This is a genomic window from Nocardioides segetis, from assembly GCF_051390595.1.
In the GTDB taxonomy this organism is placed as follows: Bacteria; Actinomycetota; Actinomycetes; order Propionibacteriales; family Nocardioidaceae; genus Nocardioides.
The window spans coordinates 285029-341165 of sequence record NZ_JBNINR010000003.1 but is presented as its reverse complement, the minus strand read 5'-3'; the positions used below and the strand labels follow the sequence as shown (position 1 = coordinate 341165).

54 protein-coding genes and 1 pseudogene (2 of these 55 cut by a window edge) are annotated in these 56137 nt (G+C 73.1%); 38 read left to right on the top strand and 17 right to left on the bottom strand.

Annotated elements, in window-relative coordinates; genetic code table 11:
- A pseudogene (locus ACPZVR_RS07875) lies at window positions 1-83 on the top strand (response regulator) (its annotated part extends 562 nt beyond the left edge of the window); the annotation flags it as partial.
- 58 nt (window positions 84-141) lie between these two features.
- Here the strand turns inward: ACPZVR_RS07875 and ACPZVR_RS07870 are convergent.
- A complete protein-coding gene (locus ACPZVR_RS07870; protein ID WP_436699022.1) occupies window positions 142-1683 on the bottom strand; it encodes a hypothetical protein in 1542 nt (513 codons plus the stop codon).
- A gap of 247 nt (window positions 1684-1930) precedes the next feature.
- Between ACPZVR_RS07870 and ACPZVR_RS07865 the strand changes: the two genes are divergently transcribed.
- Window positions 1931-4498 carry an ATP-dependent Clp protease ATP-binding subunit gene (locus ACPZVR_RS07865; protein ID WP_436699021.1) on the top strand — a complete coding sequence of 856 codons (2568 nt, stop codon included), beginning with the start codon at window positions 1931-1933 and terminating at the stop codon, window positions 4496-4498.
- A gap of 67 nt (window positions 4499-4565) precedes the next feature.
- On the opposite strand, the gene ACPZVR_RS07860 is transcribed toward ACPZVR_RS07865, so the two are convergent.
- Window positions 4566-5438, bottom strand: coding sequence for an HhH-GPD family protein (locus tag ACPZVR_RS07860; RefSeq protein WP_436699020.1), 873 nt, complete (start codon window positions 5436-5438; stop codon window positions 4566-4568).
- A gap of 93 nt (window positions 5439-5531) precedes the next feature.
- Between ACPZVR_RS07860 and ACPZVR_RS07855 the strand changes: the two genes are divergently transcribed.
- Entirely contained in the window at window positions 5532-6380 is an 849-nt protein-coding gene (locus tag ACPZVR_RS07855; RefSeq protein WP_436699019.1) for a hypothetical protein, read from the top strand.
- 314 nt (window positions 6381-6694) lie between these two features.
- On the opposite strand, the gene disA is transcribed toward ACPZVR_RS07855, so the two are convergent.
- Together disA and radA are read right to left on the bottom strand one after the other, a co-directional pair.
- On the bottom strand, window positions 6695-7768 hold the full coding sequence (gene disA / locus ACPZVR_RS07850; RefSeq protein ID WP_436699018.1) for a DNA integrity scanning diadenylate cyclase DisA: 1074 nt from the start codon (window positions 7766-7768) through the stop codon (window positions 6695-6697).
- 110 nt (window positions 7769-7878) lie between these two features.
- Window positions 7879-9309 carry a DNA repair protein RadA gene (gene radA, locus ACPZVR_RS07845; protein ID WP_436699017.1) on the bottom strand — a complete coding sequence of 477 codons (1431 nt, stop codon included), beginning with the start codon at window positions 9307-9309 and terminating at the stop codon, window positions 7879-7881.
- An 80-nt stretch (window positions 9310-9389) separates the two neighbouring features.
- Between radA and ACPZVR_RS07840 the strand changes: the two genes are divergently transcribed.
- Complete coding sequence (locus tag ACPZVR_RS07840; protein WP_436699016.1) at window positions 9390-10424, top strand: LacI family DNA-binding transcriptional regulator; 1035 nt, start codon at window positions 9390-9392, stop codon at window positions 10422-10424.
- Window positions 10425-10583: 159 nt separating this feature from the next.
- Here ACPZVR_RS07840 and ACPZVR_RS07835 read toward each other — a convergent pair whose 3' ends face one another.
- The 3 genes from ACPZVR_RS07835 to ACPZVR_RS07825 all read right to left on the bottom strand — a co-directional run bounded on the left by ACPZVR_RS07835 (window position 10584) and on the right by ACPZVR_RS07825 (window position 13012).
- Window positions 10584-11285: a class I SAM-dependent methyltransferase gene (locus ACPZVR_RS07835; RefSeq protein ID WP_436699015.1), complete on the bottom strand. Its 702-nt coding sequence runs from the start codon at window positions 11283-11285 to the stop codon at window positions 10584-10586.
- Window positions 11286-11293: 8 nt separating this feature from the next.
- Window positions 11294-11932 (bottom strand): VOC family protein, encoded by a 639-nt coding sequence (locus ACPZVR_RS07830; protein WP_436699014.1) that lies wholly within the window; start codon window positions 11930-11932, stop codon window positions 11294-11296.
- A 318-nt stretch (window positions 11933-12250) separates the two neighbouring features.
- Entirely contained in the window at window positions 12251-13012 is a 762-nt protein-coding gene (locus ACPZVR_RS07825) for a DUF3109 family protein (protein ID WP_436699013.1), read from the bottom strand.
- 59 nt (window positions 13013-13071) lie between these two features.
- On the opposite strand from ACPZVR_RS07825, the gene ACPZVR_RS07820 reads away from it, so the two are divergent.
- The 6 genes from ACPZVR_RS07820 (at window position 13072) to proC (ending at window position 17923) form a co-directional block, all read left to right on the top strand.
- Entirely contained in the window at window positions 13072-14010 is a 939-nt protein-coding gene (locus ACPZVR_RS07820; protein ID WP_436699012.1) for a Ppx/GppA family phosphatase, read from the top strand.
- Window positions 14007-14840, top strand: coding sequence for a sugar phosphate isomerase/epimerase family protein (locus tag ACPZVR_RS07815; protein ID WP_436699011.1), 834 nt, complete (start codon window positions 14007-14009; stop codon window positions 14838-14840). Before ACPZVR_RS07820 ends, ACPZVR_RS07815 begins: the two co-directional genes overlap by 4 nt.
- Entirely contained in the window at window positions 14837-15424 is a 588-nt protein-coding gene (locus ACPZVR_RS07810; RefSeq protein ID WP_436699010.1) for a TetR/AcrR family transcriptional regulator, read from the top strand. Before ACPZVR_RS07815 ends, ACPZVR_RS07810 begins: the two co-directional genes overlap by 4 nt.
- Before the next feature lie 149 nt (window positions 15425-15573).
- Window positions 15574-16290 carry an ABC transporter ATP-binding protein gene (locus ACPZVR_RS07805; protein WP_436699009.1) on the top strand — a complete coding sequence of 239 codons (717 nt, stop codon included), beginning with the start codon at window positions 15574-15576 and terminating at the stop codon, window positions 16288-16290.
- Window positions 16291-16298: 8 nt separating this feature from the next.
- Window positions 16299-17021 (top strand): ABC transporter permease, encoded by a 723-nt coding sequence (locus ACPZVR_RS07800; RefSeq protein WP_436699008.1) that lies wholly within the window; start codon window positions 16299-16301, stop codon window positions 17019-17021.
- Between the two features lie 83 nt (window positions 17022-17104).
- The gene (gene proC / locus ACPZVR_RS07795; protein WP_436699007.1) at window positions 17105-17923 is read left to right on the top strand and encodes a pyrroline-5-carboxylate reductase; all 819 of its coding nucleotides are present in this window, start codon (window positions 17105-17107) and stop codon (window positions 17921-17923) included.
- Between the two features lie 20 nt (window positions 17924-17943).
- On the opposite strand, the gene ACPZVR_RS07790 is transcribed toward proC, so the two are convergent.
- The 4 genes from ACPZVR_RS07790 to ACPZVR_RS07775 form a co-directional block, all read right to left on the bottom strand.
- The gene (locus ACPZVR_RS07790; protein ID WP_436699006.1) at window positions 17944-18645 is read right to left on the bottom strand and encodes an HAD family hydrolase; all 702 of its coding nucleotides are present in this window, start codon (window positions 18643-18645) and stop codon (window positions 17944-17946) included.
- Window positions 18646-18732: 87 nt separating this feature from the next.
- Window positions 18733-19341, bottom strand: a complete 609-nt coding sequence (locus ACPZVR_RS07785; protein WP_436699005.1) for a TetR/AcrR family transcriptional regulator — start codon at window positions 19339-19341, stop codon at window positions 18733-18735.
- Complete coding sequence (locus ACPZVR_RS07780) at window positions 19338-19790, bottom strand: hypothetical protein (RefSeq protein WP_436699004.1); 453 nt, start codon at window positions 19788-19790, stop codon at window positions 19338-19340. Before ACPZVR_RS07780 ends, ACPZVR_RS07785 begins: the two co-directional genes overlap by 4 nt.
- Window positions 19790-21223, bottom strand: a complete 1434-nt coding sequence (locus tag ACPZVR_RS07775) for an MFS transporter (RefSeq protein WP_436699003.1) — start codon at window positions 21221-21223, stop codon at window positions 19790-19792. The genes ACPZVR_RS07780 and ACPZVR_RS07775 overlap by 1 nt, the downstream gene beginning before the upstream one ends.
- Window positions 21224-21613: 390 nt before the next feature.
- Here ACPZVR_RS07775 and ACPZVR_RS07770 point away from each other — a divergent pair, with 390 nt between their 5' ends.
- The 4 genes from ACPZVR_RS07770 to ACPZVR_RS07755 all read left to right on the top strand — a co-directional run bounded on the left by ACPZVR_RS07770 (window position 21614) and on the right by ACPZVR_RS07755 (window position 24713).
- Entirely contained in the window at window positions 21614-21829 is a 216-nt protein-coding gene (locus ACPZVR_RS07770) for a helix-turn-helix domain-containing protein (RefSeq protein WP_436699002.1), read from the top strand.
- 296 nt (window positions 21830-22125) lie between these two features.
- Window positions 22126-22227: a 30S ribosomal protein bS22 gene (locus ACPZVR_RS07765; RefSeq protein WP_008356322.1), complete on the top strand. Its 102-nt coding sequence runs from the start codon at window positions 22126-22128 to the stop codon at window positions 22225-22227.
- Window positions 22228-22306: 79 nt separating this feature from the next.
- A complete protein-coding gene (locus ACPZVR_RS07760; RefSeq protein WP_436699001.1) occupies window positions 22307-23368 on the top strand; it encodes an NAD-dependent epimerase/dehydratase family protein in 1062 nt (353 codons plus the stop codon).
- Window positions 23361-24713, top strand: a complete 1353-nt coding sequence (locus ACPZVR_RS07755) for a lysophospholipid acyltransferase family protein (protein ID WP_436699000.1) — start codon at window positions 23361-23363, stop codon at window positions 24711-24713. The genes ACPZVR_RS07760 and ACPZVR_RS07755 overlap by 8 nt, the downstream gene beginning before the upstream one ends.
- A 21-nt stretch (window positions 24714-24734) precedes the next feature.
- Here ACPZVR_RS07755 and ACPZVR_RS07750 read toward each other — a convergent pair whose 3' ends face one another.
- The 3 genes from ACPZVR_RS07750 to ACPZVR_RS07740 all read right to left on the bottom strand — a co-directional run bounded on the left by ACPZVR_RS07750 (window position 24735) and on the right by ACPZVR_RS07740 (window position 27915).
- Window positions 24735-25895, bottom strand: coding sequence for a DUF5667 domain-containing protein (locus tag ACPZVR_RS07750; RefSeq protein ID WP_436699127.1), 1161 nt, complete (start codon window positions 25893-25895; stop codon window positions 24735-24737).
- A gap of 133 nt (window positions 25896-26028) precedes the next feature.
- Window positions 26029-26880 (bottom strand): sigma-70 family RNA polymerase sigma factor, encoded by an 852-nt coding sequence (locus ACPZVR_RS07745; RefSeq protein ID WP_436698999.1) that lies wholly within the window; start codon window positions 26878-26880, stop codon window positions 26029-26031.
- Between the two features lie 153 nt (window positions 26881-27033).
- Window positions 27034-27915, bottom strand: a complete 882-nt coding sequence (locus ACPZVR_RS07740; protein WP_436698998.1) for an HAD family hydrolase — start codon at window positions 27913-27915, stop codon at window positions 27034-27036.
- Between the two features lie 43 nt (window positions 27916-27958).
- On the opposite strand from ACPZVR_RS07740, the gene ACPZVR_RS07735 reads away from it, so the two are divergent.
- From ACPZVR_RS07735 to hemB, 9 genes are all read left to right on the top strand, one after another.
- Complete coding sequence (locus ACPZVR_RS07735; protein WP_436698997.1) at window positions 27959-29578, top strand: class I adenylate-forming enzyme family protein; 1620 nt, start codon at window positions 27959-27961, stop codon at window positions 29576-29578.
- 23 nt (window positions 29579-29601) lie between these two features.
- Window positions 29602-29853, top strand: coding sequence for a glutaredoxin family protein (locus ACPZVR_RS07730; protein WP_436698996.1), 252 nt, complete (start codon window positions 29602-29604; stop codon window positions 29851-29853).
- Window positions 29854-30077: 224 nt separating this feature from the next.
- A complete protein-coding gene (locus tag ACPZVR_RS07725) occupies window positions 30078-30776 on the top strand; it encodes a redox-sensing transcriptional repressor Rex (RefSeq protein ID WP_436698995.1) in 699 nt (232 codons plus the stop codon).
- Window positions 30777-30852: 76 nt separating this feature from the next.
- The gene (locus ACPZVR_RS07720; RefSeq protein ID WP_436698994.1) at window positions 30853-32157 is read left to right on the top strand and encodes a glutamyl-tRNA reductase; all 1305 of its coding nucleotides are present in this window, start codon (window positions 30853-30855) and stop codon (window positions 32155-32157) included.
- A complete protein-coding gene (hemC, locus tag ACPZVR_RS07715) occupies window positions 32154-33173 on the top strand; it encodes a hydroxymethylbilane synthase (RefSeq protein ID WP_436698993.1) in 1020 nt (339 codons plus the stop codon). The genes ACPZVR_RS07720 and hemC overlap by 4 nt, the downstream gene beginning before the upstream one ends.
- A complete protein-coding gene (locus ACPZVR_RS07710; RefSeq protein WP_436698992.1) occupies window positions 33170-34843 on the top strand; it encodes a bifunctional uroporphyrinogen-III C-methyltransferase/uroporphyrinogen-III synthase in 1674 nt (557 codons plus the stop codon). The genes hemC and ACPZVR_RS07710 overlap by 4 nt, the downstream gene beginning before the upstream one ends.
- Window positions 34844-35013: 170 nt before the next feature.
- Complete coding sequence (locus ACPZVR_RS07705; RefSeq protein ID WP_436698991.1) at window positions 35014-35535, top strand: SigE family RNA polymerase sigma factor; 522 nt, start codon at window positions 35014-35016, stop codon at window positions 35533-35535.
- 28 nt (window positions 35536-35563) lie between these two features.
- Window positions 35564-36913, top strand: a complete 1350-nt coding sequence (locus tag ACPZVR_RS07700; RefSeq protein WP_436698990.1) for a hypothetical protein — start codon at window positions 35564-35566, stop codon at window positions 36911-36913.
- A gap of 105 nt (window positions 36914-37018) precedes the next feature.
- The gene (gene hemB / locus ACPZVR_RS07695) at window positions 37019-38014 is read left to right on the top strand and encodes a porphobilinogen synthase (protein WP_436698989.1); all 996 of its coding nucleotides are present in this window, start codon (window positions 37019-37021) and stop codon (window positions 38012-38014) included.
- 277 nt (window positions 38015-38291) lie between these two features.
- Here the strand turns inward: hemB and ACPZVR_RS07690 are convergent, their stop codons facing one another.
- Window positions 38292-39539, bottom strand: coding sequence for a lytic transglycosylase domain-containing protein (locus ACPZVR_RS07690; protein WP_436698988.1), 1248 nt, complete (start codon window positions 39537-39539; stop codon window positions 38292-38294).
- Between the two features lie 209 nt (window positions 39540-39748).
- Between ACPZVR_RS07690 and hemL the strand changes: the two genes are divergently transcribed.
- Genes hemL through ccsB form a run of 6 tightly spaced genes read left to right on the top strand, consistent with a single transcriptional unit; the run spans window position 39749 to window position 45730 of the window.
- On the top strand, window positions 39749-41062 hold the full coding sequence (gene hemL / locus ACPZVR_RS07685) for a glutamate-1-semialdehyde 2,1-aminomutase (RefSeq protein WP_436698987.1): 1314 nt from the start codon (window positions 39749-39751) through the stop codon (window positions 41060-41062).
- On the top strand, window positions 41059-41754 hold the full coding sequence (locus ACPZVR_RS07680; protein WP_436698986.1) for a histidine phosphatase family protein: 696 nt from the start codon (window positions 41059-41061) through the stop codon (window positions 41752-41754). Before hemL ends, ACPZVR_RS07680 begins: the two co-directional genes overlap by 4 nt.
- On the top strand, window positions 41751-42332 hold the full coding sequence (locus tag ACPZVR_RS07675) for a TlpA disulfide reductase family protein (RefSeq protein WP_436698985.1): 582 nt from the start codon (window positions 41751-41753) through the stop codon (window positions 42330-42332). Before ACPZVR_RS07680 ends, ACPZVR_RS07675 begins: the two co-directional genes overlap by 4 nt.
- Complete coding sequence (locus ACPZVR_RS07670) at window positions 42325-43086, top strand: cytochrome c biogenesis CcdA family protein (RefSeq protein ID WP_436698984.1); 762 nt, start codon at window positions 42325-42327, stop codon at window positions 43084-43086. The genes ACPZVR_RS07675 and ACPZVR_RS07670 overlap by 8 nt, the downstream gene beginning before the upstream one ends.
- Window positions 43083-44702 carry a cytochrome c biogenesis protein ResB gene (resB, locus tag ACPZVR_RS07665; RefSeq protein ID WP_436698983.1) on the top strand — a complete coding sequence of 540 codons (1620 nt, stop codon included), beginning with the start codon at window positions 43083-43085 and terminating at the stop codon, window positions 44700-44702. The genes ACPZVR_RS07670 and resB overlap by 4 nt, the downstream gene beginning before the upstream one ends.
- On the top strand, window positions 44699-45730 hold the full coding sequence (gene ccsB, locus ACPZVR_RS07660; protein ID WP_436698982.1) for a c-type cytochrome biogenesis protein CcsB: 1032 nt from the start codon (window positions 44699-44701) through the stop codon (window positions 45728-45730). The genes resB and ccsB overlap by 4 nt, the downstream gene beginning before the upstream one ends.
- A 36-nt stretch (window positions 45731-45766) precedes the next feature.
- On the opposite strand, the gene ACPZVR_RS07655 is transcribed toward ccsB, so the two are convergent.
- A complete protein-coding gene (locus tag ACPZVR_RS07655; RefSeq protein WP_436698981.1) occupies window positions 45767-46006 on the bottom strand; it encodes a hypothetical protein in 240 nt (79 codons plus the stop codon).
- Window positions 46007-46088: 82 nt separating this feature from the next.
- On the opposite strand from ACPZVR_RS07655, the gene ACPZVR_RS07650 reads away from it, so the two are divergent.
- Window positions 46089-46352: a DUF4229 domain-containing protein gene (locus ACPZVR_RS07650; protein ID WP_436698980.1), complete on the top strand. Its 264-nt coding sequence runs from the start codon at window positions 46089-46091 to the stop codon at window positions 46350-46352.
- Between the two features lie 99 nt (window positions 46353-46451).
- Here ACPZVR_RS07650 and ACPZVR_RS07645 read toward each other — a convergent pair whose 3' ends face one another.
- A complete protein-coding gene (locus tag ACPZVR_RS07645; protein WP_436698979.1) occupies window positions 46452-47333 on the bottom strand; it encodes a 1,4-dihydroxy-2-naphthoate polyprenyltransferase in 882 nt (293 codons plus the stop codon).
- 122 nt (window positions 47334-47455) lie between these two features.
- On the opposite strand from ACPZVR_RS07645, the gene ACPZVR_RS07640 reads away from it, so the two are divergent.
- The 8 genes from ACPZVR_RS07640 to ACPZVR_RS07605 all read left to right on the top strand — a co-directional run.
- Window positions 47456-48472: an AMP-binding protein gene (locus ACPZVR_RS07640; RefSeq protein WP_436698978.1), complete on the top strand. Its 1017-nt coding sequence runs from the start codon at window positions 47456-47458 to the stop codon at window positions 48470-48472.
- Window positions 48469-49455 (top strand): o-succinylbenzoate synthase, encoded by a 987-nt coding sequence (locus ACPZVR_RS07635; RefSeq protein WP_436698977.1) that lies wholly within the window; start codon window positions 48469-48471, stop codon window positions 49453-49455. Before ACPZVR_RS07640 ends, ACPZVR_RS07635 begins: the two co-directional genes overlap by 4 nt.
- Window positions 49452-51125, top strand: a complete 1674-nt coding sequence (gene menD / locus ACPZVR_RS07630) for a 2-succinyl-5-enolpyruvyl-6-hydroxy-3-cyclohexene-1-carboxylic-acid synthase (RefSeq protein WP_436698976.1) — start codon at window positions 49452-49454, stop codon at window positions 51123-51125. Before ACPZVR_RS07635 ends, menD begins: the two co-directional genes overlap by 4 nt.
- A 4-nt stretch (window positions 51126-51129) precedes the next feature.
- Entirely contained in the window at window positions 51130-52998 is a 1869-nt protein-coding gene (locus ACPZVR_RS07625; protein ID WP_436698975.1) for a cation:proton antiporter domain-containing protein, read from the top strand.
- Between the two features lie 26 nt (window positions 52999-53024).
- A complete protein-coding gene (locus ACPZVR_RS07620) occupies window positions 53025-53663 on the top strand; it encodes an MBL fold metallo-hydrolase (RefSeq protein ID WP_436698974.1) in 639 nt (212 codons plus the stop codon).
- 105 nt (window positions 53664-53768) lie between these two features.
- Window positions 53769-54449: a hypothetical protein gene (locus tag ACPZVR_RS07615; RefSeq protein ID WP_436698973.1), complete on the top strand. Its 681-nt coding sequence runs from the start codon at window positions 53769-53771 to the stop codon at window positions 54447-54449.
- 8 nt (window positions 54450-54457) lie between these two features.
- The gene (locus tag ACPZVR_RS07610) at window positions 54458-55147 is read left to right on the top strand and encodes a demethylmenaquinone methyltransferase (protein WP_436698972.1); all 690 of its coding nucleotides are present in this window, start codon (window positions 54458-54460) and stop codon (window positions 55145-55147) included.
- Window positions 55148-55396: 249 nt separating this feature from the next.
- On the top strand, window positions 55397-56137 hold the 5' portion of the coding sequence (locus tag ACPZVR_RS07605; RefSeq protein WP_436698971.1) for an ATP-binding protein. It continues 78 nt past the right edge of the window; 741 of the gene's 819 nt are visible here — the first part of the coding sequence; it begins with the start codon at window positions 55397-55399; the stop codon falls past the right edge of the window.

The window sequence follows — 56137 nt, the reverse complement described above, 5'->3', positions numbered from 1 at the left end:
CCGTGAAGTCGCACGTCGCCGAGGTGCTGCGCAAGCTAGGGCTGCGCGACCGGATCCAGGCCGTCGTCTACGCCTACCTACGAGCACGGGCTGGTGCCGCGCGGCTGACAGCACCAGGTCGGCCCGGATCCCGCGGACGACTCAGCGGAGTCCGGGAGGCAGCACCGGCTCCGGCGGCGGCGGTGCCCAGTCGGTCTTGCCGCGCTCGAGCTCGTCGGTCAGGCCGGACAGGTCGACCTGCGATCCCTGGTCGGCACCCTCGATCCAGCCCGCCGCGATGGCCAGTTGCTTGCCGGCCTCCACAAGCTCGCGAGCCGACCCTGTGGTGAGCTTGTCGAACTCCGCCAGGACCTCGGTGAAGTTCTCCAGTGGCCCGGTCGTCCCGTAGCCAAGCGGCCAGCCCCGGGTCCAGATGTCGGCCGGCGCGAGGCCGTAGGTGTCGTCGGCCGCGTTCGCGAAGATCGAGGCGATCACCGGTACCTGGTTGATCCCCACGTCCTTCAGCGCCCCCGTGTGGACCTGGATCTGCTCAGCGGTGGTGATGCCGGGATCGAGACCGGCATCGGGGTGGATGTGGACGAACGTGCGATCCGCCGCGGCGATGTCCTCGTTGAGGCGCCGGGCACAGTGGTAGAGCACCTCCTCTTGAGCGAAGGTGGCGCGCCGCAGGGTCAGGATCGCCTCCTCGAAGTTCTGGGCGACCTGCTCGGCCGTCGCGGCGGAGAGGGGAGGCGGCGGCGTGGTCTCGGCCTTGTCCTCGGGGATGACCGCCTGGAGGAAGCCGGTGATCGCCGAGGCGCCGACCACGATCGGCTTGATGTTGGGCGGCACGAATGCACCGGCGAGGTCGAGGAACGCCTTGACCACCTTCAGGTCGATGTTGAAGTTGAAGTCCGGCGGGTCGTAGTTGAAGGCGTTCTTGGCCGCCTCGCACAGGCCCATGATGTCCTCGCCCGCCTTGAGCCACATCTCCTTCTCGCCGCCGAGGATCAGGGTCAGGCCCAGCGCGATCTGACCCTGGTTCTGCAGGACGGTGCCCAGCCGGGCGACGCCGTACTTGGTGCGGAAGGCGTAGACCAGGTTGGAGTCGACATTGGAGCCGACATACTCCGAGAGCGCGTCGAAGGCGACGGCGGGAGCCGGGTCGGTGAACGACGGGCGCCACTCCAGCGCGGTGGCCGCGGGATAGCCGGTGGTCGGCGTCAGGGCCACGAGCGCGGACTTGGCCTTCTCCGCCTCCTGTCCGAAGCGGGCGTGGTCGGGGAGGGTGTCCCAGCCCTCGAGGATGGACTCGATCCGCTCCAGCCACGGCTGGTAGCAGGAGGTCCACGGGTCGACCTGGCAGACGTAGCCGGGCAGGCCGTTGACCTCCTCCTCGCGCACGAGCGTGGTGCCGGGCGGGAAGCTGCTCGACGTGAGCGCCGCCCCGTCCTCGCGGTCCCACTGGCCGTGGGCGTTCATCGACACCCCGGGTACGAAGAACTGCACCGTGCCGGTCGGGCCGCTGACCGGGGGGAGCGTGTTCCCGCTGAGGGCGGGGTAGGGGATCATCGAGCCCTGGTTGAACCCGGTCGCGGCGTCGCCCTCCCAGCCGACGCCCTTCTCCTCGAACATCATCTTGATGGCGTTGTGGGCGATCGTCTTCTTGTAGTCGGTGATCGCCTGACTCGAATAGGTGGCCACGCTCTTTCCTCCTGCCGGATACCCCCGCGAATGTGCTGACACGTGCCCGGCCTCACGCCGGTCAAACAACGACCTCGATCCGGATCCGTCCGACGGGTCGAGGCGGGCCCCGACGTCCGGCGGCGTACGTCGCGCGGGGCGGCGTTCGCTGACAGCGGACGGATCTGGGTCCCTGGTCCGGAACGCGTAGGGTGTGAGCGGGGTTGTATCCCTTGAGCAACCCCGTGTGACGTGTGAGGAGCGTGCAATGTTCGAGCGGTTCACAGACCGTGCCCGCCGGGTGGTCGTGCTGGCCCAGGAGGAGGCCCGCATGCTCTCCCACAACTACATCGGGACCGAGCACATCCTGCTCGGCCTCATCCACGAGGGCGAGGGTGTCGCCGCCAAGGCGCTCGAGTCGCTGGACATCTCCCTGGAGGCCGTGCGCGCCCAGGTCGAGGAGATCATCGGCCAGGGCCAGCAGGCGCCGTCGGGCCACATCCCGTTCACCCCCCGTGCCAAGAAGGTCCTCGAGTTGTCCCTGCGCGAGGCGCTGCAGCTCGGCCACTCCTACATCGGCACCGAGCACATCCTGCTCGGCCTGATCCGGGAGGGCGAGGGCGTCGCCGCGCAGGTGCTGCAGAAGCTCGGCGCCGACCTCAACCGGGTCCGCCAGCAGGTCATCCAGCTGCTCTCCGGCTTCCAGGGCAAGGAGGGCACCGCCGCGGCCGCCAGCACCGGCAGCTCCGGCAGCGGAGACACGCCGTCGTCCTCGCTGGTCCTCGACCAGTTCGGCCGCAACCTGACCCAGGACGCCCGCGAGGGCAAGCTCGACCCGATCATCGGCCGCGCGCAGCAGATCGAGCGCGTGATGCAGGTGCTCTCGCGCCGGACCAAGAACAACCCCGTCCTCATCGGCGAGCCCGGCGTCGGCAAGACCTCGATCGTCGAGGGCCTGGCCCAGGACATCGTCAAGGGCAACGTCCCCGAGACGCTCAAGGACAAGCAGATCTACACCCTCGACCTGGGTGCGCTGGTCGCCGGATCCCGCTACCGCGGTGACTTCGAGGAGCGCCTGAAGAAGGTGCTCAAGGAGATCCGCACCCGCGGCGACATCGTGCTGTTCATCGACGAGATCCACACCCTCGTCGGTGCCGGCGCGGCCGAGGGCGCGATCGACGCGGCCTCGATCTTGAAGCCGATGCTGGCCCGCGGCGAGCTGCAGACCATCGGCGCGACCACCCTCGACGAGTACCGCAAGTACCTCGAGAAGGACGCCGCGCTCGAGCGCCGCTTCCAGCCGATCCAGGTGCCCGAGCCGTCGATCGCCGACACGATCGAGATGCTCAAGGGCATCCGCGACCGCTACGAGGCGCACCACCGGGTGACCATCACCGACGAGGCGCTGGTCTCGGCGGCGACGCTGGCCGACCGCTACATCTCCGACCGCTTCCTGCCCGACAAGGCGATCGACCTGATCGACGAGGCCGGCTCGCGGCTGCGGATCCGCCGGATGACCGCGCCCGCCGACCTGCGGGAGTACGACGACAAGATCGCCGAGGTGCGCCAGCGCAAGGAGGCGGCCATCGACGGTCAGGACTTCGAGGCGGCCGCGCGGCTGCGCGACGAGGAGAAGCAGCTCATCCTCGCCAAGTCCGAGCGCGAGAAGCAGTGGCGTGCCGGTGACATGGACGAGGTCGCCGAGGTCGACGAGGAGCTGATCGCCGAGGTGCTCGCCGTGGCGACCGGCATCCCGATCGTGAAGCTCTCCGAGGAGGAGTCCACGCGACTGCTCAAGATGGAGGACGAGCTGCACAAGCGGGTCATCGGCCAGGAGGAGGCCGTCAAGGCGCTCAGCCGGGCGATCCGGCGTACCCGCGCCGGGCTGAAGGACCCCAAGCGCCCCGGCGGCTCGTTCATCTTCGCCGGCCCCTCGGGCGTCGGAAAGACCTGGCTGTCCAAGACGCTCGCCGAGTTTCTCTTCGGCGACGAGGACGCGCTCATCCAGCTCGACATGTCGGAGTTCGGCGAGAAGCACACCGTCTCGCGGCTCTTCGGCTCGCCTCCGGGCTACGTCGGCTACGAGGAGGGCGGCCAGCTCACCGAGAAGGTGCGCCGCAAGCCGTTCTCCGTCGTCCTCTTCGACGAGGTCGAGAAGGCCCACCCCGACATCTTCAACAGCCTGCTGCAGATCCTCGAGGAAGGTCGCCTGACCGACTCGCAGGGCCGGGTCGTGGACTTCAAGAACTGCGTCATCATCATGACCACCAACCTCGGCACGCGCGACATCGCCAAGGGCATCAACCTCGGCTTCAACCAGGCCGGCGACGCGGCGGGCTCCTACGAGCGGATGAAGGGCAAGGTCTCCGAGGAGCTCAAGCAGCACTTCCGTCCCGAGTTCCTCAACCGCGTCGACGAGATCATCGTGTTCCCGCCGCTGTCGCAGGAGCAGATCGTCGCGATGGTCGACAACATGATCTCGGCCGTCGAGGTGCGTATGCGCGACCGCGACATGCGCCTCGAGCTGACCCAGAAGGCGAAGAACCTGCTCGCCGAGCGCGGCTTCGACCCGGTCCTGGGCGCCCGGCCGCTGCGTCGCACGATCCAGCGCGAGATCGAGGACGTGCTCGCCGAGAAGATGCTCTACGGCGAGGTCGGTCCCGGCCAGATCGTGCTCGTGGACGTCGACGGCGAGGGGCCCAACGCCACCTTCACCTTCGAGGGACAGAAGGTCGGGGAGCTGCCCGACCTGCCGCCGCTCGAGACCGTCGCCGAGACGATCGTCGACACCGGTGACGCCGGCGAGGGCGACCTGCCCGCCACCGGCAACGACTGACCCGTCGCATCTGTACGCCTGATCCGCATCGACCCGTCGCGTTTGAACGCGACGGGTCGATGCGGAATTACGGGAGGGCGTAGCGGCCGTCGGGGTGCACCGTGACCAGGCCGTCGGCGATGAGGGAGGCCAGCGCCCGCGCGCGCTGCTCGTCCTTGTCCCACGCCGCGTCGAGGCGGGAGCTGTCGACGGCGCCGGGGGCGTCGCGGAGCACCGCGAGGAGCCGGCCCCGGCACTGCCGGTCCGTGCCGGCGTAGGTCTGCACCGGGCGCGGCGGCCCGTCGTACGCCGGCGCGCCGGCCCGCTGCCAGGCGCACCGCTCGGCGACCGGGCAGCCGCCGCAGCGCGGCCGGTCGGCGGTGCAGACCAGCGCGCCGAGCTCCATCACCGCGACCGACCAGGTCGCGGCCGTCGGTGCGTCGACCGGCAACAGGGCCGCGCCGAGGTCCCGCTCCGCGCGCGTCACGGAGCGCGGCGGGAACTCGGTGCCCGCCACGGTCCGGGCCAGCACCCGCCGCACGTTGGTGTCGAGGACCACCTGGCGCTGTCCGTAGGCGAAGGCCGCGACGGCCGCCGCGGTGTAGTCGCCGATGCCCGGCAGTGCCACCAGGTCGTCGTAGCCGGCCGGCACCTCGCCACCGTGCTGCTCGGTGATCGCGGTCGCCGCCGCGTGCAGTCGCAGCGCCCGACGCGGATAGCCCAGCCGCCCCCAGGCCCGGACCGCCTCGCCGGACGGCTCCGCGGCCAGGGCGGCCGGCGTCGGCCAGCGTGCCAGCCAGGCCTCGTGCACCGGGAGGACCCGCGCCACCGGGGTCTGCTGCAGCATGAACTCGCTGACCAGCACCGACCACGGCGTGGCCTCGGGGCGGCGCCACGGCAGGTCACGGGCGTGCTCGTCGTACCAGCGCAGGATCGGCTCGACCAGGGGGCTCGTCGTCATAGTGGGTCTATGGTGACCTGTCCGTCACCGCGGCCGGCAGGAGCCTCGGCGGGTCAGCGTGGATCGCGGCGCGTGGCTGACTACGGTCGTGCCATGCCCACCTCTCGTCGCCCGAGCCCCACGCGCGGTGCGGCGGCCCGCCGGACGCACCCGCCGGGCGTGTACTGGCGGCGACGGGTGTTCGTCCTCGGCGTCGCCTTCGCGCTCGTCTTCGTGATCGCCCGGGTGCTCTCGGCCGGCAGCGACGGCCGCACCGGTGACCAGCCGGCGGCCGAACAGGCCGGCGGCCGGGTGGGCGCGGGCGCGAGCGACAGCACGGTCGACGGCGTCGACGAGGAAGCGGCCCAGGACGGTGCCGACGGCCCGGCCGCCGGCGCCGGGCCGACCGCTCCGACGACGCCGGTCACCCCGACGCTCGCCGAGCCGCAGGGGGAGTGCGAGCCGGCGGACGTCGTCGTGACCCCGTCCGTGGCGGAGGGTGCGGTCGCGGGCCGCGACGTCCCGGTCACGCTCACGCTGCAGACCCGCGAGTCGCCCGCGTGCACCTGGCAGGTCAACGCCACGACCGTCGTGGTCAAGATCGCCCAGGGCGACACCGACGTGTGGACCACGCGGCAGTGCCCGCAGGCCGTCGCGGACCAGCCGGTCGTCGTACGACAGGCCGTGCCCACAACCGTCCAGGTCGTCTGGAACGAGGCTCGCGAGTCCACCGAGGGCTGCACCCGCCGTGCGGGCTGGGTGAGCCCGGGCAGCTTCACCGTCGCCGCCGCCGCTCTGGGCGGCGAGCCCGCACAGGTGGACTTCGCCCTCGGCGCCCCCGCACCGGAGACGATCCAGGTCACGCCGAAGGCGAACCAGGAGAAGAAGGCCGACCAGGGCAAGAAGGGCAAGAAGGCGAAGAAGGGCGACCGGACCGAGGAGCCGACGACCCCGACGAACTGACGGCTCCGTCCACGCCGTTCGGCCCGGGACGACGGGGGAGGAGAGCCACGTGGACATCTCACGGATTCTCGGGACCGGAGCCGCGCTGCTGCGGATCAGCTCAGCTGTGAGGGCGCCTCGACGCTGCACGGCGTGGTCTCCGCCGTCGAGGGCGGGACTGGGAGCTCGGTCCGGCCACCCTCGCCGGCGACGGCCGGGGGGTCGCGGAGCTGCGCGAGACGGTGGGCGACACGGCGCTGGGCATGCAGGCGGAGTTCCGCGACGGCGAGTGGTGCGCCCTGCAGTCGAGTGGTGCGCCCTGCAGTGAGGGCGGCCTAGACGTAGCGCTCGAGGATGGTGGACTCGGCGAGGCGGCTGAGCCCCTCGCGGACGCTGCGTGCCCGCAGCTCGCCGACGCCCTCCACCGCCTGGAGGTCGTCGATGCCGGCCGACAGCAGCTTCTGCAGCGTGCCGAAGTGGTCGACCAGGCCTTCGACCACGGTGGCGGGCAGGCGCGGGACCTTGGTCAGCAGCCGGTAGCCGCGAGGCGCGACCGCGCCGTCCAGGTGCTCCCCGGTGCCGATGCCGAGCACCTTCGCGACCGCGGACGGATCGACCAGGTCGGTCGAGGACAGCTGCTCCAGCTTCGACAGCAGGTCGCCGGGCTCGCGACTGCGGCGCCGGGAGGGGACGTAGTCGCGGATGACGAGAGCCCGCTCGGTGTCGACGCCGGTCACCAGCTCCTCGAGCTGGAGGGCGAGCAGGCGGCCGTCGGTGCCGAGCTCGAGGACGTAGTCCTCGATCTCGCGAGCGATCCGGCTGACCATCTCCAGCCGCTGGGCGACGACGGCGACGTCGCGGACCGTCACCAGGTCCTCGATCTCCAGCGCGGACAGCGTGCTGGAGACCTCGTCGAGGCGCAGCTTGTAGCGCTCCAGGGTCGCCAGTGCCTGGTTGGCGCGCGACAGGATCTGGCCGGAGTCCTCGAGGACGTGACGGGTCTCCCCGACGTAGGCCGCGATGATCTGCATCGACTGGGACACCGAGATCACCGGATGGCCGGTCTGCTTCGCGACCCGGTCCGCGGTCCGGTGACGCGTGCCGGTCTCCTCCGACGGGATCGACTGGTCGGGCATCAGGTGCACGGCGGCGCGGATGATCCGGTTGACGGCGCCGTCCACGATGATCGCGCCGTCCATCTTGGCCAGCTCGCGCAGGCCCGTCGCGGTGAACGGGACGTCGAGCTCGAAGCCGCCCGTGCACAGGCTGTCGACCAGCCGGTCCTGCCCGAGCACGATGAGCGCGCCGGTGCGGCCACGCAGGATCCGTTCGAGACCGTCGCGCAGGGGAGTGCCGGGTGCGATGGACGCGAGCGCCTCGCGGAGTCGGAGATCGGCCGACGTGACCACTGATGGTGCTCCCTGCTCGTGTGCTGCCCGGACGACGTCACCCTATCCGCGCGGGGCTCGTCCCATGCCGGGATATTCGACAGCCGGCCCGTCGTCGCGGGTGAGGCGTCCTACTCGACCACCTCCAGCGCGTGCTTGGTCCGCTGGTCGAGGTGGAGCGTCCGCAGGGCCGAGGCGACATCGGGGACCTCGACCACCCGCATGCCGTCGACCGTGCGTTCGCTGCCGGTGCGCCGCACGCCCTGGGCGGTGCCGGGGTCGGCGGGGACCACGGCCATGGCGAAGCCGAGCCGAGCAGCCTCCGCGAGCCGCTGGGGGAGGTCGCGGACGCGGCGCAGCTCGCCCGACAGGCCGATCTCGCCGAGCGCCACCACGCCGGCAGGTGGAGCGCTGACGAAGTGGGCCGAGGCGATCGCGACCGCGAGGGCGAGATCGGCGCCGGGGTCGCTGAGTCGGGCCCCGCCGACCGTCGAGGCGAACACGTCGTGCTGGTGGAGCCGCAGCCCGCAGTGCTGCTGGAGGACGGCGAGGACCATGGCGAGCCGGGAGCCGTCGATGCCCGAGGTCGTGCGGCGCGGTCGTTCCGCAGGAGAGAGGGTGACCAGCCCCTGCACCTCGGCCAGCAGCGGCCGCCGGCCTTCCATCGAGACGGCCACGCAGGTGCCGGGGACCCGGCCGTGGTGACGCTCGACGAAGATGCCGGTCGGATCCTCGACCGTGCGGATGCCCTCGGGGCCGAGGTCGAAGCAGCCGACCTCGTCGACCGGGCCGAACCGGTTCTTGACCGCGCGCAGCATCCGGAAGCGCGAGTTGCGCTCGCCCTCGAAGTGGAGCACCACGTCGACGAGGTGCTCCAGGACGCGGGGGCCGGCGATCGCGCCGTCCTTGGTGACGTGGCCGATCATCACGACCGTGACGTCGCGGCTCTTGGCCATCCGCACCAGCGCCTGGGCGACCTCCTTGACCTGGGTGACGCCGCCCGGCACGCCATCGACGCCGGAGGCGCCGATGGTCTGCACCGAGTCGATCACGACGGTGCTCGGCCGGACCTCCTCGATGTGGGTGAGCACCGCGCCGAGATCGGTCTCGGCCGCGAGGTAGAGCTGGTCGTGGATGCCGCCCGTGCGGTCGGCACGCAGCCGCACCTGCGCGGCCGACTCCTCGCCGGTGACGTAGAGCGTGCGCTGGTGGGTGGCGGCGGTGCGGGCGGCCACCTCGAGCAGCAGGGTGGACTTGCCGACGCCCGGCTCGCCGGCGAGCAGCACGGCCGCGCCGGGGACCAGGCCGCCGCCGAGGACCCGGTCGAGCTCGGGGACCCCGGACGGGTGGTGGACGGCGCGCTCAGCCGAGACCTGCCCGATCGGCACCGCGGCGTGGGTGACCGGCGCGGCCGTCGTACGTCGTGACGGCCCACCGGCGGCGAGGGCCACCTCGGACACCGAGCCCCAGGCCTGGCACTCGCCACAACGCCCCACCCACCGCGCGGTCGACCAGCCGCACTCACCGCAGCGATAGGTCGAACGTACTTTCGAACCAGCCATGACACGACAGTAGGCCAGAGGGTCGACACAAGCCGTCCGGCGCGCGGCGACCGTGGAGAACGGCATGGGAGAATCGGGCGGTGGACATCCCCCGACCGCCGGCCACGCTCGCCGACGTCGCCGAGCGGGCCGGCGTCTCCCGGCAGACGGTGTCCAACGCGATCAACAACCCGGACCTGCTCCGGCCCGAGACGCTCGCGCGGGTGCAGGACGCCATCGAGCACCTCGACTACACGCCCAACCAGGCGGCCCGGCACCTGCGGACCCGCTCCTCCCACCTGATCGGGCTGCGGCTGGGCCCGCCTCAGGAGTTCACGGCCAACATGGCGATGGACCGGTTCGTGCACGCTCTGGTGGAGGCTTCGCGGGAGGCGGGCTACCACGTGCTGCTGTTCTCCGGCGGCCGGGTGGCGGAGGGCGAGCGGCCCGACCCGCTCGGCGGCTACGACGACCTCCTCCGCTCGACCGCCGTCGACGCGTTCGTCGTGACCGACACCTATCTCGGCAACCCGCAGACGATCGGGCTGGCGCGCCGGCGCGCGCCGTTCGTGGCGTTCGGGCGGCCGTGGGACGACCCGGCGGCGGATCACCCGTGGGTCGACGTCGACGGTGCCGCGGGCGTCCACGCCGCGACCGAGCACCTGCGCGACCAGGGACACGAGCGGATCGCGTGGCTGGGCTGGCAGCCCGGATCACGGATCGGCGAGGACCGGCGGTCCGGGTGGCACCGGGCCATGGCCGCTCTCGAGCTGCCCACGGCGGGGCTGGAGGCGGCGGTCGAGGACAGCGTGCTCGCCGGCGGCCGCGCGGCCGCGTCGCTCCTCGCCTCGAGCGGGCCGACCGCCTTCGTCTGCGCCTCCGACACCCTCGCGGTGGGCGTGCTCGGTGCCCTCTCCGACCGGGGTCTGGAGCCGGGGCGCGACGTCGCGGTCGTGGGCTTCGACGACTCCCAGGTCGCCCAGGTGATGGGCCTGTCCTCGGTGCGTCAACCGCTCGAGGAGGTGGCGATCCATCTCGTCGCGGCGCTGCGGACCCTGCTGGTCCCCGGACATGCCGCCTCCGACGCCGTCCTGCTCCAGCCCAGCCTCCAGGTCAGGTCGTCGAGCACGCGTTAGCCGGGCAGGCGCGGGCCCGGCCGGCAGCGTGGCGACCGCGCGGTTCTGGTGGGGCCGGCAGCGTGGCGCCCGCGCGCAGCGCATCGAGGGCGCCCGCGGGCCGAGCGCAGCGAGGTCCGTGCGGCGCCCTCGATCGGCGACACGCTCGGCCGATTCAACTCAGAACGACTTCGACCAGAGGTTGACCGCGTAGTCGACCTCGAGGCCACGATGCTCGCGCACGAGCTCGTCGGCGATCTCGCGCGTGAACTCGATCCTGACGACGGCCTCCAGGTCCGCCCGCGTCGCGAACCGCCAGCCCATGTCCACGCGGTCGAGGGTCCATCCGCGCAGGCTCCAGAACCGCTCGGTCTCCTCGGGCGGGTCGAGGTGCGGATAGCCGCGGCGGAACCAGCCCCCGAACGTGGAGCGCGAGCCGTCGTTGTCGATGATCAGCGCGACGCCGCCCCGGCGTACGACGCGGTCCAGCTCCGCCAGGCCCGGCTCGCACCCGCGACCGAAGAAGTAGGCCCACCGGGCGTGCACCACGTCGACCGACGCGTCGGGCAGCGGGATGTCCTGGGCGGTACCGCGAAGCACCTCGCCGTGCGCGATGTCGCGGGTTCGCAGGCGGCGCGCCGCGAGCTTGGCGAGCCCGGCGTGGGGCTCGACGCCGATCACGCGCGCCGCCGTCTCCGCGAACCGGGGCAGATGGAAGCCCGTGCCACAGCCCAGGTCGAGGACGACGCGACCGTCCCAGTCCGCTCGCTCGCGCATCGCCGCCCAGAGCCGGCCGTCGGGGTCGGCGGCGCGGTTCTCGAGCTCGTAGGTCGCCGTGTGGTTCCAGATGTTGGGGCTCGGGATCGTGCCCCGGGGCTGCATCAGCAGGGTCAGATGCGGACGACGCCGCTGGTGGTGAGCACCTGCGCGGCCAGGATGCCGGGCGTGCCGTGGGGGGCGACCCACTCGACCTTGACGTCCTCCAGCGGAGCCTCGACGGTCTCGCCGAGCCACTCGCTCACCCGCTGCGGGTCACCGGCGATCTCGATACCGGCCAGCGACACGGTGCCGTCGGCGCCGGTGGAGGGGTGCAGGTCGGTGGGGATGTCCCACTGCAGGAAGAACGGGAGCTGCGGGTCGGCGATGAGGCCGTTGATGCCGATCTGCTTCCAGCGCAGCTCGGTGCCGTCGGGGCGGTGCCGGGAGCCGGGGACCGCCGAGCGGCCGAGGCGCTCCTCGACGACGGCGATGTCGGGGACGGCGACGGCCCAGCCGAGCCAGCCTCCGCCGAGAGCGGAGCGGGCCTTGACCGCCTGGCCGAAGGGCGCCTTGTCGGACGCCGGGTGGTCGAGCGCCTCGACGACCTCGAGGTAGGTGCCGTCGGTCAGCGGGAGGATCATGTTGCGCGTGCCGAAGCGGGGGTGGATGCCGCCGTCGACGAACTCACGCCCGATCGCTGCACCCAGGCGAGCTGCCGTGCTCGCAAGTCCGTCGGGGCCGGCGGCATAGGAGAGATGATCCAGGCGCATGCCAGACATTCTGAGCATGCCGGCAGAAGTCCGACGAATCGGGGTCGCTGTCTCTTGATGTCGAGACGTGGTGGCGTTGCTGGCGGAGCGCTTGCAACTAAGGGTTACGGCACTGAATTCGCCGCAATAGCGCCGAGGTAGATGTCCTAGCGCCCGGGTAGATGACGTGGGACCGGGATTGCGCCCTCGGTGCCTGATAGATGCCTCGGCGCGGGCCGCCGAGGCATCTACCCGGGCGCTATGACCACTACCCGGGCGCTGTGGGGCCCAATTTCGTGCCGTAACCCTTAGTGACAAGCGACGGCGCGCGTGCAGCCGTCAGCGGGGGTCGGCAGGGTGCAGGGCGAGAGCCGAGCGCGAGCGCAGATGAGCCTCGCAGTGGCGTACCAGCTCGTCGTAGGCCTCTTGACCCATGAGGGCGACGAGCTCGGGTTCGTTGGTGACGTAGACCGGCTCGACGCCGACGTGGGCCTCGGTGTTGCCGGAGCAGTACCAGTCCAGGTCGTGGCCGCCGGGGCCCCAGCCGCGGCGGTCGTACTCGGTGATCGTCACCTCGACGTACGACGTGCCGTCCATCCGCTCGATCTCGCGGAAGGTACGCCGGATCGGCAGCTGCCAGCACACGTCCGGCTTGGTCTCCAGCGGGTTGCGACCGAGCTCGAGCGCGAGGCCGTGCAGGGCACAGCCGGCGCCGCCGGCGAAGCCGGGTCGGTTGGAGAACACGCACGAGCGCTGGCCGTCGACCTCGTGCATCCGGGTCTTCCGCTCGCCGTCCTCGTCCTTCTCGACCCAGTCCTTGCGCTTGACCGGGCGGCCCGGATGGGCCTGCCAGTGCTCCGGTGTCAGCTGCTCGACGAAGGCCTTGACCCGCAACTCGTCGTCCTTGTCGGCGAAGTGGGCGCCGAGGGTGCAGCAGCCCACGTCGGGGGAGTCGGCGTAGATGCCGGCGCAGCCGCTGCCGAAGATGCAGGTGAAGGACGACGTGAGCCAGGTGAGGTCGCACTTGAGGACCTCGGACTCGTCGGCCGGATTGGTGAACTCCACCCACGCGCGGGGGAAGTCGAGCGGGACCTCGGGCACTCACCCCACACTACTGGCCGCGTCGTCGCCGGAGTGCTCGCGGCTAGTACCGTGGACGTATGCGTCTGGGTGTGCTCGACATCGGCTCGAACACCGGCCACCTGCTGGTGGTCGACGCGCACGGCGGTGCGGCGCCGCTCCCGGCCTACTCCTACAAGGAGCCGCTGCGCCTCGCCGAGCACCTCGACGTCGACGGGGACGTGTCGCCCACCGGCATCGCGGCACTGACCGCGTTCACCGCGCAGGCACTGGTCGTGGCGGAGGAGAAGGGCTGCGAGGAGATGCTCCCGTTCGCCACCTCCGCCGTGCGCGACGCCGGCAACTCCGAGGCGGTGCTGGCCCATGTCGCCGAGCAGACGGGCGTGCGGATCGCGGTGCTCCCGGGGGAGGACGAGGCGCGGCTGACCTTCCTCGCCGTACGCCGCTGGTTCGGCTGGTCGGCCGGACGGCTCGCCGTCTTCGACATCGGCGGCGGCTCCCTGGAGATCGCGGCCGGCTCCGACGAGCGTCCGGACGTCGCCTGGTCGCTGCCGCTGGGCGCCGCGCGTCTGGCCCGTGCGGAGTTCGCCGCGCAGCCCGACGAGGACCAGCTGCGCCAGATCCGACGCCGGATCCGCGCCGACATCGCACGGGACGCGGGCCACCTGCTGCGCGCGGGTACGACGCACCGCGCGTCGGCGACGTCCAAGACCTTCCGCTCCCTCGCCCGGATCTGCGGCGCGGCGCCGTCCGGCGACGGACCGCTGGTGCCGCGCACGCTGCCGCTGGCCGAGCTGCGCCAGTGGATCCCGAAGCTGGTGGCGATGACGCCCGAGGAGATGGCCGCGCTGCCGGGCGTCTCGTCGGACCGCGCCCACCAGATCGTGCCGGGGGCGCTGGTCGCCGAGGCGTGCATGGACATCTTCGACCTGTCCGAGCTGGAGATCTGCCCGTGGGCCCTGCGGGAGGGCGTGATCCTCGAGCGGATCGACAAGCTGAGCGTCAACGACCCGTCATGACCGCCGCAGCTCCGGGGCGCCCCCGGATCGGGCTCTCGACGAGCTCGGTCTACCCGGAGTCGACGGCCCACGCGTTCGCCCACGCCGCCGCGGTCGGCTACGAGGCGGTCGAGGTGATGGTCGGCATCGACGCGCTCTCCCAGCAGGTGGACGCCGTCCGGCAGCTCTCCGAGCACCACGAGATCCCGATCAGCGCGATCCACGCGCCGTGCCTGCTGTTCACCCAGCGGGTCTGGGGGGTCGAGCCGTGGGGCAAGCTCGAGCGCTCCGCCGCGATGGCGCGCGCGGTGGGCGCGGAGGTGGTCGTGGTCCACCCGCCGTTCCGGTGGCAGCGCGAGTACGCCCGCGACTTCGTCAACGGGATCGCCGCGCTGGAGGAGTCGTCGGGGATCGCGTTCGCGGTCGAGAACATGTACCCGTGGCGCGCCTCGCGGCGCCGGATGGAGATGTACCTGCCCGGCTGGGACCCGTCCACGGAGCCCTATGCCAACACCACGATCGACCTGTCCCACGCGGCGATCGCCCGGGCCGATCCGGTGGCGATGGCCGAGCGGCTCGGCCCGCGGCTGCGGCACGTGCACCTGACCGACGGCACCGACTCGGCCAAGGACAAGCACCTCGTGCCGGGCCGCGGCACCATCGGCGCGGACGTCTTCCTGCGGCATCTCGCGGCCACCGGCTTCGCCGGCGAGGTCGTGCTGGAGATCAACACGCGCCGCTGCACCACCCGGGAGGAGCGGGAGGCCGACCTGCGCGCGTCGCTGGAGTTCGCGATGGAGCACCTCGCCGGCGTACCGGTGGCGCCGGCCGACGCCGGTGACGGCGCGTGACGGCGTCGGTGCGGGGGCGGCGCCGCGGCAGTCCCGACACCCGCGCGGCCATCCTCGCCGCGGCCCGGGAGCGCTTCGCCGAGGCGGGCTTCGCCGGTACGACGATCCGGGGCGTCGCCGGCGCCGCGGGCGTGGACCCGGCCCTGGTGCACCACTACTTCGGGTCGAAGGACGACCTGTTCGTCGCGGCGCTCGAGCTTCCCGTCGATCCGCGAGCGGTCCTGGCCGAGCAGGTCGTCGGACCCGTCACGGGTGCGGGCGAGCGGCTGCTGCGGGCGCTGATCGGCGTCTGGGACGACCCGGCCGTGCGGCCGGCGCTGCTGGCGATGGTGCGCCGGCTGATCGAGCCCGGCGGGGAGGCGCTGTTCCGCGGCGGGTTCCTGCCCGTCGTCCTGGTGCCGCTGGGTGAGGCGCTCGGCATCGACGCGCCCGAGCGGCGCATGCAGCTGGTCGCGAGCCAGGTGATCGGTGTGATCGTGCTGCGCTACGTGGTCCGCGCCGAGGCGATCGTCGCGATGGACGTCGACGCGCTGGTGGCGGCGTACGCCCCGGTGCTCGACGGGTTCCTCTCCGGCCCGCTGTAGTCGGCCCGCTGTCACCCGCCGTCCGCCCGACTGCCCGGCAGGCATCAGCGGGAAGGCGGCGATCGGAACTTCCCCCTGACGCGTGGACGGCGTGCTACTCGCCCGGTCGGGGCTTGCGCACCCGCCCGCGCAGGCGCATTATTCAACACATGATGAATTCGGTCGTGGCGATCGACGGACTCCGCGTCGTCCGAGGCGGCCGGACGGTGCTCGACGGCCTCGACCTGCGGATCGGCCCCGGTGTGACCGGCCTGCTCGGTCCCTCCGGGTGCGGGAAGTCGACCCTGCTGCGGAGCATCGTCGGCGTCCAACGGGTCGCCGCGGGCACGGTCACGGTGCTGCGCGAGCCGGCGGGCAGCCGGCCGCTGCGCGACCGGATCGGCTACCAGACCCAGACCGCCAGCACGTACGACGACCTGACGGTCCTCGAGAACCTCCGCTTCTTCGCGCGGGTCCTGGGCCTGGGCCCGGACGCGGCCGAGGAGAGCCTGGCGGCGGTGGACCTGGCCGGTCGCCGCGACGCGGTGGTCGGCCGGCTCAGCGGCGGGCAGCGCTCGCGCGTCGGGCTCGCCGTCGCCCTCCTCGGCTCTCCGGCCCTGCTCGTGCTCGACGAGCCGACGGTCGGACTCGACCCGGTGCTGCGTCGCGACCTGTGGGCGCTCTTCCACCGGATCGCTGACGCCGGGACTGCGGTCCTCGTCTCCAGCCACGTCATGGACGAGGCGGAGCGCTGCGACGCACTGCTGCTGATGCGGGAGGGCCGGATCATCGCCCACGGCACGCCCGCCGAGATCAAGGAGTCGCAGGGCGCCAACGACATCGAGTCGGCGTTCCTCGCGCTCGTCGAGCGGGGGGACGCGGCATGACGCCTCGGGTGACACTGGCCATTGCGGTCCGGGTGCTGACGCAGCTGCGGCGCGACCACCGCACACTGGCGATGCTGCTGGTGCTGCCGTGCCTGCTGCAGGCGCTGCTGTGGTGGATCTTCCAGGAGACGCCGCTGGTGTTCGACCGGATCGGCCCCGCGCTGCTGGCGATCTTCCCGTTCTTCGTGATGTTCCTCGTCACCAGCATCACCACCCTCCGGGAGCGCTCCGGCGGCACCCTGGAGCGGCTGTTCACGATGCCGATGGGTCGCCTGGACTTCCTCAGCGGCTACGCGCTCGCCTTCGGCGCGGTGGCCGCGGTCCAGGCCGCGCTGGCGGCGGGGGTGGCGATCGGGCTGCTCGACCTCGACCTGCGCGGCCCGGACGCCCTGCTGGTGGTGGTCGGTGTCGCCGACGCGGTGCTCGGCACGGCGCTCGGGCTGTTCGTCTCGGCGTTCGCCCGCACCGAGTTCCAGGCCGTGCAGTTCCTGCCGGCCGTGGTGGTGCCGCAGATCCTCCTCTGCGGGCTGATCGTCCCGCGCGACCGGCTGCCCGACGTACTCGAGGCGGTGGCGCAGGTGCTGCCGCTGACGTGGGCGGTCGACGCGATGGAGCACCTCGCCACGACCACCCGCACCGGCGAGGTCTGGCGCGACGTCGGCATCGTGCTGGCCTTCGCCCTCGCGGCACTCGCCCTCGGGGCGGCGACCCTGCGGCGGCGCACCGACTGACCGGGCGGCTCCCTCGCGGCTACGGCGACTGGCGGAGCGTCCCGCCGACCTGAGACTCTTCCCCACGTCGTTGGTCGTCGAGGGTGAGTGAGCAGGGCGTGGGCGAGAAGCGGACCGCTGTCATCGGTGCGGGTGTCATGGGCGAGACCCTGCTGTCCGGGCTGATCCGGGCCGGCCGGAGCGCCGACGCGCTCGTGGTCGTGGAGAAGCGCGCCGAGCGCGCGGCCGAGCTCGCGGAGAGGTACGGCGTCCGCGTGGTCGATGACGTCGCCGAGGCGGCGGCGGCCGACACGGTGCTGCTCGTGGTCAAGCCGCAGGACATGGCCGACGTCCTCGCCGAGCTCGGTCCGGCCCTGCGCCCCGGCCAGCTCCTGGTGTCGCTGGCCGCCGGCATCACCACCGGCTTCGTCGAGTCCCGCGTGCCGGACGGCGTCGCCGTCGTGCGGGTCATGCCCAACACCCCCGCGCTGGTCGACCAGGGCATGGCGGCCATCTCGCCCGGCACGCACTGCGACGAGGGCCACCTCGCGGAGGCCGACGAGCTGATGGCCTCGGTCGGCCGCGTCGTCCAGGTGCCCGAGAAGCAGCAGGACGCGGTGACCGCGATCAGCGGCTCCGGGCCGGCGTACGTCTTCTTCATGGTCGAGTCGATGATCGAGGCGGGCGTCCACCTCGGCCTTCCGCGCACGATCGCCCAGGAGCTCGTGATCCAGACCCTGGTCGGCTCCGCCACCATGCTCCGCGAGACCGGCGAGCACCCCGCGGTCCTGCGCGAACAGGTGACCTCGCCCGGCGGTACGACGGCCGCGGCCCTGCGCGAGCTCGAGGTGCACCGGGTGCGCGCCGCCTTCCTCGCCGCCCTCGAGGCGGCCCGTGACCGCTCGCGCGAGCTCGGCAGCTGACCCGGCCCGACGGCCGTGGCTCAGGCGACCTCCGCCAGGGTGCGCACGGTCTGCACCCGTGGGCCGGACCGGGGAGCGTCGCGGCGGCGGTAGCGGCCGTAGCGGTCGAGCAGCCGCGCCTGGAGGCCGGCTCGCTGCGCGCCGACGACGTCGTGGTGCAGTGAGTCGCCGACCATGAGGGTCGTGGCGGGTGCGGCACCGAGGCTCGCGCACGCGCTGAGATAGGAGCGCGGGTCGGGCTTGGCCGCCGGCAGGGCGGAGGACGCGAAGACCGGGACGTCGGCGCGCAGCAACCCGGTGCGGCGCAGCTTCTCGGTCTGGACGGCCAGCTCGCCGTTGGTCAGGATGCCGACCGGGAGGCCGGAGCCACGGAACCGCTCGATGGCGGCGGCGGCATCGTCGAAGGCCCGCCAGGCGGCGCGGTAGCAGCCGAGGAAGCCGGCATAGACGTCGTCGGCGAGCTCGTCGTCGGCCAGGTCCCACCCCGGCAGGAAGTCGCGGATCCGCGCCCGGCGGTGCTCGACGTAGGTCAACTCCCCGCGCTGGGCGCGCTCGTAGTGGCGTGCCTCGAGCACGAACCAGCGCTCCACGTGCGTCTCCAGCTGCGCGGGCGTCTCGGCCAGCCCCAGCCCGGCCAGCCACGTGCGCAAGCCCCGCTCGGAGGCGCCGCGGTGGTCGACCAGAGTGTCGTCCAGGTCGAGGAGCAGGGCCTGGAACGTCATACGGAGCAGTCTGCCAGCGGCCACCGACACCTCCTCACAGCAGGCGAGGTCGTCATGGACGTCAGCGGTGTCGACACCCCTGGACCATCAGGCACGTCGCAGCGCGTCGACGTCCGGGACCACCTGTCCCGGCGGGGTCAGCAGCCCCAGCATCGTGGCCGCGATGGCGTGCGCGGCCTCATCGGCCCCCAGCTCGCCGGCGTAGACCGACGTGGCGGCCGCGTGGGTGACCGTGTGCATCGTGGTCACCAGCCAGGAGACCGGGAGGTCGGTGCGGAAGCTGCCGCGGTCGCGGCCGTGGTCGAGCAGCCGCCGGGCCCGCTCCCGCGGCTCGCTGTGGGCCGCGGCCATCTCGGCGGCCGGCATGCTCTTCTCGGCGGCGACGACCAGGGCGCCGTACCGGAGGGTGACCTGCCACGTCGCGTCGATGAGCCGGACCAGGGCGGCGGCGGGGTCGCCCGACAGGTCGACCCCCCGCAGCGAGGCCTCGGACTCCCGCATCGCCCGCTCGACGACGGCCGCCACGAGGACGGCGCGGTTCTCGAAGTGACCGTAGAGCGTCACCCGGCCGACGCCGGCGGCCTTCGCGATGTCGTTGATGCTGGCGTCCGGGTCGCGGGCCAGGGTGCTGGTGGCGGCATCGAGGATCGCCTCCACGTTGCGGCGCGCGTCGGCACGGCGTGGACGAGTGGTCACGAGGCCATCATCGTGGATGCCCGGTCGGCCCGGGCGCGGCGCGAGTGGCAGCCGGCGTACTCCTCCCAGCGCCAGGCCATCGCGGCCAGCATCAGCACGAACATCGCGACGTGGCCGATCAGCATCAGGCCGCCGGCGTCGAGCACGCCGGCCCAGTACAGCGGCAGGGCGATCGCGAAGCCGACGTACATCACCGCGCACATCTCCGTGATCGGTGCCCACCGGTGGCCGCGGAACCGCATCCAGCCGGCCATCGGGAGCGCCATGGTGGTGGCCATCACGAGCGACTCGACGCTCGCCGAGCGCAGCCAGGAGGATCCGTCCGCGGCTCCGGTCGCGAGCGTCCAGACCGGCCAGAGCAGCATCATGCCGATCAGCATGGCCGCGATCATCTCGCCGTAGTGGAGGGCGAACCTGCGGACCTGTCGGATGTTCAGCCTGGTGTTCATCAGTGGAGACCTCCGGTCGGGTGCGTGGGGCCGGCTGTGCGGCCGGGGACGGAGACGAGGCAGAGCAGTGCGGCCGCGGCCGCGACCCCGCCGGCCACGGCGAAGCCGTGGACGTAGCCGGAGGTCGTGGTGCCGGCGATGCTGGCCGCGGCGACGCTCGAGATCACGCCGGCTCCGAGGGAGGCGCCGAACTCGTGGAAGGTGCTGACGATCCCCGAGACGATCCCCGACTCGTGGGGCTGGACGTGCCCCAGCGCGGTGGCGGAGGCGGCCACGAAGAGGGTGCCGAGGCCGAGCGCGGCGCCGGTGATGCCGAGGACCACGGCCGTCGACCCGTCGACCATGGCGGGTACGGCGAACCCGGCCCCCGCCACGACGAAGCCCGCCGTCGCGAGCACCCGGGCGCCGACCCGCCCGATCAGGTGTCCCCCCGCCGTGGCGCCGACGACGGTGGCGACCGCGATCGGGAGGAAGAGCAGGCCGGTCACGAGGGCGCCACGACCGGCGTGGTGCTGGAGGTAGAACGTGCCGAGGAAGAAGCCGGCGACCATCAGCGCCGTCGCGGCGACCACCAGCAAGGTGCCGCTCGCGACCGGACGCCGGGTGAGCAGGCGCAGGTCCATCAGCGGGGAGGCCGCGGTGTGCTGGCGCAGCCCGAAGAGGAGGTAGAGCGCAGCGGCGCCGGTCAGCAGGCCGAGCGTGCGCCCGCCGAGCCAGCCGTGGTCACCGGCACCGATCAGGGCGTAGATCGCGGTCCCGGTGGCCGCGGTGACGAGGACCGCCCCGGGCAGGTCGAGACGGGCGGCGCTCGGCCCACCGCTGCGTGCGCTCGGGCCCGGCGGGAGCCGCCGGGCCAGGCCGACGGCGACGACGAGTCCGATGGGGACGTTGACGAAGAACACCCACGGCCAGCCCGGCCCGGCGGTGAGCAGGCCGCCGAGGAGGACGCCGAGGGCCGCTCCGCCGCCGCCGAGCGCGGACCACACCCCGAGGGCGCGGTTGCGCTCCTCGCCCTCGAACAGGCGCAGCACCGCCGACAGGGCCGCGGGGGAGAGGAGCGCGGCGCCGAGGCCCTGGGCGACGCGGCTGCCGACGAGGACCTCGGAGGATCCGGCCAGGCCGGCGGCGAGGGAGGCGACGGTGAACAGGGCGAGCCCGGCCAGGACGACGGGGCGCGAGCCCAGCAGGTCCGCGACCCGACCGCCGAGCAGCATGAGGCCGCCGAACGCGAGCGTGTAGGCGCTGACCACCCAGGTCGTCGCGGCCCGGGACAGGTCGAGGTCGGCGCCGAGGTGCGGCAGCGCGATGGCGACGACCGTGACGTCGACGATGAGCATGAGCTGGGCGGCGCCGAGGAAGGCGAGCGTGCCCCAGCGGCGGGGGTCGGGCTCGTGCGTGCCCGCCGCGGGCGGGGTGGCGGCGAGGTGCGACATGGAGACTCCTAAGTCGAACAATGATGTCCGAAATATTAAGTCGAACATGCGTGTACGACAAGAGGGTGGGCGTGCCGCGCCTTGAGTTGCCCTCGGTGCGGGTCGGTGCGGGTCGGGGTCCGCGGCGTGCCCGGTGGCGTCGGCGGCGGGGAGGGTGGGGCGTGGAGAGGCGGGCCGGAGGCGCCACGGCAGGGCCGTGAAGCGCGTTCCCGGGTGTCGGGACCGCATCCTGGGTCCCGCTGCGGTCAAGCCGACACGCCGTGCTGAGAAAGTTTCACTGGCGAATCTCTTCCCCACGAGTCACATCTGGCTCTATTGTCACGCAAGTGGCGTCCGGTGTTCACAGCTGGGGAAGGCGGTGACGGACGCTCACAGAAAGCGTGGTTGGTCATGGCTCCTACGTCGCGCGAGCGCGCCGAGTCCCTCCCGGACCCGAAGTTCCTCACGATCGCCGAGGTCGCCTCGGTCATGCGCGTCTCCAAGATGACGGTCTACCGCCTGGTGCACAGCGGCGAGCTGCCGGCCGTCCGGGTCGGTCGCTCCTTCCGGGTCACCGAGGAGGACGTCAACGAGTACCTGCGCAAGTCCTTCTACTCGGCCGGCTGAGTCGGCGCGGTCCGGGCCCGCGTGGTCGACCGACGGCGCAGGAATCACCGGTCGACCGGTTGTTCCTGCACTCGTCGGGCGTTGCAATGGCCGACAAGTGCAGGTTTCGCCGGTCGACCGGTGATTCCCGCACCCGGACGGACCGCCCCGCGCGCGGTGCGATCTTCGTCCCATCTCCGGCGCTGATTCTCCGCGCTCACGCGGGTCCGGATAGGCTGACCGATGCTCCGGGGTCTCCCGGGGCGTCGTACGTCACGCCGGGAGCGACCGCCCCCGGCGCTCTGGAGAGGTTCCACGTGGGTTCTGTCATCAAGAAGCGCCGCAAGCGCATGGCGAAGAAGAAGCACCGCAAGCTGCTCAAGAAGACGCGCGTCCAGCGTCGCAAGCTCGGCAAGTGACCCGAGCGAGCCAGTAGCTCACGCAGTCTCGCCTCGTCGGCGCCCGGGTGCGCCGACCTGATCCGAGGAGTCGGTGGAGATGGGCGCCGGACGCACGGTCCTGGTCACAGGGGTCTCGCGAGACCTCGGCCGTACCCTTGCGCGCACCCTGGCCACCGATCCCGGGATCGACCGGGTCATCGGAGTCGACGTCATCCCCCCGCGGGGTGACCTCGGCGACGTCACGTTCGTGCGCGCCGACATCCGCAACCCGGTCATCGCGAAGGTCATCGCGAAGGAGGACGTCGACACCGTCGTCCACATGAGCGTGATCGCGACCCCCGGCTCCGCCGGTGCCCGCGGCACCATGAAGGAGCTCAACGTCATCGGGACCATGCAGCTCCTGGCGGCCTGCCAGAAGGCCGAGGGGCTGCGCACCCTGGTGGTGAAGTCCTCGACGACGGCCTACGGCGCCAGCAGCCGTGACCCGGCCATGTTCACCGAGGACATGGAGCCGCGACGCCCCGCGCGGACCGGCTACGGCAAAGACGTCGTGGAGGTCGAGCAGTACGTCCGCGGCTTCGCCCGACGGCGCCCCGACGTCACCGTCACCCTGCTGCGCTGCGCCAACGTGATCGGCCCGCGGGTGATGAGCCCGCTGGCGTCGTACTTCCGGCTGCCGGTGATCCCCACCGTCCTGGGCTTCGACCCGCGCCTGCAGTTCCTCCACGAGACGGACCTCTACCGCGTGCTGCGCCACGCGGTCCAGGAGGACCGCCCCGGCACGTTCAACGTCGCCGGCGACGGCCTGCTCATGCTCTCCCAGGCGCTGCGCCGGGCCGGCCGGCCCAACGTCCCGGTGCCCGGCTTCGCCTTCGGCAGCCTCGGCTCGGCCCTCAAGCCCGTGCGCCGTGCGGACCTGTCGCCCGAGCTGGTCGCGTTCTTGACCTATGGCCGCGGGGTCGACACCACGCGGATGCGCAGCGAGCTCGGCTTCGAGCCGCAGTACACGACGTCGTCGGCGTTCGCCGAGTTCGCGGCGTCCCTCCCGCCGGCGGCGCGGCGCACCGAGCGTCTGCTCGGCTCGCTCGCCGAGCGGCTCCCCGCGGTCGACGAGGACCGTCCCGCCCAGCTCACCCTCGCTGGAGGAACGGATGGCTGACGCCGAGATCATCCCGATCGGCACCCGCGGCCAGCCCGGCCGCGGCACCGGCAAGCGGCCCTCCGCCGCGGCCCGAGGCCTGGCCTCGAAGTCCGGTACGCCGCGCCGGACGCCGGCGCGCAAGCCCGCCCCCGACACGCCCGAGCCCGAGGCCGGGGAGGCGCCGGGCGCCGACCCGACCGCGGGTCCGCCGCCCGCCGGTCCCGCCGCCGGTCTCGCCGACGGTCTCGCCGACGGTCTCGCCGACGGTGCGAGCGACGGTGCGGGCGAGCCGCCGGCAGCGGACGCTACTCCCGACCCCGCCGGCGACGCCACCCGCGATCCCGCGCCGGGCCCGGCACCGGCGGCGGCCGACCCGTCCGGGACCGCGGCGCCGACCGGCCTGCCCGGCGCCGTACCCACCGCCGTGGCGGCCGCCCGCACCGAGGACCGCGGCCTGAGCCCGCTGGCGGGCATCCCGGTCGGTGACTGGCTCGCGGCCTTCCAGCACGCCAGCAAGGAGCTCTTCGGGGACCAGTGGGAGCCGCAGCTGGCCCGGTTCCTCGCCTTCCTGCGGCGCCGCCTGACCGGCGAGTACACCGTCGACGAGTACGGCTTCGACGCCGAGGTCACCGAGCGCTTCTTCATGGCGGCGCTGCGGCCGGTGGCGCAGAAGTGGTTCCGGATCGAGGTCCGGGGCATCGACAACATCCCCGTCGACGGCGGTGCCCTGGTCGTCTCCAACCACTCCGGCACGATCCCGGTCGACGGCCTGATGACGATGGTGTCGATCCACGACCACACCGGTCGCTTCCTGCGCCCGCTCGGTGCCGACCTGGTCTTCCGCCTGCCCCTGGTGGGCTCCGTGGCCCGCAAGGGCGGCGCCACCCTGGCCTGCGCTGAGGATGCCGAGCGGATGCTGCGCGGTGGCGAGCTGGTGGGTGTGTGGCCCGAGGGCTTCAAGGGCATCGGGAAGCCGTTCTCCGAGCGCTACAAGCTCCAGCGCTTCGGCCGGGGTGGCTTCGTCTCCGCCGCGCTGCGCACCGGGGTCCCGATCGTGCCGCTCTCGGTGGTCGGCGCCGAGGAGATCTACCCGTTGGTCGGCAACATCCCGTCCCTGGCCCGCCTGCTCGGTGTGCCGTACATCCCGATCACCCCGCTCTTCCCGCTCCTCGGGCCGCTGGGCCTGGTGCCGCTGCCGTCGAAGTGGCTGCTCGAGTTCGGCGAGCCGATCCGCACCGACGAGTACGACGCGGGGGCGGCCGAGGACCCCATGCTGGTCTTCGACGTGACCGATCAGGTCCGCGAGACCATCCAGCAGACGCTCTACAGCCTGCTCATGCAGCGCGAGTCCGTCTTCCGCTGAGCCTTCCTGCGCCCGCGGAGGTCAGGGCGTGGTGGTGCCGAGGAGGCCGCCCAGCAGGGCGCCGAGGCCCCCGACCAGACCGCCGACCAGACCGGGGTCGGTCGTGCCGTCGGTCGGCTGCGGCTGGCCGTCGAGGCCGAGCGCGCCGGTGACGCCGCGGGTCACCTCCTCGACCGTCTTGCCGACGGTCTTGGTGGGCTTGGTGGCGTCGGGCGGGTTCGGCTGCGTCGTCTCCGGAGGCGGTGGCGGGGTCTGGCCCGGCGGCGGGGTCGAGGCGGCCGGCGGCGGAGTGGTCGCGGCGGGCGCGTCCTTCTTCTTGGCCGGCGGCGGCAGCACCTGGGTCGCCGACGCGGCGATGTCGCCGCTGAGGACCGCGCTGAGCGGCAGCGTCACGAAGTCGGGGACCTGGGCGATGTCGCCCTCGGCGCAGCCGGGGCAGGCCTCCCACGCGGCGGCGTCGATCTGCCGGATCGTCTGGGTGGCGGTGATCAGGATCGATCGGCTCTCGGCCGGGACGGCGGGGCCGTGGGCGCCGAGCACGTCCATGCTCTCGCCCGCGAAGGCGCGCAGGTCGGCGATCCGGTCGGCCTTGCCGGTCGCGGCGTAGTCGTCGAGCGCGAACTCGGACGCCTGGCGGGCCTGCTCGGTGAAGTCCTGGAGCGTCTCGCTGATCGCGTCGGCGCTCGCGTCGCGCGCCACGAGGGAGCGGAACTCGTCGAGTCGGGACTCGGCGTGGGAGCGGAGGGCCTCGGCCTTCGCGGCGCCGTCGGGCTGCAGGTTGGTCTGGGCGTTCTCGATCGCCCGCTTGACCGGGTAGAGCACGTCGCCGGGCAGGGCGTCCTGGGCGGCCATCGCCATCGAGCCGGTGGCGGACACGACGGCGAAGCCGCCGATCACCGCGGCCAGCCGGCGCTCGCGGGAGCCGCGACGCTGCCGGGGGGTCAGCCGGACGGCCAGGGCCTCCTCGGCCCGGGCGGGCTCGCGCTCGGCCGCAGCGACGAGCTGCGCGCGCAGCGAGGTGACGAACTCGGGCCGGGCGGTGGCCGGAGGCACGGCGCGCAGGGCGGCGACCAGCTCGAGCAGCTCGGCCTGGGTCTCGTCACCGGTGGCGAGGCCCTCGCCGCGCCCGGAGACCAGCGCGTCGAACTCCTCCGCGCCGCGCGACCAGCCGTTCCCCCGCATCACAACGTCCGTCCTCGTGTCGAGAGGGTCGCCACGACCCTCGAGCTCTCTCGAACGTCCAACGACGGGTCGGTCCCGCTGGTTACGGTCCACACGGGTGGACGGGCATAGTCCGAATTGACCAGGCGCTCGATCATCGGATCCCCTCCGGCATCAGCTTGGCGAGGTTGCGCACGCCGCGCAGCTGGAGCTGCTTGATGGCGCCGTCGCTGCGACCGAGGGCGGCGGCCGTCTCGGCGATGCTCAAGCCCTGCAGGAAGCGCATGATGAGGCAGTCGCGCTGCTCGTTGGGGAGCTTGGTGAGCGCGTCGAGGAGGATCTCGTTGGTCAGGCTCGCGAGGACGGCGTTCTCCGGACCCTCGGTGGCGTCGTCGTGCTGCCCCATGTCCTCGGTGGTCAGCTCGAGGCGGGTGCGACCGGCCTTGAAGTGGTCGGTCGCGAGGTTGCGGGCGATGGTCATCAGCCAGGCGCCGAAGTCCTTGCCCTGCCAGCGGAACGACGACATGTTGCGCAGCGCGCGGAAGAACGTCTCCGAGCAGAGGTCCTCGGCGACGACGACGGAGCGGGTCCGGTAGTAGAGGAACCGGTAGACCGAGGGCTGGTAGTGGTCGTAGAGGAGGCCGAACGCCTCGGCGTCGCCGCCGCGGGCCAGCTCGACCAGGCCGATCAGTCGCTCGCGGGCCTCGGCGGAGTCCTCGGAGGAGGTGGCGAGGGTGGCGTCGCCGAACGAGTCCCCGCCGTCGCGCTCGAAGCCGCCGGAGCCGGGGGCGCCCGCCGGGTCGGCGGAGGTCTCGGCACTCGCCTCGCTCCACAGGTGGTGGTCGGTGCGGGACGCGCGGGAGTCGCGGGTGGGCGGCGCGGCGAACGGTCCGCCGAAGGGCCCGGCGCCGGCCGGTGCCGGGGGTGGGAAGGGGGTCAGCGCGGCGACGACGGCCTCGCGCAGGGCGTCGAGCCCGCGCGTCAGGTCAGCGCGCTGCCAGGTCATGCGGGTCCCTCCCTCCTGCCCCCCGGAGGGGATCCTACGGCGGATCCGCCTGCGGTGGTACCGGAACGCGAGAACCGGTCGGGCGACACCCGGTCGCCCGCGGTCGACAGGTTACCGTCCGGTAGGGCGCATCGCCATCGTGCGTCGCGCCGCTCAGGGGCGATGCCGCTGGCGGCGTACGACGGCCCCGGCGATCGCGGCGCCCGCCGCCGCCGAGCCCACGACGATCCCGGCGCGGGCGGCCTTGCGGCCGGTCCGGTAGTCCCGGATCCGCCAGCCGTGGGCGCGGGCGTGGGCGCGCAGCTTCGCGTCGGGGTTGATGGCGCACGGGTCGCCGACGAGGCTGAGCATCGGCAGGTCGTTGGCCGAGTCGCTGTAGGCCGAGCAGAGGGACAGGTCGAGTCCCTCCCGCTCGGCGAGCGCCTTCACCGCCACCGCCTTCGCCGGCCCGTGCAGCATGTCGCCGACGAGCTGGCCGGTGTAGACGCCGTCGACGTGCTCGGCGACCGTGCCGAGGGCTCCGGTGAGACCGAGCCGCCGGGCGATCAGGTTCGCGATCTCGATCGGCGCGGCGGTCACCAGCCAGACCCGCTGCCCGCGGTCGAGGTGCATCTGGGCGAGGGCGCGGGTGCCGGGCCAGATCCGGTGCGCCATCGCCTCGTCGAAGATCTCCTCGCCGACGTCCTCGATCTCCCGCACGGTGTGCCCCGCGATGAAGGCGAGGGCGGAGTTGCGGGCCTCGGCGACGTGCTCGGGGTCCTCCACGCCGACGACGCGGAAGTACGCCTGCTTGTACGCCGCCCCGAGGATGTCGCGCGTCGTGAAGAACTTGCGCCGGTAGAGCCCCCGCGCCAGGTGGAAGATGCTCGCGCCCTGCATGACGGTGTTGTCGACGTCGAAGAAGGCCGCCGCGCGCGGATCGACGGGATGGGCCAGGGCGGACTCCACCTCGGCGGCCGCCGCGGCCGCCTCGCCCGCCAGGCGCGACCGTTGCTGCAGGTTCAGCCGGCGGGGACGGTCGGCGGGCGGCACCATGCGCCGCAGCCTAGTGACAAATGCGCCCGCGTAGGATCCCTCCATGTCGTTGTCGGACGAGACGAGAGCTGTCCCCGACGTGGCTGCCCTCGTCGCGTCCGCCGCCGCCGAGCACCCCGAGCGGCTCGCCGTCGTCGAGGCCGGCGGCCGCGGCCTGACCTGGGCCGAGCTCGAGGACGAGGTCGGCCGCGTCGCCACCGGCCTCGGTCGCGCGGGCGTCCTCGCCGGGCACCGGGTGCTGCTGGTCCTCGGCAACCGGCTGGAGTTCGTGACGTGCTACCTCGGTGTGCTGCGCGCGCAGGCGGTGGCGGTCCCGGTGAACCCGGGATCGACGCCCAGCGAGCTCGCGGCGATGCTCGTCGACTGCGGCGCCCGGCTGGTGGTCGCCGACGCACAGACGGTCACCGCCGTGCGCGACGCCACGGTGCGGCCCGAGGTCGCCACGGCCGCCCATGACGAGCAGCGTCCCGAGCCCCGGATCGTGCTCGTCGGCACGGACCCGCACGACGGCGAGGGCGCGTACGACGACCTCCGCGCCGAGCCCGCCGTGCCGGTGCCGCCGCTCCAGGACCCCGAGAAGCTCGCCGTCCTGCTCTACACCAGCGGCACCTCGGGGCGCCCCCGCGCGGCGATGCTCACCCACCGGGCCCTGCTGGCGAACGTGGAGCAGGTCGCCGCCGTACGCCCGCCCATGATCCACTCCGACGACGTCGTCCTCGGGGTGCTGCCCCTGTTCCACGTCTACGGGCTGGGCGCGGTGCTCGGTGGGGTGCTCCGGCACCGGGCGAAGCTGGTGCTCGCCGATCGCTTCGACCCCGAGGGCACCCTCGACCTCATCGAGGACGAGGCGTGCAGCGTCGTCCCGGTCGCGCCGCCCGTGTTCGCGGCCTGGCGGGGAGTGGACGCCCTGGCCGAGCGGCTCGGTCCGGTCCGGATGATCCTGTCCGGCTCGGCGCCGCTCGCCGCCGAGACGGTCGAGGAGTTCGGCGCGCTCGCCGACGTGGCCGTCCACCAGGGCTACGGGCTGACCGAGGCGTCGCCGGTGGTGACCAGCACCCTCCGCTCCGCCGAGATCAAGCCCGGCTCGGTGGGCGCCGCGCTCGACGGCATCGACATCCGTCTCGTCGACGACGAGGGCCGGCCGCTCGAGGAGGCGGCGGCCGACGACCCCGGCGAGATCCAGATCCGAGGCCGCAACCTGTTCAGCGGCTACTGGCCCGACGGCCAGGACGGCCCCGCCGACGACGGCTGGTGGTCCACCGGCGACGTCGGCTTCCTCGACGCCGACGGCGACCTCTATCTCGTCGACCGGGTCAAGGAGCTCGTCATCGTCTCCGGCTTCAACGTCTATCCCACCGAGGTGGAGGCGATCTTGGAAGAGGTCCCCGGCGTGCGCCAGGCCGCAGTCCTCGGCGTGCCCGACGACCAGACCGGTGAGGCCGTGGTCGCCTACGTCGTGCCCGACTCCGGCGCGATCGCCGGACCCGACGCGGAGGCCCTGGTGCGGGCCGTCGGCGCCACGGCCGAGGAGCGGCTGGCGCCGTACAAGCGGCCGGTCCGGGTCGAGGTCGTCGACGCCCTGCCGCGCACCGTGACGGGCAAGATCCGCAAGGGCGTGCTGCGGGGCGCCGAGCGGCGCAAGGCGCTGGGGATCCTGGAATGACCCGAACGAGTGGAACGAGTGGAATGAGCGGTGTGCCGACCCCGCGGGTCACCCTCTACAGCCGTCCCGGCTGCCATCTGTGCGACGACGCCCGCGCGGTCATCGAGGCGGTGTGCGCCGAGCTGGGGGAGAGCTTCGTGGAACTGTCGATCGACGACGATCCCGCGCTCGCCGACCGATTCGCCCACGAGATCCCGGTGACCTTCGTCGACGGCCGCCAGCACGACTTCTGGCGCGTCAGCCCGGACCGGCTGCGCGCGGCGCTGCGCGGCTGATCTGGTTTCTGCGGTTCAACTACCGATTTTGTCGTCAACCCGCGCGCACGACGACAAATTCGGTAGTTGAACCGCGGAGCGACCCGCCCCGAGCGCGTCCCGGTGTGACGTAGCAGTCGCGCCGTCGAGTTGCGCTTTCGCCCATTTTGTTCTCACGTTCACAAACTCCTACAGTGATCGAGCCGCGCCACTGACGTCCGGTAGAGCGGCTGGAAAGTGGAGCTGTGACCACACGTAGTTCGACGGATGCCGCCCGGGTCATCCCGGAGGCCACGGTCGCCCGCCTGCCTGTCTACCTGCGGGCGCTGACGGCGCTGGCCGACAACGGGATCCGCACCTGCTCGAGCGAGGACCTCGCGACCGCCGCGGGCGTCAACAGCGCCAAGCTGCGCAAGGACCTGTCCTACCTCGGCAGCTACGGGACCCGCGGGGTCGGGTACGACGTCGACTACCTCCGCTACCAGATCGCCCGTGAGATCGGGGTCACCCAGGACTGGCCGGTCGTCATCGTCGGCATCGGCAACCTCGGTCACGCCCTCGCCAACTACTCCGGCTTCCGCAGCCGCGGCTTCCGGGTGGTCGCGCTCCTCGACGCCGACGAGTCGGTCGTGGGGCAGAGCGTCGCGGGCGTCGTCGTCCGGCCCTTCGCCGACCTCGAGGAGATCGTCCGCGAGCACGACGTCGCCATCGGCGTGATCGCCACCCCGGCGGTCGCCGCCCAGGACGTCGCCGACCGGATGGTCGCGATGGGCATCACCAGCATCCTCAACTTCGCGCCCGCCGTCGTGGCCGTGCCCGAGGGCGTCGACGTGCGCAAGGTCGACCTGTCGATCGAGCTGCAGATCCTCGCCTACCACGAGCAGCGCAAGGCCAACGGCGCCGACGCCGCGGCCGCGGTCGAGACCGGGGGAGGCGCGGCGTGAGCGAGCGAAGCGAGCGAGCCATGTCACGCCGCGCGTCCTGCACCTCATCGACTTCCGAAGCGAAGCGAGGACGTCGATGAGCGTGCTGGTCGTGGGCATCTCCCACAACTCCGCGCCGGTGGCCCTGCTCGAGCGGGTCGCACTCGACCACGACGGCGTCCAGAAGCTGATCGCCGACGCCGCGTCGTGCGAGCACGTGAGCGAGGCGACGGTCATCGCCACCTGCAACCGGCTGGAGATCTACACCGAGGTCGAGCGCTTCCACGGCAGCATCGAGCAGATCTCGCGCCTGCTGGTCGACCGAGCCGGCGAGTCGACCGAGGCCATGCTCCCGCACCTCTACGTCCACTACGACGACGGTGCGATCTCCCACCTCTTCCAGGTGGCGGCCGGGCTCGACTCGATGGCCGTGGGCGAGGGCCAGATCCTCGGCCAGACGCGCGAGGCGCTGCGCCGCGGCCAGGAGCTCGGTACCGTCGGGCCCGCCCTCAACCTGCTCTTCCAGCAGGCCCTGCGGGTCGGCAAGCGCACCCGTGCCGAGACCGAGATCGACCAGGTCGCGCCGACCCTCGTCAGTGCCGCGCTCGACGAGACAGCCGGCGTCGTCGGCCCGGTCGAGGGCAAGCACGTCGTCGTGGTCGGGGCCGGGGCGATGGCCGGGCTCGCGACCGCGACCGCCAGCCGCCTGGGCGCCGGGCGGCTCTCCATCGTCAACCGGTCCGTCGACCGGGCCGTGCGGCTCGCCGTGCAGTACTCCGGCGAGGCCGTCCGCCTCGCCGACCTCGGCGACGAGCTGGCCCGCGCCGACATCGTGATCAGCTGCACCGGATCCTCCGGCACGATCATCGACCGCGCGCTGGTGGAGCGGGTCCGCGACACCGAGCGCCCGGTCGCCCTGATCGACCTCGCCCTGCCGCACGACATCGCCCCCGACGTCGCCGACCTGCCCGGTGTGCGCCTGGTCGGCCTCGCCGAGCTCGCCGAGCTGCTCCACGGCGGCGTCACCGGCCGCGAGGTCCAGGAGGTACGCCGGATCCTCGGCGAGGAGGTCACCGCCTTCCTCGCCGCCCGCCGCCAGGCCAGCGTCACGCCGACCGTCGTCGCGCTCCGCTCGATGGCCACCAACGTCGTCGACGCGGAGATGACCCGCCTCGAGGGCCGGCTGCCCCAGCTCGACGACGCGACCCGCGACGAGATCCGCCAGACCGTGCGCCGGGTGGCCGACAAGCTGCTCCACGAGCCGACCGTCCGGGTCAAGGAGCTCGCCAACGAGCAGGGCGCCGTCTCGTACGCCGCCGCGCTGGCCGAGCTCTTCGCGCTCGACCCCGACGCGGTCGACGCCGTCACCCGTCCCGTCGTCGGCGAGGAGGGCCGGTCATGAGCGTCACCGCACCCCTGCGCATCGGCACCCGCCGCAGCGCCCTCGCGACCACCCAGTGCGGGCACGTCGCATCGGCGCTCGCGGACCTCGGCACCGCCGCCGAGCTCGTCGAGATCACCACCGACGGCGACCGCAGCCAGGCCACCGGCATCCCGCTCGCCGGCGGCTCCTCGACCGGAGTCTTCGTCAGCGCCCTGCGCGACGCGCTGCTCGCGGGCGAGGTCGACGTCGCCGTCCACTCGCTCAAGGACGTCCCGACCTACGCCACCGAGGGCATCACGCTGGCCGCCGTACCCCCGCGGGAGGACCCGCGCGACGTCCTCGTCGCCCGCGACGGACTCACCCTCGGCGAGCTGCCGCCCGGCAGCAGGGTCGCCACCGGGTCGCCTCGCCGGGTCGCCCAGCTGGAGGCGCTCGGCCTCGGCATCGACCTGGTCGGTGTCCGCGGCAACGTCGACACCCGGATCGGACGCATCCGCGAGGGGGTGTACGACGCCGTGGTGCTCGCCCGGGCCGGCCTGGCCCGCCTCGGCCGGCTCGACGAGGTCACCGAGGTGCTCGACCCGCTGCGTGTCCTCCCCGCTCCGGGCCAAGGGGCCCTGGCCGTGGAGTGCCGCAGCGACGACAGTGCCACCCTGGCGCTGCTCGCCCGGCTCGACGACGGTGCCACCCGTGCCGCCGTCACCGCGGAGCGCCGCCTCATGGCCACGCTTGAGGGCGGTTGCACCGCGCCGATCGGCGCCCTCGCCGAGATCGCCGAGGGCGACGAGGGGCCCGAGCTGTGGCTGCGCGCGGTGATCCTCTCCGAGGACGGAGCCCTCGCCGTACGCCGCTCCGCCTCGGTCGCCCTGGCGGCCGACCCGGCGTCCTGGCCCGGCACCGCCGCCCGGCTCGGCGACGACCTCGGCGCCGAGATGCTGGCCGACGGCGCCGCCGAGCTGATGGCCCAGCTCAACCGCTCCACCGACTCGAACGCCCACCCGTCCGCACGATCTGCAGAGGTGCCCAACCCATGACGCGAGCCACGCCAGCCAAGAAGGCTGCTTCGACTCCCGCCGCCGCCCAGGTCCACCCCGGAGGCCCCGGATTCACGGCCTTCGTCGGCACCGGTCCCGGCGACCCCGACCTGCTGACCGTGCGTGCCGTCCGGCTGATCCAGGACGCGGACGTCGTCATCACCGAGGAGCCCCGCCACGCCGACCTGGTCGCGGTGGTGCGGGCCCGGGCGGAGCGGGTCGGTGACGAGCCCGTCGCCGAGCCGGAGATCGTCGACGGCGGCTTCGGCGAGGACGGCCAGCCCCTCACCCACGCCGCGCGCGCGAAGGTCGTCGTGAAGCAGGCCAAGCGCGGCCTGCGGGTGGTCCGACTGCTCGGCGGAGACCCGTTCCTCTACGCCTCCGGGCCCGAGGAGGCCCAGGCGGTGGCCAAGGCGAACCTCGCGTTCGAGGTCGTCCCGGGCGTCTCGTCGGTGGGCGCCGTCCCGGCGTACGCCGGCATCCCGCTGACCACCAAGGACCACCGGGAGATGGCCGTGGTCACCTGCGGCGAGAAGGTCGACTGGACGCGGTACGCCGACACGCCGACCCTGGTGCTGCTCTCGGCCGTCGGCCAGATCGGCGACATCGCCAAGCAGCTGATCGCGATCGGCCGCTCCCCGCAGACCCCGGTCGCGATGACGCGGGTCGGCACCACGACCGAGCAGCAGACGATCACCTCGACCCTCGAGCGGATCGCTGCCGACGCCCGCGCGGCCCGGATCTCCCCGCCGGCGATCACCGTGATCGGCGCCGTCGTCGACCTGCGTGAGAAGCTCTCGTGGTTCGAGACCAAGCCGCTGTTCGGCTGGCGGGTGCTGGTGCCGCGCACCAAGGAGCAGTCCGCGTCGCTGTCGGAGCGGATCCGCGAGTTCGGCGGCGTGCCGGAGGAGGTCCCGACGATCTCCGTCGAGCCGCCGCGCAACCCGCAGCAGATGGACAAGGCCGTCCGCGGTCTCGTCGAGGGTCGCTACGAGTGGATCGCGTTCACCTCGGTCAACGCCGTGAAGGCGGTGCGGGAGAAGTTCGAGGAGTACGGCCTCGACGCGCGTGCCTTCTCCGGGCTCAAGATCGCCGCCGTCGGCGACAAGACCGCCCAGGCGATCGCCGACTGGGGTCTGCGCGCCGACCTCGTCCCGTCGGGCGAGCAGTCCGCCGCCGGGCTCCTCGAGGACTGGCCGGAGTACGACGAGCAGCTCGACCCCATCAACCGGGTCTTCCTGCCGCGCGCGGACATCGCGACCGAGAACCTCGTCGCCGGCCTGATCGACCTCGGCTGGGAGTGCGACGACGTCACGGCGTACCGCACCGTGCGGGCGGCCCCGCCGCCGGCGCCGACCCGCGACGCGATCAAGACCGGCAAGTTCGACGCGGTCGTGTTCACGTCGTCCTCGACCGTGCGCAACCTGGTCGGCATCGCCGGCAAGCCGCACCCGTCGACGATCATCGCGGTGATCGGTCCCGCCACGGCCAAGACCGCCGAGGAGCACGGCCTGCGCGTCGACGTCCTGGCCCCCAAGCCGGACGTCGAGCTGCTCGTCGAGGCACTCGCCGGCTTCGGCGCCAGCCGCCGGGTCGCGATGCTGGAGGCCGGCGAGCCGGTCACCAAGCCCAGCGACCGGAAGCCGTCGTCGCGTCGCAAGAAGGCCTGACCCGGCGCAGATTGAATCGCAGACAACGCCGACCCGGCGCAGATTGAAGTCTTTGTGTTCAATCCGCGCCGGGTCGGCGTGTCTCGTTGTTCAATCTGCGCCGGGTCGGCGAATCCGTGCAACCTGGACGGGTGGTCACTGCGTTGAGGCGGTCATGGAGCGGATGACCGATGCGTGACGAGGACGAGTTCGTCGCCTTCGCCCGAGGGGCGCGCGACCGGCTGCGCCGCACGGCGTACCTGCTGTGCGGCGACTGGGACCGGGCGGCGGACCACGTCCAGGACGCGCTGATCCGGGTGTACGTCGCCTGGCCCCGGCTGACCCGGGCCGGGCGTGAGTACGCCTATGCACGCAAGGCCCTGGTGAGCGTCGTACTCGACCATTCCCGACGGCGCTCGAGCACCGAGCTGGTCGTGGAGGCCGATCCCCAGCGTCCGGACGGCATCGACGTGGCCGAGCTGGTGAGCGCCCGCGCGACCCTGCTGCAGGTGATGGACGAGCTGCCGCCGCGGCAGCGGGCGTGCGTGGTGCTGCGGTACTTCGACGACCTCAGCGTCGCCGACACCGCGCGGGCGCTGGGCTGCAGCGAGGGCACCGTCAAGAGCCAGACCGCGCGTGCGCTGGACCGGCTCCGCTCCGTGTTCGAGGACTCGTCGTTGGGCGAGCTGACCCTGGGAGCCGGAAAGTGGTGACGACCGTGGAGCTGACCGTGGAGATGACATGGTGAACGAGATGCGGGCCCTGCTGCGCGAGGCGGCGGCGACCCCGCCGGCCGACGACATCGACCTGGCCGCGGTGCTCACCGGCGGCCGGCAGCGGGTACGCCGCCGCCGGGCCGGGCTCGCTGGTGGTCTCGCCGTCGCGGTGATCGGGGTGGTGGCCGCCGGCAGCCTGGTGCAGCAGGGCACGGACGGCCGGGACGCGCCGGCCGCGAGCGTCGTACCCCGCCCCGAGGGGCCGGTGGTCCGGCTCTCCGACGCGCGGCAGGCGAAGGAGGGGGCCGACTACGACCTCCTGACGAGCTACACCAACGAGGACCTCGACGCGGCGAACGGGCAGTACTACGACGGCGTCACCGACGACGGGCTGATCCTGTTCCGCGACGGCCCGCACGGTGCGCGCAACAAGATCCGCTACGCCCTGCTCGACCCCGCCACGGGCGAGAAGGACTGGCTGCCGCCGATGGGCTTCGCCGACCAGGTCTGGCCGGCCGAGCTCGGCGCCGACCGGCTGGTGCTGACCTCCACCCGGGCCGGCGACGGCGCCGATCTGAAGGGCCGGCTCCAGGCGCACGTCTACGATCGCTCGACGCGTTCCTGGTCGACCGTCACCTGGCCCGGACTGCCCGACATCACCGGGCTCCGGAGCCCGGTGATGGGTCCCGACGGCCGGCTGTACGTCGGCGCGCCGGCGACGGAGGGCGCGCCGCCGCCCGGCGGCTGGCCGATGGGGCCCGACGGCGAGGCGGACGACGCGGGCGCGGAGGGCGACACCTACGACCTGTGGTCGGTGTCGCCGACGGACCCGGCCGACGTACGCGACGAGGGGCTGCGGGTCGGCGCCGTCGCGTTCACCGACGACGCGATGGTCTGGAGCGCCCGGACCAACGGCAGGAACGACCGGATCCATGTCCGCGACCTGGCCACCGGTGCCGAGCGGGACTTCGACCCGCGGTCGGGGGAGCGGTGCAACCTGCTCGGCTTCGGGGCGCTCGACGACCGGATCGTGCTCAGCCAGTACTGCGGCACCTACGACAACGGCCGCGACGACCGGATCCAGATCCTCACGACGGACGGCGACCTGGTCGCCACGATCCAGGACGACGGCATCAGCGGCTGGGTGACCGGCGGTGTGGTGAAGGTGAGCTCCTACCACCGCGGCCGGGCCGGGACGTTCGTCTACGAGCCCGACAGCGGGAGGTTCGCGCGCGTGTCCGACGCCAACTCGTCCTACGGGCTCGGCGGACCGACACCGGAGGGCTACCTCCTGTGGGACACGCCCGTCGGCGCGGCGGGCAGCCCCCAGGAGCCGATCCCCGGCGCCACCCAGTGGCTCGCCCGCTGGCGCTGAGCCCGCGCCGAGGGGCCTGCGCGACAATGGGGAGGTGAATCACCCCACGAAGCTCCGCGCCTCCGCCGCCGCGCTCCTCCGCCGCACGATGTCGCCGGGACCGCGATGAACGAGATCCTGCGTCCGATCGTCCGACCCCGGCGCCTGCGGACCACGGCGGCCATGCGGGACCTCGTGGCCGGGAGCACCCTGCGCCCCAGCCAGCTGGTGCTCCCGGCCTTCGTCCGGGAGGGTGCGACCGAGCCGATCCCGATCAGCTCGATGCCGGGCGTCGTGCAGCACACCCGCGACTCGCTACGGCGGGCGGCGGTCGAGGCGGCCGAGGCCGGGCTGCGCGGCATCATGCTGTTCGGCGTACCGGAGACCAAGGACGCCACCGGCACCGGCGCGACCGACCCCGACGGGATCCTCAACGTCGCCATCGCCGACATCGTCGAGGAGGTCGGCGACGCGCTGGTCGTGATGGGCGACCTGTGCCTCGACGAGTTCACCGACCACGGCCACTGCGGCGTGCTCGACGCGACCGGTCGGGTCGACAACGATGCCACCTTGGAGCGGTACGCCGACATGGCCGTCGTCCAGGCGCGCGCGGGTGCCGGCATGGTCGGCCCCAGCGGCATGATGGACGGCCAGGTCGCCGTCGTCCGCGACGCCCTCGACCGCGCCGGGTTCACCGACACCGGGATCCTCGCCTACTCGGCGAAGTACGCCTCCGCCTTCTTCGGCCCCTTCCGCGAGGCCGTCGACAGCGCGCTGCAGGGCGACCGCCGCACCTACCAGCAGGACGGCCGCCGGGACGCCGGCGAGGGCGTCCGGGAGGCGCTGCTCGACATCGAGGAGGGCGCCGACGCCGTCATGGTGAAGCCGGCCCTGGCCTACCTCGACGTGCTGCGCCGCGTGGCCGACGCCGCGTCCGAGCTCGGTGTGCCGACAGCGGCGTACAACATCTCGGGTGAGTACTCCATGCTCGAGGCCGCCGCCGCCCACGGCTGGATCGACCGGGAGCCCGCGATCCTCGAGACGCTCACCTCGATCCGCCGCGCCGGCGCCGACATCATCCTCACCTACTGGGCCACGGAGGCCGCAGAGCTGCTTGTCTAGGCCGAGCGGGTCGGATATCGAGCTCGCCGCCCGGTCCTCGCTGCGCTCGGACCGCGGGCGTCGCTCGATGCGGCTGCGCCGCCGTCCGCCCCGCTGCCGGCCACGCGGTCGAGTCGCGTAGGTCCACCGTCCGCCTCGCGGCAAGACCCAGCCGTTGGGGCCGAGCGGGTCGGATATCGAGCTCGCCGCCCGGTCCTCGCTGCGCTCGGACCGCGGAACGGCAAGAGCCCCGGGCTGGGGGGCAGGGTCCGGGGCTCTTGCGGGTCGTGCGGGGTGACTACGGCGTCTTGAGGCCGTAGCTCAGCAGGCAGTTGAGCAGCTGCACCGTCTGGGTGAGCTTGGGGAACTCCTGCTGGCAGGCGGTGGCCGCCTCCTGCTTGGTGAGCAGGCCGAGGACGCCGCTGATCAGGTTCGAGGTGACCGCGCCGACGCCCTCGTCGACGCCCGTGACGACATCGTCGAGCGGGGCCGGGAGGGTGGGTGCGACGCCGCCACCGCCGCCACCGCCGTCGCCCTTGCCGCCGCCACCGGTGTTGCCGCCACCCGTGCTGCCGCCGCCACCGGTGTTCCCGCCGCCGGTGCCGCCGGTCGCGCCGGTGGTCGGGTCGGCGCTGGGCGTCCCCGTGGTCGTCGAGCCCTTCGAGCCCTTGTCCTTCTTGATCGCGCCGGGGCTGCGGACGTCGAAGCTCGGCGGCTCCGGCACCACATAGCCCGCGGCGGTCGCGTTGTTGGGGACCGAGGTGAAGTCGCCCTCGAGGTAGGCGTTCATGATCTTGAGGACCAGGTCGACGTAGGCCTGGCTGTGGTTGTAGCGGTAGACCGCGGCGCGCTGGCCGACCACCGTGGAGAGGTCGCCGTCGCCGGAGCAGAGGTAGACCGCGGCAGCGAGGGCCGCGTCGTCGATGTCCTGCGGGTTGCGGGCCGCGTCGTCGTCGGCGTCGACGCCCACGACCTGCCAGGTCGACGGGATGAACTGCATCGGGCCGACCGCGCGGTCCCACTGGGTGTCGTTGTCGTAGACGCCCGCGTCGGTGTCGGAGATCGCCTTGACGCCGTTCTGGCCGTCGAGCGCCGGGCCGTAGATGCCGGGGGTGGCGACGCCGTCGTTGTCGAGGACGTTGCCGCCGACGCGGCCGTGGTTGGACTCCACCCGGCCGATCGCGGCGATGAGCTGCCAGGTGATGTTGCAGGACTCGTCGGCCGAGTTGATGACCGTCTCGGCGCGCTGGTAGGCCGCGAGCGCGGCGGCGGGGATCGCGTTGGTCGACGCGGCGGAGACGATGCCCGCCTCGTTGCCGTCCTCGAGGCCCTCGACGGCGGACGGGTCGGAGAGGCTCGCCGGGTCGTCGATCGACTCCTCGGGCACGCTGGTGCCGTCGGTCACCTGGCCGGGCGTCTCGGCCGCCTGAACGGGCGAGCCGACGCCACCGATGCCCGCGACCGACGCGGTCCAGGCCGCCGACAGCAGAGCGAGCGGGATGATGGTGGCGACGCGCTGCAGTCGCCCCAGACGCTTCCTCGACATGTCCTGACTCTCTCCCCTGGCCACGAGTGGCCCCGTCGCGTGGGCTCTCCCTCAGTGCCCACCTGTGCACTGAGTCAACGAATCGTGACACACCGACGTTACGGGTGTCACATGATCCCGCGCACAACTCGGTGGACGTGCTATGGGCCCGACGCACGAAGACCGACGGCGATGACGGGTCGTTGGGACCCATCGGCGACAATGGCGCGGTGTCCGCACTTCCGACATCCAGCTCCGAGGCCCTCTTCGCCCGGGCGCGTGGGGTGACCCCCGGCGGCGTCAACTCCCCGGTGCGAGCGTTCAACGCGGTCGGCGGCACGCCCCGCTTCATCCGGTCGGCGACCGGGCCGTGGCTGACCGACGTCGACGGCAACGAGTACGTCGACCTGATCTGCTCCTGGGGCCCGATGCTGCTCGGCCACGGGCACCCGGCGGTCGTCGAGGCGGTCCAGGCGGCCGTGAGCCGCGGGACGTCGTACGGCACGCCGACGGAGGGCGAGGTGGCGCTCGTCGAGGCGATCGTCGCCCGCACGCCGGTCGAGCGGCTGCGCCTGGTCTCCTCGGGCACCGAGGCGACCATGTCGGCGATCCGGCTCGCCCGCGGGTTCACCGGCCGCGACGTGGTCGTCAAGTTCGCCGGCTGCTATCACGGCCACGTCGACTCGCTGCTCGCCGCGGCGGGCTCGGGGCTGACGACCTTCTCCATCCCCGGTACGCCGGGCGTGCCCGCGAGCTCCACCGAGCTCACCCTCGTGCTGCCCTACAACGACCGCGAGGCGGTGACCGCGGCGTTCGCCGAGCACGGCGACCGGATCGCCTGCCTGATCACCGAGGCGGCCCCGGGCAACATGGGCGTGGTCCCGCCGGCGCCGGGCTTCAACCGGTTCCTCGCCGAGACCTGCCGGTCCCATGGCGCGCTGTTCGTCAGCGACGAGGTGATGACCGGCTTCCGGGTCTCGAAGGCGGGTCAGTGGGGCACCGACGGCGCCGTCGAGGGATGGGTCCCCGACCTGATGACGTTCGGCAAGGTGATGGGCGGCGGCTTCCCCGCCGCGGCGTTCGGCGGCCGCGCGGACGTGATGGCCCACCTCGCCCCCGAGGGCCCCGTCTACCAGGCCGGCACGCTCGCCGGGAACCCGGTCGCCACCGCCGCCGGCCTCGCGACGCTGACCGCCGCGACCGACGACGTCTACGCCCGCCTCGACGTCGTCGCCGACGCCCTGCGGGCCGGGATCGCGGAGTCCTTCGCCGCGGCCGGGCTGCCGCACGTCATCCAGTCGACCGGGTCGATGTTCTCGGTGTTCCTCACCGCCGACCCGGTGACGGACTTCGCGCAGGCGCAGGGCACCAGCGTGCCGGCGTACGCGGCCCTCTTCCACGCGATGCTCGACCAGGGGGTGCACCTGCCGCCGTCGGCGTTCGAGGCCTGGTTCGTCTCCTCGTCCCACGACGACCGCGCCGTCCAGCAGGTCCTCGACGCGCTGCCCACGGCGGCCCGCGCGGCGGCGGAGGCGATCCGATGAGCACGCCCGACACGATCGTCCACCTCGTCCGCCACGGCGAGGTCCACAACCCCGAGGGCATCCTCTACGGCCGGCGCGACGGCTTCCATCTCTCCGACCGCGGCCGCGCCATGGCCGACCGGGTCGCCGAGGCGCTCAAGGGCAACGACATCACCGTCCTCCGGTCCTCCCCGCTGGAGCGCGCGCAGGAGACCGCCGCGCCGCTGGCGGCGGCCCTCGGCCTCGAGGTCGGGCGCGAGGCACGGGTCATCGAGTCGGAGAACCGGTTCGAGGGGATGACCTTCGGGCGCGGCAACAACGCCCTGCGCAACCCGCTGCTGTGGCGCCACCTCTACAACCCGTTCCGACCGTCATGGGGCGAGCCCTACCGGGCGATCGTCGAGCGGATGATGGCCGCGGTCCACGACGCGCGCCGGGATGCCGCGGGCCACGAGGCCGTCCTCGTCTCCCACCAGCTCCCGATCTGGACGACGCGGCTCGCGGCGGAGAAGCGCTCCTTCCTCCACGACCCGCGCAAGCGCCAGTGCACGCTGTGCTCGATCACGTCGTTCGGGTTCGCGGGGGAGGAGCTGGTCGAGATCTCGTACGCCGAGCCGGCGATCGACCTCATCCCGACCGGTGACATCGCGGCGCCGTTCTCGGCCGGCGACGCGCCCGAGGAGAACCGGCCCGAGGGGACGCCCTCGGCATGAGACGCGTGTTCGCCGCCGCGGTCCTGGCCGGCGTGGTCGTCTCGGCCTCCGCCTGCTCCACGATCGGCGGGACGGGCGATCTCGACTACATCTCCGGAGACGGCAAGGTCGTCCTCGTCGACGAGGGCGACCGCGAGGATCCGCTCGACATCAGCGGTACGACGGTGCAGGGCGAGCCGCTGGACGTCACCGACCTGCGGGGCAAGGTCGTGGTCCTCAACGTGTGGTGGTCCGGTTGCGGCCCGTGCCGCACCGAGATGCCGATGCTCGTCGACGCCGACAAGGAACTGGCCGAGGAGCAGCCCGACCAGGTGGCCTTCGTCGGCATCAACATCCGCGACCTCGCCGCCGAGACGGCGGCGGCGTTCGAACGGGACCGGGGCGTCGACTACCCGTCGCTCTACGACCCCGGCAGCGAGACCCTGCTCGACATGGGGCGCTACGCGCCCTACGCGCCCCCGGCGACGCTCGTCCTCGACCGCGAGGGCCGCGTGGCCGCGCTCATCAACGGGGCCATCCCGTCGAAGACGACGCTGACGGCGCTGGTCGAGGACACCCTGGCGGAGACCGATGGTTGAGTGGTTCCAGGAGCAGGCCGTCGCCGGCTCGCTCGGGCTCGCGGTGCCCATCGCCGTCTTCGTGGGCCTCGTCTCCTTCTTCTCCCCGTGCGTGCTCCCGCTGCTGCCGGGCTATCTCTCCTACGCGACCGGCCTCTCGGGCGCCGACATCGTCTCCGGTGAGGTCGGCCGGCGACGGGGCCGCATGCTGCTGGGCTCCGTGCTCTTCGTGCTCGGCTTCGCCGTCGTCTTCGTGCTCATGGGCGCCGCCTTCGGGTCGGTCGGACGCTCGTTGCGGCGCTGGGACGACGAGATCCAGATGGGACTCGGGGCGATCCTGATCGTCCTCGGGCTCGTCTTCGCCGGCGCGCTCCCGTGGCTGCAGCGCGACCTGCGGGTCCACCGGATCCCGGCGGTCGGCCTGGGCGCCGCGCCGGTGATCGGTGCGCTGTTCGCGATCGGCTGGTCGCCCTGCGTCGGGCCGACCTACGGCGTCATCGTCAACCTGACCTACGTCGACGCCACGGCCATGCGCGGCGCCCTGCTCTCGCTGTGCTACGCCCTGGGGCTCGGCATCCCGTTCATCGTCGCCGGGCTGGCCTACCGCCGTACCCTCGCCCTCACCGGATTCGTCCGCCGCCACCAGAAGTGGGTCGCGCGGATCGGCGGGGCCTTCCTCATCCTGATCGGCCTCCTCATGCTCACCGGCTGGTGGGCCGAGCTGGTGCAGTGGCTGCAGATCCAGCTGGTCCAGAACTTCGAGGTCTCCGTATGACCACCCGACGTCCCGACCCCGCGCGACGCCCCGGTGAGCTGACCGCCCGCGAGCTGCTGCGGTGGGCGTGGCGGCAGATCACGTCGATGCGGACGGCGCTGCTCCTGCTGCTCCTCCTCGCGCTAGCGGCCATCCCCGGCTCGGTGATCCCCCAGGCCGACGTCGACTCGCTGGCCGTCACCCGGTGGAAGGAGGAGCACCCGAAGCTCACTCCGATCTACGAGAAGCTCGACCTGTTCTCCGTCTACAGCTCGCCGTGGTTCTCCGCGATCTACCTGCTGCTGGTGCTCTCGCTCGTCGGCTGCATCATCCCGCGGCTGTTCGTCTACTACCGCGCGTTGCGGGCCCAGCCTCCGCCGGCGCCGCGCAACCTGAGCCGGATGCCGGTGCAGGCGTCGTACACGACCGACCTGGCCCCGGCGGAGGTGCTCGAGCGGGCGCGCACCGTGCTCGGCCGCCGGCACCGGATCCGGGTGAGGGGCGACGGGGACGACTACGTCGCCGCCGAGCGGGGCTACCTCCGCGAGGCCGGCAACCTGGTCTTCCACCTGTCGCTGCTGATCGTGCTCGCCGGGGTCGCCATGGGCGGCCTGTGGGGCTACCAGGGCGGCGTGATCATCGTGCAGGGCAAGACCTTCAGCAACAACCTCACGCAGTACGACGACTTCAAGCCCGGCGGCCTGTTCCGGCAGAGCCAGCTGGCGAACTTCCGCTTCAGCGTCGACGACTTCTCCATCGACTGGCTCAAGGAGGGCCCGCGCTTCGGCCAGGCCCGCAAGTTCGAGGCGGCACTGACCTACCAGGTCGGCGACGGCGAGCCCAAGGAGTACGGCCTGAGGGTCAACCACCCCCTCGAGCTGAACGGCACCGACGTCTTCCTCATCGGCCACGGCTACGCCCCGGTCATCACGGTCAGGGACGGCACCGGACAGGTCGTCCACACCGGTCCCACGGTGTTCCTGCCGCGCGACGCTAGCTTCCTGTCGTACGGCGTCGTGAAGGTCCCGACGGCGAAGCCGGGGCAGATCGGGCTGGACGGGCTGTTCTTCCCGACCTTCGAGATGGTCGACGGCAACCCGGTCACGGTCTTCGGCGACGACCTCAACCCGACCCTGTCGATGCTCGCCTACACCGGCGACCTCGGCCTCGACGACGGCCGGTCGCAGTCGGTCTACGTCCTCGACAAGGCCAAGGCGACACCGATCACCCAGGCGGACGGCAAGCCGCTGCGCATCGACCTGCAGATCGGCGACACCGTCACCCTGCCCGACGGCCTCGGCTCGGTCACCTTCGAGCGCGTCGACCCCTGGATCCGGGTGCAGATCAGCCAGACGCCCGGCAAGGAGGTCGCGCTGCTCGGCGTGATCCTGGCGCTCATCGGCCTGTGCGGCTCGCTGTTCATCCGACCGCGCCGGGTGTGGGTGCGGGCGGTCCCGCTCGGCCCCGGCGACCCTGGTGACCCCGGGGCGTCGGGCGCAGGCACAATGGACGGAACCGGCGGCACTCGCGTCGAGGTCGCCGTACTCGATCGCTCCGGCAACGGTGAGATGGACGAGATCCTGACCGCCGTCGTGTCGCAGCTCCAGGAGGCATCCGAGATCGTGAGGCAGTCGTGAGCAACACCGCGTGGGAGACGCTGAGCAACCAGGCCATCGGGGCGGCCGGCATCGTCTACTTCGTCGCCCTGGTGGTCTACCTGGCGGAGTGGGCGGCGCTGCGCCAGCCCGCCGCGGAGCGGGTCCTGGTCCGTGCGGGCGGCGCGGAGGACGCGACGCCGGACGACGAGGGTGCGGCGGACACGGCGGCGCCGGCGCGGCGCGGCGAGCGGGTGGCCTTCCTCGGCCGGCTGGGGCTGCTGCTGACCGCGATCGCCTGCGCGGCCCACTTCGTGGGCCTGGTCGCGCGCGGCATGGCCGCCGACCCCAACCGGGTGCCGTGGGGCAACATGTACGAGTTCACGCTCTCCGGCACCTTCGTCGTCGCGCTGCTCTACCTGGTGCTCTACAAGAGGTTCTCGCTCGGCTGGATGGGTCCGCTCGTCGTCGGCTTCGTCGTCGCCACGCTCATGGTGGCCGTGATCTGGCTCTACGACGCGGTCGCGCCGCTGACCGAGTCGCTCAACTCGCCGTGGCTGGTCATCCACGTCGTCTCCGCGGTGATCGCCACCGGCGCCTTCACGCTCGGCGGCATCGTCTCGATCGTCTACCTCGTCCGGATGCGTGCCCAGCGTCGCGCCACCGCCGCGGGCACCGAGCTCGGCGGTTGGCTGGCCCGCGTCCCCGAGCTCGACGCCCTCGACCGCCTGGCCTACCGGGTGCACGCGTTCGCGTTCCCCGTGTGGACCTTCGCGGTCCTCATCACCGGGCCGATCTGGGCGCACGAGGCCTGGTCGCGCTACTGGAACTGGGACCCCAAGGAGGTGTGGGCGTTCATCACCTGGGTCGTCTACGCCGGTTACCTCCACGCCCGCGCCACGGCCGGCTGGAAGGGCCGCAAGGCCGCGATGCTCGCCCTCGTCGGAATGGCCACGCTGTGGTTCAACTTCATCGGGATCAACTACTTCTCGACCACCAGCCAGCACTCGTACGCCGCCGAGCGGGTGGTCGACGCAACGACCGGATCTGTCGCAGAACCCCGGTTCTGAGGGCGAATTCGGCAGGCGAACCGTCGGCCGGCCGGCTCAGGCGTCCGGGTTGTCCGGGGGCTGCGGCTGGTCCTTGTGCCGCTCCTGCTGCCGGCGCCGCCACTCCAGGTCGCGCAGGAAGCTCTCGTCGTCGTCCGGCGCCACCGGACGGGTCGGCGGCTGGGGGCGCGGGGAGGACCGGCGGGCGGGCTGGTCGCCGTAGCCGCGGTCCTGGAGCCAGCGGACCGCGAGATAGGTCAGCGCCGCGAACACGAGGACGACGAGCAACAGCTTCACACCTCCAGGGTAGGCGGTGACCGGTTGCCTCGGGGTGGGTCCCGGTGACCGTGGACGGGCCGCTCCGACCTAGGCTGGAGGAGTGAAGGAGTTCTGGATCTACACCGGCCTGCGGGCCGGCCTGTTCATCGGCGCGTTCTGCCTGGTGGCCGGTGTGTGGTTGCTCGTCGCCGACTCGGTCAACGTGCTGTGGACCATCGTGATCGCCTTCCTCGTCAGCGGCGTCGCGTCGTACGTCCTGCTCGAGCGGCAGCGCTCCGCGTTCGCCGCCAAGGTCGAGGGGCGCGCGGACCGGATCTCCCGCAAGTACGAGGAGATGCGGTCCAAGGAGGACGACGAGGACTGAGCTGGAGGGCGCGAGCGGTTCGCTCGTTCCTCGCTCCTCGCTTCCCGCGCTCCGTCGGCGTCGCTTTCCCGCGATGGCCGGTGCGTGAGAGACGCAGCCTCAGCCGACGACGAGCCCGACGCCGGCCAGCACCGCCCAGGCCAGCTCGGCGACGCCGGTCCGCTGCAGCACCGGGATGAGCGCCGGGCCCTGGGCCCCGCCGAGCACGGCGCGTGCGGCCACGACGGCGGGCAGCAGGAAGCCGAGGCCGAGCAGTGCCCACCAGGTGGTGAGGGCCGCCAGCACCAGCACGGCCGTCGCCGAGCCGCCGACGAGGAGGGCGTAGAAGCCCCGGGTACGGCGATCGCCGAGCCGCACGGCCAGGGTCAGCTTGCCGGCGACCCGGTCGGTGGGGATGTCGCGGAGGTTGTTCGCGACCAGGATCGCGCAGGCGAGCGCGCCGACGCCGGCTCCGGCGGCGACCGAGGCCCACCCGGGAGTGCCCCAGGACTCGGTCTGGACCCAGGTGGTGCCGACCACCGCGACCAGGCCGAAGAACACGAACACCATCACCTCGCCGAGGCCGAGATAGCCGTAGGGCCTGGCCCCCCCGGTGTAGTACCAGGCCGCCAGCACGCTGAGCACGCCGACGACGAGCAGCCACCAGGAGGTGGTGGCGGCCAGCACCAGGCCGGCCGCGCCGGCAACGCCGAAGGACAGGAAGGCCGCGCGCTTCACGGCGGCCGGGCCGGCGAGCCCGGACCCGACCAGGCGCAGCGGGCCGACCCGCTCGTCGTCGGTGCCGCGGATCCCGTCGGAGTAGTCGTTGGCGTAGTTGACGCCGACCTGGAGGGCCAGGCTGACCACCGCGGCGAGCAGCGCCTTCCACCACACGCCGCGGTCGGCGTACATCGCGACCGCGGTGCCGACGACGACCGGCGCGACCGCCGCCGGGAGGGTGCGGACGCGGGCGCCCGCGATCCAGTGCGCTGCTGTGGCCATAGCCGTCGATTCAAGCAGGCGGACGCGCGGACGCGCTCGGTCGGGTGGCGTGCGGGCCGCGTTCCCGTCCTCGCCTCGGTCCGTGCCGCGCCGCCGACGAGCCGGGCGATAGCGTCTGTCGGGTGGATCCCTGGACCGTGCGTGGCGGGCCCGACGAGGTCGTCGACCGGACCCGGCGCTGGCTGTCCGGGGACGCCGACGTCCCCCTCGTCGTCGAGACGTCCGGGTCGACGGGGACGCCGAAGCGGGTGGTGCTCGCCCGAGCCGCGGTGCTGGCCTCCGTCCAGGCCTCCGCGGCCCGCGTGGGCGCGACCGGTCCCTGGGTGCTCGCGCTGCCCCCGACGTACGTCGCGGGCCTGCAGGTCATCGCCCGCTCGCTCGTCGCGGGCCACGCCCCGACCCTGCTCGAGCGCGACGGCTGGCCGTCCGGCGAGGGCTGGTTCGCCTCCCTGGTGCCGACCCAGCTGACCCGGATGCTCGCCGATCCCGCCGATGTCGCCGCCCTGCGGCGCGCGCACACCGTGCTGCTGGGGGGCGGACCGATCGGAGCCGGCCTGCGGGCGCGCGCGGCGGAGGCGGGCGTGCGGGTCGTGGCGACGTACGGCTCGGCGGAGACCGCCGGCGGCTGCGTCTACGACGGACTGCCGCTCGACGGCGTCGCCGTCGCGGTGGGCGAGGGCGGCCGGATCCGGATCGCGGGGCCCACCCTGTTCAGCGGGTACGACGGCCGGCCGGACCTGACCGCCGAGGCGCTCGTCGGCGGCTGGTTCCTGACGTCCGACGCGGGGCGGCTCGACGAGGACGGCCGGCTGGTCGTCCTCGGGCGGGTCGACGACGTGATCGTCACGGGCGGGCTCAACGTCCCCGGACCGGCCGTCGCCGAGCGGCTGCGGCAGCACCCGGCGGTGGCGGCGGCGGAGGTGCTCGGCGTACCGGACCCGGAGTGGGGGCGCCGGGTCGTCGCGTTCGTCGTGGGCCCGGTCGGCCTCGACGAACTGCGCGACTGGGTCGCCGAGGCGCACCCTCGGGCCTGGGCGCCGCGCCAGCTCGTCCGGCTCGACGCCGTTCCGTTGCTCGCCAACGGCAAGCCCGACCGGCAGGCGCTGGTGCGGGCGGCGACCGAGGCCGGTGCCGGATGAGGGTCGTCTCCGTCCCGATGCGCACCCGCTTCCGCGGGATCACGGTCCGCGAGGTCGCGCTCCTGCCCGGCGCCGCCGGGTGGGGGGAGTGGAGCCCGTTCCTGGAGTACCCGCCCGAGGTCGCGGAGCCCTGGCTGCGCTGCGCCGAGGAGGCCGCCGCCGGCGACTGGCCGGCGCCGGTCCGCGGGCGGGTCCCGGTCAACGTGACCGTGCCCGCGGTCGACCCCGAGCGCGCCCGCGAGATCGTCCTGGCCGGTGGCTGCCGCACCGCCAAGGTGAAGGTCGCCGAGCCGGGACAGTCCCTCTCCGACGAGATCGCCCGGCTCGAGGCGGTCCGCGACGCCCTCGACGCCGGGGGCCCCGGCGGCCGGATCCGCGTCGACGCCAACGGCGGCTGGTCGGTCGATGCCGCCGTCGCCGCGATCGGCCGGCTGGACCGGGCCGCCGGGGGCCTGGAGTACGTCGAGCAGCCGGTCGCCACCGTCGAGGAGCTCGCCCTCGTCCGGCGGCGGGTGGGGGTGCCGATCGCGGCGGACGAGTCGATCCGCCGCGCCGAGGACCCCTACCGGGTGCGCGAGCTGGAGGCCGCCGACATCGCGGTGCTCAAGGTGCAGCCGCTCGGCGGTGTCCGGGCCTGTCTCGAGATCGCCGAGCGGATCGGACTGCCGGTGGTGGCGTCGAGCGCGTTGGAGACGTCGGTCGGGATCGCCGCGGGCGTCGCCCTCGCCGCGGCGCTGCCGGAGCTCCCGTACGCCTGCGGACTCGCGACCGTGCAGCTGCTGACGGCCGATGTGGTGGATGCGCCCCTGCTGCCGGTCGACGGCGCGCTGCCCGTCGCCCGGCCGCAGGTGGTCGACGCGTCGCTCGACGCCCTCGCCGCCGATCCGGAGCGGGTGGCGTACTGGGAGGCCCGCCTCGCCGCGGTGCGGGAGGTGCGTGCGGTACGCGCGACGCGGGCGGTGCGGAAGGATCAGGGTCCATGACGGACAGCTCGTTCGCGCTCGCGGAGGCCCTCGTCGACCGGCTCCGGCGGGCCGGCGTGACCGAGGCTGTCGTCGCGCCCGGCTCCCGCAACGCTCCCGCCGCGATGGCGCTGTGGGCGGCCGCGGAGGCCGGCGCCCTCCGGCTGCACACCCGGATCGACGAGCGCACCGCCGGCTTCCTCGCGCTGGGCCTGACGAAGACCGGGGCGCGCGCGGCCGTGCTGACCACCTCCGGGACCGCCGTCGCCAACCTCCACCCCGCCGTCCTCGAGGCGGCCCATGCCGGGGTCGGCCTGGTCGTCGTCTCCGCCGACCGGCCCGCGCGGCTGCGCGGCACCGGCGCGAACCAGACGACCGATCAGGTGGGCATCTTCGGTCCCCTCGTCCCGTCGTACGACGTAGCCACGGTCGCCGAGCTCGCCGCCGTCCCCGCTCCGGCGGACTCCGTCGTGCACGTCAACCTGCAGCTCGACACCCCACTCGTGCCGGATGCGCCCCGCGCGATGGTCCCTGCCCACAACCACCGGGACACGTCGCGATCCGGTGCTTCTGGGCAGGGACCATCGCGCGGAACCCCGCTGCCGCAGGGGCCGCGGACCGTGGTGGTGGCGGGGGACGACGCCGGCCCGCCCGCGCGGCAGCTGGCGGAGGCGGCGGGCTGGCCGCTGCTGGCCGAGCCGTCGAGCGGGGCGCGGACCGGCGACCACGCGCTGCGCACGTACCGACTGCTCCTGGCGACGGATCTCGGTGCGCGGATCGAACGGGTCGTGGTCTTCGGGCGGCCGACCCTGTCCCGGCCGGTGACCCGGCTGCTGGAGCGCGCCGATGTCGAGGTCCTCGTCGCGCCGGGGCGCGGCGTGTGGCCGGTCCGCCCGGAGGGGTCGCACCCGGTCGAGGCACCCGCGTGGGCGGGCGCGGGACCCGACGACCCGGCCTGGCTCGACGCCTGGCGCACGGCGGACCGCGAGCTCGGCCGCCGGGTCGACCGCCTCCTCGCGGAGCAGCCCGCCCTCACGCCGTACGACGTCGCGGCGGCCACGCACGCCGCCCTCCCGGCCGGGGGCCTGCTCGTCGCGGGCGCCTCGAGCCCGATCCGGGATCTCGACATCATGGTCCGCCCCCCGGCCGTCGGCACCCGCCGCAAGGTGATCGCCAACCGCGGTCTCGCCGGCATCGACGGCACGATCAGCACGGCCGTGGGCGCCGCACTGGGCCGGCGCGCGTCGGCCCGCAGTCTCGCCCTGATGGGCGATCTGACCTTCCTCCACGACCAGACCGCGCTCGTGCTCGGCCCCGAGGAGCCGCGGCCGGACCTGACGATCGTCGTGCCGAACGACGACGGGGGCGCCATCTTCTCGATGCTGGAGCAGGGCGCGCCCGCGCACGCGGCGTCGTTCGAGCGGCTCTTCGGCACCCCCCACGGTCACGACCTCGCGAGCCTGTGCGCCGCGGCGCGGGTCCCGCACCTGCGGGTCACCTCGCGCCCGGAGCTCGAGCAGGCCCTGGCCAGCCCGAACGGCGGCATCGAGGTGATCGAGGCGGCTGTCGGCCGCGCCGATCGCCGCGAGCTGGACCGCCGGATCCGCGCGCTTGCCACCAACGAGGAGGATGGAGCCATGGTCCAGTGCTGGCCGCCGACGACGCGGCGCCCGTCGACGGATCGGGGCTGATCCCGTGGAGATCGCGCTGCTGCTCGTCGCCATCGCGGTGGTCGTCCTGACGGTGACCGCGCTGTCCGAGCGGGTCGAGATCCCGGCGCCGCTGACCCTGGTCGTCGTCGGCGTCGCGGCGTCGTACGTCCCCGGTGTGCCGGAGCTGCACCTCGAGCCCGAGGTCGTGCTCCTCGGCCTGCTCCCACCGTTGCTCTACTCGGCTGCCGTCACCACCTCGCTCGTCGACTTCAACGCCAACCGACGGCCGATCCTGCTGCTCTCCGTGGGCCTGGTCGCGTTCACCACGGTCGGCGTCGCGGCCGTCGTGCGGCTGGTGATCCCCGAGATCAGCTGGCCGCTCGCGCTGGCGATCGGCGCGGTCGTCGCGCCGCCCGACGCGGTCGCCGCCACGGCGATCGGCCGCCGGATCGGCCTGCCGCGACGGGTCGTCACGATCCTCGAGGGCGAGTCGCTGCTCAACGACGCCAGCGCGCTGGTGGCCCTGCGGACCGCCATCGCCGCCCTGGGTACGACGGTCGCCGCGTGGGAGGTCGGGCTCGACTTCGCCGTCGCCGCCGGTGGTGGCGCGGCGGTCGGGGGACTCACCTTCGTGGTGGTCGGGTTCATCCGCAAGAAGGTCACCGACCCCTTGCTCGACACCGCGATCTCGCTGGTGGTCCCGTTCGCGTCCTACATCCTCGCCGAGGAGGTCCACGCGTCGGGCGTGGTCGCCGTGGTCACCGCCGGCCTGCTCCTCGGTCACGTCGCGCCGGTGCTGCAGTCGGCGCAGTCGCGGATCGCCGAGCGCACCAACTGGCGCACGATCGCCTACGTCCTGGAGAACACCGTCTTCCTCCTCATCGGCCTCCAGGCCGACTGGCTGCTCGGCGAGGTCGGCGAGAGCGAGTTCCCGGCCGCCCGGATAGCGACGGCGTGCGCGGCGGCGTTCGCCGCCTGTGTCGTGCTGCGGCTGGTCTGGGTCTTCGCGGCGAGCGGTCTGCTCCTGCGGCGAGCCGACGCGGCGCGGGGGGAGGAGCCGATGCTGTGGCGCAGCTCGTTCCTGATCGGCTGGGCGGGCATGCGCGGCGTGGTCACGCTGGCCGCGGCGTTCACCGTGCCCGAGGACACGCCGCACCGCGAGGTCCTGCTGATCATCGCCTTCACGGTCGTCGCCGGCACCCTGCTCGGCCAGGGCACGACGCTGCCGCTGCTGGCCCGCCGGCTCCACGTCGCGGGGCCCGATCCGCACGACGACGCCCTCGCGCGCGCCACCCTCCTCCAGCAGGCGGCGAAGGCGGGGCTCCATCGCCTCGACGAGCTCGCCGCCGACTGCGACGACCCGCACGACGTGCGGAGTCTCATCGTGCAGCGCATCGAGCAGCGCAACTTCGCGGCGTGGGAGCGTCTCGGCACCACCGAGGGGCAGGAGAGCCCGAGCGACCTGTACGCCCGCTGGCGCGGCGACATGATCGAGGCGGAGCGCCGGCGGGTGCTGGAGATCCGGTCCACCGGCTCGGTCCCCTCGGAGATCGTGAGCGAGGTGCTCGCGATGCTGGACGTCGAGGAGTCCATGCTCGATGCCGCCGAGGAGGCGCGCGCCGACCTGCGCACCACCGACCGCCGGATGCAGCGGACCGACGGCTGCGAGCACCTCGCCACCGCGCCCTTCCGCGATCCGCCCGAGGAGCTCGCCTGTGCCACCTGCCTCGCGGAGGGCACGCGATGGGTGGCGCTGCGGATGTGCCTGTCCTGCGGGGAGGTCGGCTGTTGCGACTCGTCGCCCGGACGCCACGCCACGGCCCACTTCCGCGCCACCCAGCACGCGGTGATGCGGTCGGTCGAGCCGGGCGAGGACTGGCGCTGGTGCTATGTGCACCACCAGACGGGCTGAGCCTGGGCCCGGACTACGGTGGGGCCATGCGCCTCACCAAGTTCGGTCACTCCGCGGTCCGGATCGAGCACGGCGGGACGACGCTGGTCGTCGACCCCGGGGTCTGGAGCCAACAGGAGTCCGTCGAGGGCGTCGACGCCGTGCTGATCACGCACGAGCATCCCGACCACTACGCGCCGGACCTCCTGCGTGCGGGGGACGCCCCGATCTACACCATCGACGCGGTCGCGACGCAGATCCGGGAGGGCGCCGCGGACCTGTCGGAGCGGGTCACCGTGGTCGCGCCGGACGAGACCTGGACGATCGGCGGCATCGGCGTCCGGGCGGTGGGTGAGCTGCACGCCGTGATCCACCCCGAGCTGCCCCGCTTCCACAACAGCGGCTATCTCCTCACCGCGGGGGACACGACGCTCTTCCACCCGGGCGACGCGCTGACCGCGCCGGACGCCGCCGTCGACGTACTCCTCGCGCCGGTGTGCGCGCCGTGGATGCGCGTCTCCGAGGGCGTCGACTTCGCCCGCCGGGTCGGCGCGGCCCGCAATGTCGCCATCCACGACCGCGTCTTCTCCCCGGAGGGACTCGGGGTCGCCGACGCCCAGTTCCGCCGGTTCCTGGAGGCGGCGGGCCAGGAGTACGTGCGGCTGGCCGACGGCACCGACCTGTGAGCGGCCGCTGAGCCGCCGGTGAGCCACCGGTGGTCTCCGGTGGCCGCCGGCGGCTCGGGGCGGGCCGGTCAGCCGGCTCTCAGCTCGACCGGGCATGATGGCCCGATGCCGATCGCTCGATCCACCGTCGTGGGCGCCACCACCGGCGTCCTCCTCCTCGCCGGAGCCGTGGGCTTCGGTGTCGGCCTCCCCAAGGTCGTCGACGACCCGTCGGCGCCCACCGCCGCCGACCTCCCGACCCTGCCGGACCGGCTCGACGACCGCATGGTCGCGCTGTCCGCGGTGACCGCCGAGGACGCCGGCCTCACGGACCCGGCCGACCTCGAGGCGATCGAGCAGGTCAGCGATCGCGCCGCGACGGGCGACACCGAGGCGTCGAGCGACCTGTCCGCCATCTACGGCGCCGCGCGCGTGCGCGCCTATGTCGACGCCAAGGTGATGGGCCAGTCCGACGCGCAGGCGGCGCCGGCACAGATCGCGGTCACGATCAGCTCGGGCGGCGCCGGCCTGGTCATCCCGAGCGGCCCGTTCAAGATCGAGCAGCAGGGCGGCTCGCATTACGAGCTGCGCGCCATCGACGGGCACCGCTGCGCCGTCGCCTGGCAGGAGGGAGCCGACCCCACCACCGGCATGCCCACCGGCGGCGAGGTCCCCGCGGCGAACTACCAGGCCGAGTGCCGCGCCGAGCGCGACGGCCTGAGCTACGACGTCTACGCGACCGGCCTCGCGCCCGAGGAGGTCGCGTCGTACGTCGACCGCGTGCTCGAGCTCACCGAGGAGGGCTGAGCGCCCCGATGGCCCGCGCCGAGCTCGACAAGCAGCCTGCCGACGTCCGCCGCATGTTCGACGCCGTCGCCCGGCGCTACGACCTGACCAACGACATCCTGTCCTTCGGTCAGGACCGCCGGTGGCGGCGCGAGGTGCTCGCCGCGGTCGACCCGGCGTACGGCGACCGGGTGCTCGATCTCGCCGCCGGCACGGGCACCTCGAGCCAACCGTTCCGCGACGCCGGGGCGGAGGTCGTGCCGTGCGACTTCTCGATCGGCATGCTCCAGGTCGGGAAGCGGCAGCTGCCGCACCTGCCGTTCACCGCCGGCGACGGCACCCGGCTGCCCTTCCGTGACGGCACCTTCGACGCCGTCACGATCTCCTTCGGGCTGCGCAATATCGTCGACCCGCTGGCCGGGCTCGCGGAGATGCGCCGGGTCACCCGGCCCGGTGGCCGGTTGGTCGTGTGCGAGTTCAGCCACCCGACGTGGCGCCCGTGGCGCACGGTCTACATCGAGTACCTCATGAAGGCGCTGCCCGCGGTGGCCCGCGCCGTCTCGTCGGCACCCGACGCCTACGTCTACCTGGCGGAGTCGATCCGGGCCTGGCCCGACCAGCGCGGTCTGGCCGACCTGATCTCCGCGGCCGGCTGGGAGCGCCCGCAGTGGCGCAACCTGTCCGGTGGGATCGTCGCGCTGCATCGCGCCACCGCCTGACGAGAACCGTCACCGGCAGGTCGCCAATTGCCAGCGGCGAGGGAGCGACGAACCTGCTCGTGAAGGTCCGACGAAACCGCTAGTAGATGCGCGACGAAACCGCTAGTGTCGGGCCGACGAAACCGCCACTCTCGGCGAGACGACGATCCCGCGCCGGGATCCTTCATCCTCGCTGGCTCGGTCGAGCCCGAGGCCTATGGGCCGACCTATCCCCTGACCGGCCGTGGCGTCCGGATAGCGCTGCGGCCCATGTCGCGGCGGGAGCTCGACGGGGGTGGGGCCGGGCCGCTGTGGCTCGAGCGACTGACGGCGGGCGAGATCACCGTGCCGGGCCGCCGATGTCCTCGGCTGGAGATCGAGGACCTGGCGATCACCGGCTTCCCGGCCGCCTCGGGACTGGCGTCGAGCGCGGAATGGCTGCGGTCATACGCCGGGACGATCGCCGAGCGCAGCGTCGAGGACCGGCGGGACCCGGTCCGGGTCCACCGGCTGCTTCGGGTTCTGGCCGAGTCCGAGTCGCAGGCCGTTCCCGACGAGCAGCTGTGGCGCTCGGCCGACATCAACCGCGCGACGCTGGCGGCCTACGACCAGATGCTGACGCGCACCCACATCAGGGCGGATCTGCCGGCGTGGGAGAGCAATCGACTCAAGCGCATCACCACCTATCCCAAACGGCAGTACGTCGACGCCGCGCTGGCTCTCGCGCTCGCGCGAATCGGGCCCGACGAGCTGCACCGCGACCCCGCGCTCGCCGGGCGCTACCTGGAGTCCTTCGTCGCCGCCCAGCTTCGTCCGGAGTGCGACCGGATCGGTGGAGTCCTGCACCACCTCCGGACCAAGGGCGGCGAGCACGAGGTCGATCTGCTGGTCGAGCTCGACGACGGCATCGTGGCGGCCGAGGTGAAGGCCGGCGTCGTGCCGCGGCCTGCCGACGCACGACACCTCGTCTGGCTTCGCGAGCAGTTGGGTGACCGGGTCCGTGCCGCGGTG

Coding starts and splice junctions, on each gene's coding strand:
- ACPZVR_RS07865 (WP_436699021.1), top strand. CDS start 1,931: ATGTTCGAGCGGTTCACAGACCGTGCCCGCCGGGTGGTCGTGCTGGCC.
- ACPZVR_RS07860 (WP_436699020.1), bottom strand. CDS start 5,438: ATGACGACGAGCCCCCTGGTCGAGCCGATCCTGCGCTGGTACGACGAG.
- ACPZVR_RS07830 (WP_436699014.1), bottom strand. CDS start 11,932: ATGCGCCTGGATCATCTCTCCTATGCCGCCGGCCCCGACGGACTTGCG.
- ACPZVR_RS07720 (WP_436698994.1), top strand. CDS start 30,853: ATGAGCGTGCTGGTCGTGGGCATCTCCCACAACTCCGCGCCGGTGGCC.
- ACPZVR_RS07760 (WP_436699001.1), top strand. CDS start 22,307: ATGGGCGCCGGACGCACGGTCCTGGTCACAGGGGTCTCGCGAGACCTC.
- ACPZVR_RS07740 (WP_436698998.1), bottom strand. CDS start 27,915: ATGGTGCCGCCCGCCGACCGTCCCCGCCGGCTGAACCTGCAGCAACGG.
- ACPZVR_RS07645 (WP_436698979.1), bottom strand. CDS start 47,333: ATGGCCACAGCAGCGCACTGGATCGCGGGCGCCCGCGTCCGCACCCTC.
- ACPZVR_RS07675 (WP_436698985.1), top strand. CDS start 41,751: ATGAGACGCGTGTTCGCCGCCGCGGTCCTGGCCGGCGTGGTCGTCTCG.
- ACPZVR_RS07855 (WP_436699019.1), top strand. CDS start 5,532: ATGCCCACCTCTCGTCGCCCGAGCCCCACGCGCGGTGCGGCGGCCCGC.
- ACPZVR_RS07745 (WP_436698999.1), bottom strand. CDS start 26,880: ATGACCTGGCAGCGCGCTGACCTGACGCGCGGGCTCGACGCCCTGCGC.
- resB (WP_436698983.1), top strand. CDS start 43,083: ATGACCACCCGACGTCCCGACCCCGCGCGACGCCCCGGTGAGCTGACC.
- ACPZVR_RS07775 (WP_436699003.1), bottom strand. CDS start 21,223: ATGTCGCACCTCGCCGCCACCCCGCCCGCGGCGGGCACGCACGAGCCC.
- ACPZVR_RS07730 (WP_436698996.1), top strand. CDS start 29,602: ATGAGCGGTGTGCCGACCCCGCGGGTCACCCTCTACAGCCGTCCCGGC.
- ACPZVR_RS07735 (WP_436698997.1), top strand. CDS start 27,959: ATGTCGTTGTCGGACGAGACGAGAGCTGTCCCCGACGTGGCTGCCCTC.
- ACPZVR_RS07820 (WP_436699012.1), top strand. CDS start 13,072: ATGCGTCTGGGTGTGCTCGACATCGGCTCGAACACCGGCCACCTGCTG.
- ACPZVR_RS07680 (WP_436698986.1), top strand. CDS start 41,059: ATGAGCACGCCCGACACGATCGTCCACCTCGTCCGCCACGGCGAGGTC.
- ACPZVR_RS07790 (WP_436699006.1), bottom strand. CDS start 18,645: ATGACGTTCCAGGCCCTGCTCCTCGACCTGGACGACACTCTGGTCGAC.
- ACPZVR_RS07635 (WP_436698977.1), top strand. CDS start 48,469: ATGAGGGTCGTCTCCGTCCCGATGCGCACCCGCTTCCGCGGGATCACG.
- ACPZVR_RS07780 (WP_436699004.1), bottom strand. CDS start 19,790: ATGAACACCAGGCTGAACATCCGACAGGTCCGCAGGTTCGCCCTCCAC.
- ACPZVR_RS07805 (WP_436699009.1), top strand. CDS start 15,574: ATGATGAATTCGGTCGTGGCGATCGACGGACTCCGCGTCGTCCGAGGC.
- ACPZVR_RS07770 (WP_436699002.1), top strand. CDS start 21,614: ATGGCTCCTACGTCGCGCGAGCGCGCCGAGTCCCTCCCGGACCCGAAG.
- ACPZVR_RS07670 (WP_436698984.1), top strand. CDS start 42,325: ATGGTTGAGTGGTTCCAGGAGCAGGCCGTCGCCGGCTCGCTCGGGCTC.
- radA (WP_436699017.1), bottom strand. CDS start 9,309: ATGGCTGGTTCGAAAGTACGTTCGACCTATCGCTGCGGTGAGTGCGGC.
- hemB (WP_436698989.1), top strand. CDS start 37,019: ATGAACGAGATCCTGCGTCCGATCGTCCGACCCCGGCGCCTGCGGACC.
- ACPZVR_RS07750 (WP_436699127.1), bottom strand. CDS start 25,895: ATGCGGGGGAACGGCTGGTCGCGCGGCGCGGAGGAGTTCGACGCGCTG.
- ACPZVR_RS07620 (WP_436698974.1), top strand. CDS start 53,025: ATGCGCCTCACCAAGTTCGGTCACTCCGCGGTCCGGATCGAGCACGGC.
- ACPZVR_RS07615 (WP_436698973.1), top strand. CDS start 53,769: ATGCCGATCGCTCGATCCACCGTCGTGGGCGCCACCACCGGCGTCCTC.
- menD (WP_436698976.1), top strand. CDS start 49,452: ATGACGGACAGCTCGTTCGCGCTCGCGGAGGCCCTCGTCGACCGGCTC.
- ACPZVR_RS07705 (WP_436698991.1), top strand. CDS start 35,014: ATGCGTGACGAGGACGAGTTCGTCGCCTTCGCCCGAGGGGCGCGCGAC.
- ACPZVR_RS07700 (WP_436698990.1), top strand. CDS start 35,564: ATGGTGAACGAGATGCGGGCCCTGCTGCGCGAGGCGGCGGCGACCCCG.
- hemC (WP_436698993.1), top strand. CDS start 32,154: ATGAGCGTCACCGCACCCCTGCGCATCGGCACCCGCCGCAGCGCCCTC.
- ACPZVR_RS07610 (WP_436698972.1), top strand. CDS start 54,458: ATGGCCCGCGCCGAGCTCGACAAGCAGCCTGCCGACGTCCGCCGCATG.
- ACPZVR_RS07815 (WP_436699011.1), top strand. CDS start 14,007: ATGACCGCCGCAGCTCCGGGGCGCCCCCGGATCGGGCTCTCGACGAGC.
- ACPZVR_RS07710 (WP_436698992.1), top strand. CDS start 33,170: ATGACGCGAGCCACGCCAGCCAAGAAGGCTGCTTCGACTCCCGCCGCC.
- ACPZVR_RS07690 (WP_436698988.1), bottom strand. CDS start 39,539: ATGTCGAGGAAGCGTCTGGGGCGACTGCAGCGCGTCGCCACCATCATC.
- ACPZVR_RS07835 (WP_436699015.1), bottom strand. CDS start 11,285: ATGCAGCCCCGGGGCACGATCCCGAGCCCCAACATCTGGAACCACACG.
- ACPZVR_RS07755 (WP_436699000.1), top strand. CDS start 23,361: ATGGCTGACGCCGAGATCATCCCGATCGGCACCCGCGGCCAGCCCGGC.